The following is a 57671-nucleotide window of genomic DNA, read 5'->3' as shown; positions in this document are numbered from 1 at the left end:
CGTCGATCATCAAGGTGCTGCTCGCTCTCATCGCCATCGACGAACTTCCGTTGGACAAGGAGGTCACGGTCAGCGAGGAATCCGCCGGCCAGGAGGGTTCCGCGGTGGGGTTGGGCCCGAACGGCAAATATTCCATCGACGACCTCCTGCACGGCCTACTCATGGTCTCCGGCAATGATGCTGCGCACGCACTCGCACAGGAGCTGGGCGGCGACGAGGAGACGCTGCGCAAGGTCAATGAGAAGGCCGCCGAGCTGGGTATGAAGGACACCCGCGCAGCGAGCTATTCCGGACTCGATGGCCCCGGTATGTCCACCTCCGCGTGGGACATGGGCGTGGCGTACTCCGAGGCATACAAGAACCCGAAGTTCAGCGAGATCATCGCCACCGAGATGTACCCCTTCCCCGGTTACACCGCCGCGGACGGGGAGGAGCTGCCGGGCTTCGATGTCTACAACGACAACCAGCTCTACCTCAACGATCCCGACGGAATCGGCGGCAAGACGGGCTACACGGACGACGCGAAGCACACCTTCGTCGGCGCGCTCGACCGCGACGGCCGGCGGCTCATGGCGATCGTGCTGGACACCACCATCGACAAGGGGCGCGCGTGGGAGCAGACGCAAGATCTCATTCACGAGGCGTACAAGTTCAGCTCCGACGACGCCGTCGCATCGCTTATCGACGACACCGCCAACCCCTCCAACACCGGCACCCCCATCTCCGACGCACCCGACTCGGACGAAAAATCCTCCGAAAACGCCAAAAACGGCGACCCCGTCCCGTGGGAAGGAATCGCCGTCTTCAGTGGTGTGCTGGCCCTAGCCGGGCTAGCTACCTGGCTCAGTCTCGCGTCAGCAAAGAAACGGCGGCGACGCCGATAGCACCGATCGCAGCACCGATGCCGAGGTTGCGGCCAGTGTTGTCCTTCTCGTTGATCCCGGCGCGGATATTGATCACGGCCGGTTCCGGAATGACCGGTTCTTCCTGCGCGAGGGATTCCTTCGTGGTCGCCGTCCACGCGGAGACGTAGAGGACCACGCGCCACACCAGGTAAAGCACGACCATCAGGGAGATGATCGGGCCGAACAGCGCGCCTGCCGGGTTGTTCGTGGCAGAACCGATGATGACGGTGGAGAACTGCTTGATCAGCTCAAAGATCACTGCACCGATGAGCGCACCCTTGAAGCCGGACTTCAGCGGCACCTTGGTGCGCGGCATGAACACGACCATCCACCAGAAGACCAGGAAGTTGGCGAAGATACCTGCCACCAGGCCCGCCAGCCACACGACGAAGCGCGCACCCGGGAAATTGCCGATGCCGAAGTGCTCCATCGCCGTCGTAGTCAGACTCGACGAGCCGACAGCAGTCACGCCGAAGGCGAGAATCAGCAGCACCAGCAGGCCGATAAGCGCGACCAAGTCCGCGAGCTTCTTTGTGACGAAGTTTCCGCCGCCCTCATTGGCGTCCAGCGACCACATCGCGGAGATACCGGTGCGCAGGTGGTTCATCCACCCCAGGCCCGACCACAGCGCAGTCAACAAACCGATACCGGCGACAGCACCACGCTGATCGATCGCCGTTTTCACGATCTCGTTGACCATCTCACCGGTGTCGCCCTCCACCGAGTTAGAGATCTGCTCCTGCAGCTGATCCATCAAATCCGGGCGCGCCGCCAGGACGAAACCGATGCCTGCGAAAAGGAGCATGACCAGCGGGAAGATCGACAGCACGGAGAAGTACGTGATGCCGGCGGCGAACTGGTTGCCGCCTTCTGCTCCGAAGCGCTCGTTCATGCGCATCAGGTGTGCGACCGGTGGCGCTTTCTCCTCCACTTTCGCCATCGCCCCGCCGCCTTGCTGGGTCGGGTGGGCGCGCTCAATCCCCTGCTCATCTGTGAAGCCCTCGCGGGGCGACGTAGCTGTTGCCATGGGTAATCCAGTCCTTTCCTAAGTTTCGCTCATACATGGTAAAGCACCGGCTGGACACCTGCGCCTTAATGGCGCTTCGGGAGGTGTCGGGCCGGTGCGGGGAGGGCGGGGTTTTCACCCCGTCGTCGATAAGCGTGCTTTTAGCGACGGGGAACGAGGAAACCTGTCTTCTCGTAGACATCCGCGAGCAGCGGCTGCGCGATCTCGCGGGCACGGGCGGCACCACGGGCGAGAATGTCCTCGAGCTGGGCGCGGTCGCTCATCAGCTCGTCGTAGCGTGCGCGCAGCGGCGTGGTGAACGCCTCCAACGCTTCGGCGGTGTCACCCTTGAGCGCGCCGTAGCCCTGGCCCTCGTAGCCCGCGACGAGCGAATCGATGCTGTTGCCCGTCAACGCCGACTGAATCGCCAGCAGGTTGGACACGCCCGGCTTGCCCTCGCGGTCGAACGCGATGACGCCGTCATTGTCCGTCACCGCGGACTTGATGCGCTTCGCCGAGGTCTTCGGCTCATCCAGCAGGTTGATGATGCCCTTCGGATTCGCCCCCGACTTGCTCATCTTCGAGGTCGGCTCCTGCAGGTCGTAGATCTTCGCCGAGCCCTCCGGGATGAAGCCCTCCGGCACCACGAAGGTCTTTCCGTAACGGCCGTTGAAACGCTCCGCCAGAGTGCGGGTGAGCTCCAGGTGCTGGCGCTGATCCTCGCCCACCGGCACGAGCTGCGGCGAGTACAGCAAGATATCCGCCGCCATGAGCACCGGGTAGGTGAACAGGCCCACCGACGTACGGTCCTGGCCCTGCTTTTGCGACTTATCCTTGAACTGCGTCATGCGGCTGGCCTCGCCGAAGCCCGTCAGGCACTGCAGCACCCACGTCAGCTCCGCATGCTCCGGCACGTGCGACTGCACGAACAGCGTCGACTTATCCGGGTCGATGCCCAGCGCGATCAGCTGCGCCACGCCCTTGAGCGTGCGCTCGCGCAGCTCCTCCGGGTTCTGCTCCACCGTGATCGCGTGCAGGTCCGGAATGAAATAGAACGCCTCGTAGTCGTCCTGCAGGTCAATCCACTGCTTCAGCGCCCCCAGGTAATTGCCCAGGTGGTACGAGTCGGCGGTGGGCTGGATTCCGGAAAGAACACGCGGTTTAGACATAGTGACCAGTGTATCCCCTGGCCGTGAGCGGGCGCACACTACAACCATTTTTAGCAGCGCATAGCGTTTGACGTGCCGAGACTTATGGTTATATGGTTAACCACATGAGTGGTAAACCCATATACCAAGAGATTGCGGATGAACTCCGCGACATGATCTCCTCGGGCGCACTCGCCCCCGGAGACCGCGTCCCGTCAACAAACGAGCTCTCTACCTACCACTCCGTCAACCCGACCACCTCCGCGAAAGCTCTCACCGAGATTTTCAATGAGGGTCTAGCGGAGAAACGCCGGGGGCTCGGCATGTTCGTTCTTGATTCCGCGCGCCAACAGCTACTCGACTCCCGGCGCAACGCATTCCAAGAGCGATTTGTCCAACCTTTCGTCCACGAGGCCGACCAGCTTGGCCTTTCCACAGCGGAACTGACCGCCATGATTAAAAAGGAGCGCACCGAATGAAGCATGCACGCCTGCAGCCCCCTCCCCAGCCCGGCTTTTACGCTCTTGTCGGCCCGAACGCGGCAGGCAAAACTCACCTGCTTCGTTCATTGATGGGCCCGGGTGCCGCGTTCGCGCCGGCTGGTGCGGACGCTAAATTCGCTGGCGGTACCGTCGCCCGACAGCTACGCGCAGCCAACGCCGCAAAGCCTCTCGCCCCTATCGATCTGCCTGATGCTCGCATCAAGGACCTTTCCGTCGGCCAGCGCCGCTTGCTCACCATTAGGATCGCGCTTGCAGCACAAGAGCCACTTTTGCTTCTCGACGAACCTTTTGACGGCGTAGACACCACCACACGCAAGCAGTTGCGACAGCAACTCATTGATTACATTGCGGGGGACCCCGAGCGCACTATCATCATGACTTCGCACCGCGCCGAGGATTTCGCCGGATTAGCTACGCACGTGATCCAGGTGTTTGACTGGGAGGTCAACTCCTACGGGCTTCCGCTTGACAATGCCCGCACACACTTCCCCACCATCACCGGCCCCAGCGCCGAGATTGAAGACCTGACAACCCAGTACCCGGTTGCTGAAACGGCGACGCTTGGCCCCACTACCCGTGCCACATTCACCGAACCGGCCGCAGCGGCAACCACCCATTTGCCCGTGAGCTTCCCCACCGACACGGATCTACTCAACCTCCTGGCCACAACACCTATCCATGTCGAACCCGAAGAAACAGACCAAACACCCCAGGGAGATGTGAAGTGATGAGACCTTTCTTGAGTCCAGCCACACCAGCCAAGTACCTCACTGCGTTCTTTGTTTTATTGATCGCGATGCCGTTCGGCCGGTTCTACACGGGCGACGGTGAACTCTGGACCATCTGTGGCGGCATCGCCCTCATGGCGCTCTTCGCCCACAATGCATCCAAATGGCCGGCCCTGAACCAATTGGGAATGAGTTTTAGCCGGTGGTTCACATCCGCTTTAGCAGTCGCACTAACCGCCACAGGCATCCTCTCCGCCGCCACGTCCGCTTCATCTATTGCAAACCAGTACGCCAATCCCTACTACAAGTTCTACGATGTCTTCCTTGTTACCAACAGCCAAGCTGTGAACTGGGTTGACGATGATGTTGTGACGGCTGCCGGCCAGAACTCGTGGACAATCCTCGCTACATTTGGGGTGACGTTCATTTTCCTTTTTCTCACTACGCTCACCGGAATCGCCATCGGGGTATCAGAAGTCGCCGCTAACAGGTGGGGTCCGCTTGTAGTCGGAATCGCCATCGCTGGGTTGTTCCTTGGTTATGCATACGCAGAGACGTACTGGGATTACGCATCTACCGTAGGTACCCCCATCCCGCGATCGAGTGATGTGTGGATCGCAGTTGGCCTTGGCGCGCTTGTGGTCGCCATAACCACCGTTGTGACAATTGCCCGCACACCACGATTCGTCAAATAGCCAGCAACAAGCGACCCGAGCAGAAGGCGGTTAGCGTTCCAACATGCTCGGCAGCACCGGGGCCGCAGGAGTTGGCGGACGCAACGGCAGTAGCTACATGGGGATACCGGACGCATCACTGGAATCTACGCAGTGGGGATGCCACCTCGACCCGAGTGCCGTTGCAAATCCCACCTGAGCCCAACCCCGGTGAGCCTTCCTCCCTTGCCCACTTGTTGCTACGCTCGTAGCATGTCTGCCGCACCAGTTCCCAACTCGTCCGATCCGTCCGAATCCACTCCACACACCGCGAAGTCCGACAGCCCCAACTACCCTTCCGAGCCGCGCACAATCCCGCAGCGTGAACTGCGCAACGACAGCAGCCGTATCCTGCGCGAGGTCGAACAGGGCGCGGAATTCATCATCACGAACCGTGGGCGCCCAGTCGCTCGCCTGACCGGCTTGATCGACGCACACCATTGCCGACTTTCCTTCACTCCGCCATCGAAGCCACTCAATCTGGACGAGATTAAACGGGTACGCCTACCCGTGAGCACGCAGCAGATCCTCGACGAACTGCGTGAAGAGAGGATGTGACACGGTGAATCTTTGGTATCTCGACACGTCAGCCGCGTTCAAACTTCTCGTCGAAGAAGCAGAAACGAAAGCGCTCGATAAAGCGATACTGACGCATTCACCAGTGCTGTCTTCTTGCAGACTGCTCGAAACCGAGCTTCGTCGGACTCGAAACAAGTATCCAGAGTTGAGCTTGGGAGAACTGGAATCGTTCTTGGCCTCGATCACGATTTTCGATCTCGACCGCACCGCATACCGCTTTGCCGGCTTAATTCCCGGAAAACATCTCAGGTCGCTCGACGCTATCCACATCTCCGCCGCGATGCTGGGCGGCTGCACCACGATGGTGACCTACGACCACCGTATGGCCGAGGCCGCAGAAAACAACGGCCTCGACGTCATCTCGCCGGGGGCTGCGGCGAACCGGTAGCCCCGCCTAGCTGTACTCGACGAGCAGCGGCGAGTGGTCGGACCAGCGCTCTTCGACGGTCGCAGCTTTTTCCACCCAGGTGCGCTGGGCGCGCTCGAGCATATTCGCGGTGACGGCCTGGTAGTCGATGCGCCAGCCCGCGTTGTTGTTGAAAGCCTGACCGCGGTAGGTCCACCAGGTGTACGGGGCATCCTCTGGCTGGAGGCGGCGGGCCACATCGAACCAGCGGGGCTCGGCGCAAGCAGCGCGACGGAGATCACTGACGTACTCGACGGCGCCGAAGAAGCCGGCCTCGTCCTTGGCGCCGATGTCCTGGGCCTCATCGTCCGGGAAGCAGCCGAAGACAGAGTCCATGAACGCGCGCTCGCCGGGCAAGAAACCGGAGGACTTCTGGTTGCCCTTCCAGTTCTTCAGGTCCTCGCGGCGGTGGCAGATATTCCAGTCGCCGCCGATCACCATGTCCTTGTTTTCCTCAGCCCACTGGGTCAGCAGCGGCTCGAACTGGTCCAGGAAACGCCACTTCTCGTCCTGCTTCTCCGTGCCGGTGCTGCCGGAAGGAAGGTAGAGGGAGGAGACCACGGTGCCGTCGTCAAGCGTGCCCGCGATGAAGCGACCGGAATCCTCAAATTCGGGGATGCCGACGCGGACATCGTCAAGCGGTGTGCGCGACGCAATGCCCACGCCCGCGCGACCTTTCGCCGCGGCGGGCGCGAAATAGACGTGCCAACCCTGCTCGATCGCGGGTGCAAGTGCCTTTTCCGCCTGGTCCTGCGTCGCGCGGACCTCCTGCATGAGCACCACGTCAGCCGAAGTCTCCTCGAGCCAGGCGAGCATGCCCGGATTGTTCTCGTTGCGCACCTTCGTGGCCGCGCGGATGCCATTGACGTTGACGGATGCGATAGTGAGGCTCATGCGGGCCCACCTTACCGTGCGGTACCCGGAGCCTAGACGGCGGACCGAAAGCTATATGGGTACGCTGGTGGGCTGACACATTGAGAAATAGAACATTCTGATTATTTGAGGTGACCCATGGCCAAAATCATCTGGACCAAAACGGACGAAGCTCCGCTTCTAGCTACCTACTCCCTCAAACCGATCGTCGAAGCCTTCGCCTCCAACGCAGGCGTGGACGTAGAGACCTACGACATTTCCCTCGCGGGCCGCATCCTCGCCCAGTTCCCTGACTACCTGGGCGAAGACCAGCGCGTACCCGACTACCTGGAGAAGCTCGGCGAACTGGCAGGCACCCGCGATGCCAACATCGTGAAGCTGCCCAATATCTCCGCATCTCTGGTGCAGCTGCGCAAGGCCATCAAGGAACTGCAGGACGCCGGCTTCGACATCCCCGACTACCCGGCCAACCCCACCAGCGAGACGCAGGAAGACATCCGCGCGCGTTACGACGCTGTGAAGGGCTCCGCAGTCAACCCGGTCCTCCGCCAGGGCAACTCCGACCGCCGCGCGCCCCAGTCTGTGAAGAACTTCGCCCGCAAGCACCCGCACTCCATGGGCGCATGGTCCGCTGATTCCAAGACCAACGTGGCCACCATGTCCGAGGGGGACTTCCGCCACAACGAGAAGTCCGTCATCATCGACGCCGATGACACCCTGACTATGAAGCTCGTCGGCGACGACAAGGAGCGCGTTTTCCGCGACGATGTGAAGGTCGCCGCTGGTGACGTCGTCGACGCGACCTACATGTCCGTCAAGGCCCTCGACACCTTCCTTTTGCGCGCTGTTCAGCGCGCAAAAGACGAGAACATCCTCTTCTCCGTCCACCTCAAGGCCACCATGATGAAGGTCTCCGACCCCATCCTCTTCGGCCACGTCGTCCGCGCCTTTTTCAAGGACGTCTACGACCAGTACGGCTCTGAGCTTCTCGAAGCTGGCCTCGACGGCGAGAGCGGCCTCGGCGCCATTTACAGTGGCCTGTCCGACCTGGAAAACGGCGAGGAGATCCGCGCCGCCTTCGACAAGGCCATGGCCGACGGCCCGGCACTGGCGCAGGTGAATTCCCACAAGGGCATCACCAACCTGCACGTGCCGTCCGACGTGATCGTCGACGCCTCCATGCCGGCTATGATCCGTACCTCCGGCCACATGTGGAATGCCGATGACCAGGAACAAGACACCCTGGCCGTCATCCCCGACTCCTCCTACGCCGGTGTCTACCAGGCGGTCATCGACGACTGCCGCGCTAACGGCGCCTACGACCCGACCACCATGGGCACCTCCCCCAACGTCGGCCTCATGGCGCAGAAGGCCGAGGAGTACGGCTCCCACGACAAGACCTTCAAGATGCCTTTCGACGGCACCATGCAGGTCATCGCCGGCGACGGCACCGTGCTGATGGAGCACACCGTGGAAAAGGGCGACATCTGGCGCTCCTGCCACACCGGTGGCCCCGCCATCGAGGACTGGGTCAAACTGGCCGTCGACCGCGCCCGCAAGTCCGGCATGAAGACCATCTTCTGGCTCGACCCGCAGCGCGCCCACGACACCAATATCCAGCAGATCGCCGAGAAGCAGCTCGCCGGCCTGGACACTGACAGCCTGGACATCTCGTTCGCTTCCCCGGAGGAAGCCACCAAGATCACCGTCGACCGCATCCGCCGCGGCGAGGACACCATCTCGGTGACCGGCAACGTGCTGCGCGACTACAACACCGACCTCTTCCCCATTCTCGAGCTGGGCACCTCCGCCAAGATGCTCTCCGTCGTCCCGCTCATGGCCGGCGGCGGCCTGTTCGAGACCGGTGCCGGCGGCTCTGCACCGAAGCACGTCCAGCAGGTCGAAGCCGAAAACCACCTGCGCTGGGATTCGCTTGGCGAATACCTGGCACTCACCGAGTCCTTCCGCCACGAGCAGGACAAGAACGACAACGCCCGCGCCGGCGTTTTGGGAGATACCCTCGACCGCGCCATCGAGACCTTCCTCGACGAGGGCCGTTCCCCGTCCCGCAAGGCAGGCGAGATCGACGACCGCGGCTCCCACTACTTCATCGCCCGCTACTGGGCCGATGAGCTGGCTAAGCAGACCGACGACGCTGAGCTTGCATCCGGCTTCGAGGAGATCGCCGCTGAGCTTCGCGACAACGAGGAGACCATCCTGCAAGAGCTTCTCGACGTCCAAGGCGGCCCCGCCGACCTCGGCGGCTACTACTGGTTCGACGACGCCAAGACCACCAAGGTCATGCGCCCGTCCGAGACCTTCAACCGCATCGTCGACGCACTGGAGAGCTAGCAGCTCCCGACGCTGACGTTGGCCACCTCCCAGAACGGGAGGGCGGCCGAGTGCGTGTGGCGTCGATAAGCGGTGTTTTTCTACATTCCTATTCCTGGGTCAGCGCGTTCACCGTTAAAACCGCGACCTTGACGAAAAGTATCCAGGAATAGGTTTTTGTCGTTCAGCTGACAGCCCTTGCCTAATTGGCTGTCGATTCACCTCATCGCGACACATTCGGGTGTGATCTGAAGTACATTCGCGGGCATGAGCGCCACCGCAGAAGCAGCAGAACCCACATGGATCGACGTGACCGGCGGATACGCCCTGACCATTGATGACGGAGCAATCCGAGCCCGCAACGCCAAAGGCAAACAGCTGAAGTCCGTTCCCGCGAAGGTAAAGAAGACCGAGGAATACTTGCAGCTTGACAGCCTGCTTACGTGGCTGAAGACCCATGATGAGGAATGTGGCACCCAGGTGGAAACGTGGCTGCTGCGCTCCCTCCCCGTCCCCTCGGTAGTCCTCGCCGAAATCTGGCGAGACGAGACGTGGCAGTCCTGGCTGCGAGATCTCATCATCCAGGCCGCAGACGACGCATCTGTTGCTGGATTCCTGAGGGATGTGACGAAGTCAGACGACGGGAAGGTCGAGCTCGGCGTCGTCGACTTGGACGGCGAAACGCGCACGATCGTGGCCGAGGAGATTCTCATCCCGCACCCGGTGCTTCTGGATGACCTGGAAGACCTGCGTGAGTTCGCCGCCGACCTTGGTGTGGAACAGCGCTTCGATCAACTCCAGCGCGCAGTGTACGAGCGACCCGATCCCCTGCCGAAGGAGTCGTTAACCAGCCTGGACGAATGGGCGGGCGCCACCTTCGAGAAAGCGCGCTTCGCAGTGAACCGCGCTCAGTCCGGCGGGTTCATTGTCAAAGGTGGGTACGCTAAAGCCCGCATCTACGAAGACGGCCACCTCGTGGAAGCGAGCTACTGGATCGACTCTGATGAGCATCCCGAGTACGAGGCGCACACTGGCGCATTGTTTTGGCTGATTGACGGAAGTAGCGTCTCGGTGCGGGAAGTTGGACCTGTCGCCTACAGCGAGGGCGTCCGCATGGCCACGCACATTCACGCCGGCCGAACCGTCGAAGAGGGCGACGATGCATGACATCCGCACCCGCCTCGAACAGGGCGGTATCACGCAAGAAGCTGCAGACACCTCCTTCCCTCTCGCCGCAGCCACCTACACCCACCCCGTTCTGGCCGGTCGCCCCGTTGTCAGGCTCACTCCCGAGCCACTCGTGGAAGCAGACAAAGCCACCCTCGCGGTGACCGGACTTGCGTTACAGGAACAGACCCGCGTCGGTCACGTGCGCCGCCGCGCGGTCGGTTTTCCCGAATGGCCGATCCTCCACGACCCCGACAACGCCCAGGTCGCACTCGCCCTCGTTGCCGACTTAAAACGTCTTTCCCCCCGCGCCGCATCCAAACCGGCAGCAGCCAAGAAAGAGCTCGACGCACTCGCGGACACCCTCGATGCCAGTGCCCCTCACTTCGTGCCCACATTTTTAGAAGAAGCCGGCCGCATCTTCCTGGATACAGAAAACACTTCGTATGCATCACAGATGTTCACCAAGGCACGCGAAGTCGAGCGCCGTCACGCACTGCTAATCGACGAAGAGCGCCACCGCGAAGTCCTGCTGGAATTCGCCCATGCAGGAGCGATCTCAGCGAAAGAACTCACCGCAGAGTCGACAAGGCTAGCCGAGCGCTTGGAACCAGCAAAGGCCTACGATCGATTCCGCTCCCTGTGCTTGGAGCGTGTCCGCGGCGGACTCACTCCCTATTCCGGGATGAAAAAAGACCTAGCGAAATTGGCGAAAGCGGCGGGGCTAAAACCCGCCGACGAAGAAGCAGCAATGGCCGCAGAACTACTGCGCGCAAACTCCATCGAGCACGCGAACGGTAAGTTCTGGAAAGACTACAAAACCGCGATCCGGAAAGCAGCCAAACAGGACGAAACGCTGCAGGCCCACCTACTGGGATTGTTTCCCTGGGAACCCACCGTCGACGACTGGATCGATATTCTCCGCAGTAGCGGAGCTATCGAGCTCGCCAAGCAGGGAAAGCACCCTGATTTTGTCCGGCGCATCTTGGAATTAGCCACTCGCACCATGTGGCACACGGATAGCAAAGAGAAACTCGCCCCGCTGCTCGACGAGATTCTTCCGCACGCCGGCTGCACAGCTATCGCCGTGCCGGACGGTTGGTTGGACAACATCCCCGCAGAAGCGTGGGAGAAGTTGCTGAGCCATGACGTGGCCATCGATTTCACTAACTATGTTGTCCTGGCTTACATCGACCTCAAAACCTGGGCGGGCAACGAACATCGGGCTCCGCTACCCCACGTTGCTGCCAGCGAACAACTTCAGAAATACCTGTTCGAGGGCATCGAAAGGGCGCTTGAACATTCCGACGAGATCACCGTTATCGCGACCGACCCCCACCTCCACCCCGTGGTGGTCGAGCTGCTCACAGAACGGATCGAGTCCCTGGAGTCGACGCCGCCGACGGCGGATCGTTTGGCCGAGGTGACCGATGTCGTTCGCAACTTCGAGTTCGTCGACGACACCGAGATCCAAGGTCTCCTCGACCGCGTCCGGACATACCACGGCAACTTGGCCGAAGTATTAGCAGAGACCCTACGCCGTGGCCTGCTCGAAGAGATAGGCTGGCCAGAATTCGAAGGCGCCTACTCCGACAAACTCGAAAACGACCCTTATGGCCGGGTGACAGTGGCAGACTGCTGGCCGGGCGTGTTGGTACACAACGAATCGGAAATCGAGCTGGTCGTCGGCAACTCCCGCACCGAGATCCAGAACTGGACCGGTGAAACGATCGAGCACGTCATCGAGGCAGACGACCAAATAGCCATTGTGACGCGGGGCAGGTCCGATAGCAAGAACAAGATCAGCTGGTCTGGTTTCCGCGAGCCGATGGAAGTCGACGCGCGCTCGGTTGTGAGCCGCACTTTTTTAGACGCTTCAGTGCCTGTCCCCGGCGGACGCCTCCTCGGAGAAAAGACCGTCGTCCGTCCTGGACAGCCCACATGGGCCTACGACACCGCGCAGTTCTTCGTCGAAGGCGACCGGGTCTGGATGGTCACAAACGCTGAAGAGATCGTCGAGATCGATCCCGAGACCGGTGCACTCGGCCGGGAGTCACTGCCGGATTGGTTCGAAGAGCAATGCCGCCGCCACCCCGACCTTGTTTTCGATCCGCTCAGCTCCCAATTGCGTCCCGTCTGCGACGAGACCGCACACTCACCATTCTCCACAGCAGACGGCTACCACCGGCACGCGGTATTTCACCGCGAAGACGACCCGAATTTCGCTCTCATTGTCGATGCAGACGGCACCGAGTTCACCGTCACCGGCAAGCTCGCCCGCTCCGCCTTCGGGGTGATCCGCCTTCCCGACGGACAGCCACGCATTCTCACCTCCATGTTTTCCGACACATGGATAATCGACCCGGCAGATGGCAGGCGCACCCAGTTCTACGGTCTCGAATTCGACTCCAAAATGTGGTGGCACCACACCCGGTACCGCGACCTGGAACTGAGCGCGAGGTTGCGCAAGATCACCGCTGATGACCTAAGCGACGTCATCAAACACTTCACTGAACCGCACGTAGACGATGATATGGCCGATTCCGACGATTTCGACGTTGTAATAGCCGATACCGTCGGACAACTGCTAGACATCGACGACTACGTGGTAAGCCACGAGATCGCGCGGTATGCCATATCCCTGGCCCAGTCCTGGCCCGGGTGGGAGATCTCGAGCCCCGAAGAAGCATTGTCGACTACGCTCAGCCTGAAAGATCACGAGGACATTTTGCTGTCGACCATGCAGTACGAATGGGACGACATCGACGGCCTCCCCATCTGGCACGGCACAGCGAAGCTAGGCTTACACGACAAAGAACTACCTCAACCATCATCGCAGTGGCACAACGGTCCGAACAACTGGATCGAGCTGCTCGGATGTGCCGACGCACTCCTCGCGCTCGCTGCTATCCCGGGCCGCACAGCAGAACAAGCCCAAGCACTTAAAGAACTGTGGGTCCTGCTGCGCGACACCAACGCCCTTGAAGCCGATCACTTGATCGTCGAGGACATGTTCGTTCCCCACAATCTGCAGCCACAACAATTTCCTCAGCAGTCGCTGCTTGCTGGCCTGGAATACTACGGGAGATGTCCACTCGTGCGGGCCGACGGTGGCGGCCCCATCACTATCGGCGGCAGCCCCGTGGAGGTCTACTCTAAGCGGGAGATCGCGCCGTCGCGCACGGACCTCGAGCCTGTCTTCGACGCACTCATCGAGCGGCTCCGCGACAACGGCCCGCAACCATGGTCGCCCGAACCCGGTGAAGCATTCGCCGCCGCAAGCGGCGCACTGCTGACCGACGCGCATTTGATCATGGCCGGATTCCCGAACTTCCATAAGTGGGAGTCCAATTTCATGCCCAAAGAGCTGCGCACAGCAATGGGGCTCAAGGTTGCCGAAGCAGAAAAAGCAAAAGACCGCCTACGAGATTCGCGTGAGCATTTCTTGCGTGTGCTCGCCGCAGGCATTCCAGACGACGCTGAATCTGTCCTAGACAACGGACTAAATGCCCACGCCATGGCAGCGTACTGGTCCGAACACGGCCCCGCCACACCCCCACAATTGCCAGAGGAGCTCGCCAACCGAAAACCGCAGTACCTCGACGAAAACACCATCCTCAAGGTTCTCGCCGGCGAGCACGACACTTGGTGGTCCGAGGAAGTCGCCTCGGTGCTTTGGCTGGCCAACGAGGTCGACATGTCCGACCCGGTTCGCAGCAACTTAGCCGATGTCGCTGAGAAACTGCACGAGTCCCCCTCCGGTTTGGACAACATCTCCGTCTGCTACATCAGCATCTATCGGGACGTTTGCCGCAATCTCAACCAGCCCATCAGAGACTTCGACGACCCCAACGAACCGATCTACCAGTCGGGACGTTTCACCCGCATCGAAGAATCCTGGCCAGGCAAGACTTGGATTAGCGCCGATTTAAGCGATGTCACCGACCCGAATGATCCTGACTTACTGCAGGCCATCGATCTTGCCGTCATAAGCGAGGCATCCACAGGCTTCCTCTGGATTCTGAAACTGTTCTTGCAGGGCAGTTTGTCTGCTTACGCAAAGTGGCTACGCGAACCAGGCGAAGGCGACCCGCACGATCCGCTGGCCGTCGTGCCCGAACTCGTCGGAGAGGTGGCATCCACTTTGAAGGTCAGCGAGAATGCCGCCCGCTACTATTTGCAGCTTCTCGCCTGGCCAGATCCCACGGACGCGAATGTGCGCCGCTGGAATGAGTGGAAAAAAGCAGATATCACCAAAGCTGGCACCGAATTGGTCAATGCAGGCGCCGTCGTCGAAGCGAAGCGGTCCCGCGCCAAGCGAAAGTACTTCCTGCCAGGCGGTTGGACGGAAGGAAACCCGCCCCACCTACCGATCGAAACATGGAAAAAAGAATCCTTCGGCATGGTCAAAATGGCCGCACGCAGCAAATACGAGCCAATGGACAGCGTGATCACCGCTCCCCTACCACCGTCGGAGTGGTTCGCCACCTGCTGGGAACGCTCACGAGGAGACGACGCACCACAATTCGCCGAACTGGAAACTGACCGGAGGAATCGCCGATGACGTTAGATGACAGCATCCGCCTCGAGCAGGGCGGCATCACGCAGGAAGCTGGAGAACGCTCCTTTCCCCTCGCCGCAGCCACCTACACCCACCCAGTTCTGGCCGGCCGCCCCGTTGTCAGGCTCACTCCCGAGCCACTCGTGGAAGCAGAGAAAGCCACCCTCGAAGTGGTGGGGCTTGAGCTGGAAGAGCAGACCCATGTCGGTCATTTGCGCCGCCGCGCAGTCGGCTTCCCCGAGTGGCCGATCCTCAACGACCCCGACAACGCCCAGGTCGCACTCGACCTCGTTGCCGACTTGAAACGTCTTTCCACCCGGGCACGGTCCAAGCCGGCGGCGGTGAAGACAGAGGTCAACAAGCTCGCAGACGATCTCGACGCAGCCGCCCCGCACTTTCTGCCGACATTCCTGGAAGAAGCCGGCCGCATCTTCCTGGAAGCGGGAAGCACGTCGTACGCATCGCAGATGTTCACGAAGGCGCGCGAAGTTGAGCGTCGGCACGCATTGCTTATCGACGAAGAACGCCACCGCGACGTCATGATGGAGTTCGCCTTTGCGGGGGCGGTCTCCGCGAAGGAATTCACTGCGGAGTCCACGCACCTGGCTGAGCGGTTGGAACCTGCAGAGGCCTACGAGCGGTTCCGCGCACTCTGCCTGGAGCGCGTCCGCGGCGGGCTGACTCCCTATTCCGGGATGAAGAAAGATCTAGCGAAGCTAGCCAAAGCGGCGGGACTGAAACCCGCCGACGAGGAAGCTGCACTGGCCGCCCTTCTGCTGCGGGCGCCCTCCATCCTGCGGGCGAACCAGAAGTTCTGGAAGGATTACAAGACCGCCATCCGGAAAGCAGCCAAACAGGACAAGACGCTGCAAGCCCACTTGTTGACGATGTCGCCGTGGGAAGTCAAAGTCGACGACTGGATCGATATTCTCCGCAGTAGCGGAGCTATTGAGTTCGTCAAGCAGGGCGATCACCCTGATTTCGTCCGGCGCATCTTGGGATTAGCCACTCGCATCATGTGGGACACGGATAGCGATGAGAAACTCGCCCCGCTGCTCGACGAGATTCTTCCCCACGCCGGCTGCACAGCTATTGCCGTGCCGGACGGTTGGTTGGACAACATCCCCGCAGAAGCGTGGGAGCAGTTGCTGAGCCATGACGTGGCCATCGATTTCACTAACTATGTTGTCCTGGCCTACATCGACCTCAAAACCTGGGCGGGCAACGAGCATCGGGCTCCGCTACCCCACGTTGCTGCCAGCGAACAACTCCGGAAATACCTGTTCAAAGGCATCGAACGGGCGCTTGCACACTCCGACGAGATCGCCGTCATCGCGACCGACCCCCACCTCCACCCCGTGGTGGTCGAGCTGCTCGCTAAACGGGTCGAATACCTTGAATCGGCACCACCGACGGCAGATCGTTTGACCGAGGTGACCGACTACGTCCGCCACTTCGAATTCGTCGACGATGCCGAGATCCAAGGCCTGCTCGACCGCGTGCGGACATACCACGGTGACCTCGCCGAGGTGTTGGCGGAGACTCTGCGCCGCGGCCTGCTAGAAGAGCTGGGTTGGCCTGAGTTCGAGGTTGCTTACGGGGAAAAATACGAAAGTGACCCGAATAACTGGGTCGCAGCGAAGGACTGTTGGCCCGGAGTCGTGGTGCACAACGACAAGCAACTTGCTCTTGTCGTCGGCGAGTCCACCACCGAGATTCAGAATTGGACTGGTGAACCGATCGCGGGAGTCGCCGAAGCCGACGGCCACATCGCTATTGTGACGCGGGACCGTTCCGCGAACGGGACCAAAATCAGCTGGTCCGGTGCGCGTGAACCGTTAGATATCACGGTGTCGCATTTCTCCCACGCTGCAGGTCTCGCGGCCTCTGTCCCTGTTCCCGGTGGTCGTCTCCTCGGAGAGAATGTGGTCGTACGCCCTGACCAGCCCGTATGGAGCTTCAACACCAGGCAGATCTTCGTTGAAGATGACCGTTTCTGGGTGCTCAATGACTTAGAGAAGATCGTCGAGATTGACCCCGACACAGGCGCTCTCGGTCGCGAATCCATGCCCGACTGGTTTGATCAGCAGTGCCGCCGCCACCCCGACCTTGAGTTCAATCCTCTCACCTCCCAGTTGCGGCCCGTTTGCGAGGAGACGGAGAAGTCCCCGTTTTCCACAGCAGACGGCTACCACCGGCACGCGGTTTTCAACCGGAAGGGCGACCCGGACTTCGCCCTCATTGTCGACGCGGACGGCACCGAGTTCACAGTGACGGGCGCGCTCGCCCGCACGGTCTTCGGTGTCATCCGACTGCCGGACGGACAGCCACGCCTTCTCGCGAGATCGGCAGGGGACACATGGATTATCGACCCGGCGGATGGTATGCCCACCCGTTTCTACGGCCTCGAGTTCAACAGCGCGATGTGGTGGCACCACACTAGGCACCGTGACCTCGAGGCCAGCGCGAAGCTGCGCGAGATCACGGCCGATGACCTGCGCATGGTGCTTGAGCGCTGTTCTAATTTCGACGTCGACGATGATCTGGCCGATACCGTGGAACAACTGCTGGACATCGATGAGTACATGGTGAACCGCGCTATCGCGCAGCATGCCGCAGCCCTGGCGCAGTCGTGGCCGGAGGTTGGGATATCACCGGATGTTGCTGTGACCAGAACGCTTGCAATTCAAAAACACAATGGAATTCTCCTTTCGGCCATGGTCCACCGGTGGGACGATTTTGATGCGCTCAACGTCTGGCACGGGGCAGCACGGCTCGGCTTGACCGACAGAGAACTGCCGCCGAAGCCGGATTCCTGGTACGTCAGTGAAAACAACTGGATGGAGCTGCTCGGCTGCGCCGACTCCTTGCTCGCGCTCGCTGCAATGCCGGGCCGGACACTTGAAGAGATCCGAGCTCTCAAAGAACTGTGGGTCCTGCTGCGGGATACGAACCTGCTATCGGCTGAGCATCTGATCATCGACCAGCTGTTGGACAACGGACGCTACCGAGAAATCCACACGAAATTCCCGCCGCTGACGTTGCCCGGCGGACAGCACTACGGGAACAGGTTCATGGTCCTGCGTGCCGACGGAGGAGACCCCATCACCATCGACGGCCATGCTCTCGAGCTTGAAAACCGGCGGGAAATCACACCGTCCCGCACAGATCTCGAGCCCGTCTTCGACGCCCTCATCGAGCGTCTCCGCGACAACGGCCCGCAACCGTGGTCGCCTGAGCCCGGCGAAGCTTTCGCAGCGGCCAGCGGAGCTCCTGTTGTTGAAGCGCATCTGATCACGGCCGGATTCCCGAACTTCCACGTCTACGAGGCCAATTTCATGCCCAAGGACGTGCGCACGGCAATGGGAATCAAGGTCGCCGAGGCGAAAGAAGCGAAACGCAGGATGAGCAGATTCGACGAGTATTTCCTGCGCGTGCTCGCCGCTGGCATTCCCGAGAATGCTGAATCTGTCCTGGACAACGGTCTAGATGTTCAGGCGATGGCGGAGTACTGGTCCGAACATGGTCCGGCTGCTCCCCTGCAGCTGCCGGCAGACATCGCGGAGCGAAAGCCGGAGCGCCTCTCCACAGAAACCCTTCTCAACGTCCTCGACGGAAAACACGAGGACTACTGGGACTCGAGGGTCGAATCGGTGCTCTGGCTGGCCAACGAGCTGGACATGTCCGACCCGGTCCGCGGCAACTTAGCCGATGTCGCCGAGAAGCTGCACGAGTCCCCTGAAAAGCGGCAAGATCTTCACCTCGGCGTTCTGGGGTCGTACTGGGATACCACCCGCAGGCTCAACCTGCCCATCAGAAGATTCGACGACCCCGACGATCCGATCTACCAGTCGGGGCGCTTCACCCGCATAGAAGGATCCTGGCCCGGCGCCACCTCGATCAGCGTCGATGTGAGCGACATCACCGACGCAGATGATCCTGATCTGCAACAGGCCCTCGACATTGCCATCATAAGCGACACATCCACAGATGACCTCTGGGCGCTGAAACTGTATTTGCAGGGCAGCTTGTCTGCCTACGCCACGTGGCTGCGCGAACCAGGCGACGGCGACCCGCACGATCCGCGCGCCGCCGCGCCCGAGCTCATCGGAGAAGTGGCCTCCACGTTGAACGTCAGCGAGAATGCCGCCGTGTACTACCTGCAGCTTCTTGCCTGGCCGGACCCGACGGACGCGAATGTGCGCCGTTGGAACGGCTGGAAGAAAGCCGACATCACCAACGCCGGCACGGAATTGGTCGATGCGGGCGTCGTCGTTGAAGCCAAGCGGTCCCGCGCCAAGAGAAAATACTTCTTGCCTGGCGGTTGGACGGAAGGACAGCCTCCGCACCTGCCGATCGAAACGTGGAAGACGGAGCCATTCGGCATCGTCAAAAAGGGCGCGCGCAGCAAGGCCGAGCCGCTCCTCTGGGTGGCCGTCGCACCCCTCCCGCCGACAGAATGGTTCGCTGCCTGCTGGGAGCGCTCCCAGGGCGAGGATGCGCCGCAATTCGAAGAGTTGGAAACGAACCGTAGGAGTCGCCGATGACATTGGAGGACAGCACACGCCTCAACCTTGGGGGCATCACTGAGAACGCGACGGACAACTCGGTGCCGCTCGTGGCGGCGTCATTCACCCACGCAGCACTTTCCGGCCGCACGATCGTCCAACTCGCACCCGAGCCACTGGCAGAAGCCGAAGAACTGGCGCTCGGGGTCATCGGCCTCGAGCCGGCCGGCCGCGTGAACGTGGGCCACACGCGGCGGCGGGCAATCGGGTTCCCCGCCTGGCCGATCCTCAACGACCCCGAGAACGCGCATCACGCGCTCAACCTCGTCGCCGACTTGGAGCGCGCGGGCAAATACGCCGCCAGCAAGCCCAAGAAGTTCAAAGAGGCAGTCGACGAGTTGGCTGACAAACTCGACAACAGCGCACCGCACTTTCTCCCCACATTCTTCGAAGAGGCCGGACGCATCTTCATCGCCGCAGATAACGGCAAGCTCGCCGCGCAAATGTTCACGCAGGCGCGCGAAGCTGAACGCCGCCATTCGCTGGCTATCGACGAATCTCGCCATGCCGAAGCCGTCATGGAATTCGCTTACGCGGGAGCGCTGAGCACAAAGGAACTCGGCAACGAGGCGAAGCGGCTGGCGGAACAGCTTGAACCGGAAGAGGCGTACCGCGCATACCGCACCCTGTGCGTGGAACGAGTGCGGGGTGGGTTGAGCCCGCACGCCGGAATGAAGAAAGAGCTGGCGAAGCTGGCGAAGGCCGCTGGCTTGGACACCGCTAAGGAAGAAGTCGGGGTCGTCCGCGATCTGTTGAGCGTCCCGTCGATGCAGAAGGCCGGCGCGCATTTCTGGAAGAACTACGAGAAGGCTATCTGCCGCGTCGCCGAGGACGATTCCTCGCTCATCGACCGCTTGCTCACGCTGTTCCCGCGGAACGTGGACACCGACCCGTGGCTGCACCTGCTGGAAACCGCGGGAGCGCTCGACGCAGTGAAAGACGGCGCGCACCCGGACTTCGTGCCGCGTCTCCTCCTGTTCGAGTCCCAGTGGACAAAATGGCCGCATACGCCGTCGACCCAGTTGACACCGGTTCTCGCAGATATCCTCCCCCATGCCGGTCTCAGCACCGTCACCCTGCCTAAAGACCGGCTCCATTACCTGCCGGCGGCAGCCGTCGAGCAGGTTCTCGCGAACGGACTGACCTTCTCGTTCTCCCATACACCAGTGCAAACGGGCATCGACCTCACCAGATGGGCACGCCTTCCGGAGCGCGCACCACTGCCCCACCTCATGGCGGACGAATCGCTGCGAGGAGCTGTCGTTCTGGGGATCAAGAATGCGATGGGCCATCCCAAGGTCGTGGAGACACTCACCGCCGATCCGCACGTCAGGACGTTGGTGGTGGAGCTGCTCACGGAGATCGTCGATAAGCTTGAAGCGGGAGTGCCGACCGTCGACCATCTCACGCAGGCCACTACATTCGTCCGCGGCTTCGAACTCGTCGGCGACGAGGAGATTCAGGCGTTTCTCGACCGGGTGCGTGCGATTCACCGCGATCCGGCTGTGCCGCTGGCCGAATCCTTGCGCCGCGGCCTGCCCGATGAGCTCGGCTGGCCTGAATTGGAGCAGCTCAACTGGAAGTACGGGGAGCCAACGCAGCTCACTTTCTGGCTAGACGCCGAAGATTGTTGGCCCGGCGTCGTTGTGAGACAACATACCCGCGCTACCTACCTGCGCGGCCGCACCGCCACCGAGATTCCGAACTGGACCGGCGAGGAACTCTTCAGCGCCGTGGAAATCGACGGCCAATTCGGCCTCGCCACTTACACCAACTCGAATCCGCGACTGTGGTGGGACGATACCCCCAAGGGCATGGCCAGCGCATGGAAACAATTTTCGGACGGCGGTCTCTCCGCCTCGGTCCCTGTGCCCGGCGCGCGCATCTTCGGCGCCGACACGGTGATGCGCCCCGGCCATTCCACGTTGGCGAGTGGCAGCGAGCATTTCTTTGTCGACGGCGACCGGATATGGCTCGTCGAACGCTCCGCGCCTGACGACGTCTCTCCTGTGGTAGAAATCGATCCAGCCACCGGTGCCACTGGCCGCGAGAGCTTGCCCGACTGGTTCGCCGAGCAGTGCCGCCGCCACCCGGATTTGGTGCTCGACCCGTGGCGTTCTCAGCACCGGCCGGTGGAGGAGACGACCGAGGACTCGCACTTCTCCACTGCTGACGGGTTCCACCGTCATGCTGTGTTCACCCGTCCCGACGACTCCGACTACTGCCTGCTGGTCGATGCGGACGGAACCGAATTCACCGTCACCGGCAAGCACGCGCGCGCAGTCATCGGCGCACTTCGCCGCCCCGACGGCGAACGGTGGGTTCTCACTAATGAACGCATAGATCCTGTCGTTGTCGATCCGGACGACATGACCGCGGTGGCTGTGCGCGGCACGCACCTCCACTCGCAAATGTTGTGGCACCACTTCCGTGTGCGCGAGCCCGAGACAAGCGGGAAACTGCGTCAGATCACTGCCGATGAGGTTCGCCCGCTGGTGGAACAGGCGCGCGGGAGTGACGGTGGCGTCGATAAGCGAATGTGCGAAGTTGTCGGCGACCTGCTCGATATTGACGATCCGGTGCTGCGCTACGCGATTGCGTCCGTTGCGCATGAGGCAGCCACGACCTGGCCGCAAGAGGACGCCGGTGCACGGGCGGAGGAGCTCACCGGGGCGCCGACGTTCGCCGAGCACCATGAGGTGCTCCGGCCCCTCACGCGGTTTCCCCTCTATGAATTCGACGCGATGGACATCTGGCAAGGCGCGGCAATATTGGGAACGCACGACCGCTATGTCCCTGAGAAGGGGTACACCCACAACAGCACCAGGGGCTCAAACGACTGGATGAAGCTGCTCGGTCACGGCGATGCGCTGCTTGTTTTCGCGGCATCTCCCGGTCGTACTGCGGACGAAGTGCAGGCGTTGAAGGAGCTATGGATTGTACTGCGCGACGCCGGCGCACTCACGGCTGACAACCTGATGTTGGAGTCCTACGCCTCGGTGCCGTTTTCGCCCGGGCAGAATGTACAGCTGCCGCCACAAGCGGTACGTCTTGTGTACAGAGGTTCCAACGACATCCTGATTGTGCGGGTATCTAGCGAGGAACCGGTGACAGTGGATGGCACACCCCTAAAACTGAAAAGCCGCACTAACATCGCGCCGTCGCGCACGGACCTTGAACCGGTCTTCGACATGCTGCTCGCACGCATTGAGCAGGACGGCCCGCTGCCGTACTCAGCGTCCACGGGCGAGGCTCTCGCCGCCGCAGCTAGCACGCCGCTTGCCGACGCCCACCTGATCGCCGCCGGTTTCCCGAACCTCTATTCCTTCAACACTAATTTCGTACCGAAGGATTTGCGCGCGGCCATGGGTATGAAAGTCGGCGATCTCAAAACGGCCCGCGACCGGTTGATCTACTTCGACGACCACTTCGCGGCGATCCTGGCAGCCGGCCTGCCCGACGATGCGGAGGAGTTGCTGACCAGCGGCCCGGATACCGACGCCATGGCCCGGTACTGGTCCGAGCACGGGCCGGACTACCTGCCCGAGCTGCCGGCGCGCATCGCCGAGCGCATCCCGAAAGTGTTGAAGGAGAGCGTGCTGCAAAGCATTGTCGCCGGCCGGCATGTCGACGATGACAATGACGCTGACAATGCTGGCGGCTGGGCCCAAGAGGTCGGCGCTTTACTGTGGCTTTCCACTGAGCTGGACATGACCGATCCGCTGCGCCCTGCGCTGGCCGATCATGCCGAGCGGCTGCACAGCTCCCCACGGGGCACCGAGGCAATCAAGGTCGCTTTCACCGGTGTCGGCGAGGACGATGAGGCAGTTCGCAGCGCGATCGGTGCGCCGAAACGCGCTGAGGGCGACACGGACCGCAAAGACCTGCAGGCAGGCAGGTTCGCAGTAGAACAGCATGATGACGGAGATGTGATCTTCGTCGATCTCTCAGATGTCGATGAGCCGTGCCGCGACCTGGATCTGGCGCGCGAATGGGTAAAGGACCTCCATTTCGGCACCAGCAGGATGCGCGTTGCGGCGGTGGACCTCCGTGCACGCGGTTCCCTCACCGCCTACGCGGAATGGCTGAAGCAGCCCGGCGAGGGGGAGCCAAGCGACCCGCTCGTCTCTGTGCCAGGCCTCGTGGCGACGGCGGCAGACACATTCGGAGTCAGCGAAGACGCGGCCCGCTACTACCTGCAGCTGCTGGCCTGGCCCGACCCGACGGACAAGAATATCCGCCGCTGGAACTCCTGGAAGAAAGCCGATATCGTCCGCGCCGGTTCCGAACTCGTTGCCGCCGGTAAAGTCGTCGAAGGCAAGCGCCCCCGCTCGGGCCGCAGCTATTTCTTGCCCGGTGGATGGGTAGAAAAAGTGCACAAGTCTAACGGGCAGCTCCCGATCGAGGTGTGGAAGCTTCCCGCATTCGGCATCGAGCAGACTGGTTACAACGGCGAATTCGAGCCGCAGCTGGACATCGCTGTCGCACCCTTGCCGCCGCCGGAGTGGTTCGCCGCCTGCTGGGAACGCTCACAGGGGGATGACGCACCACAATTCGCAGAACTGGAGACCACGAGGAGGAGACGCAATCGATGACACACCAAGTCGTACTAGCAGAAGAACGCTTCGCGGACGAACTCGAGTTCCTCGAGCGCTGGGATACCGGCGCACGCCCACCGGGTTGGAAGCTGACACCGCGCGCCGTGGTCGCTTTCATTATGGGCGGCACCGATCTCAAGGCGGGACGGTCCAAGCTGACCATCGCACCGAAATACGTCGGCGATCCAGCGCTGGTGGAGCGCTGCGTGATCACGCTAGCGGGTTCTCGCGGGTTGATGCTGGTCGGCGAGCCCGGCACAGCCAAGTCGATGCTCTCCGAGCTGCTGTCGGCTGCGATCTGCGGAACCTCCGGGCTGGTGGTGCAGGGCACCGCTGGGACGACAGAAGACCAGCTGCGCTACGGCTGGAATTACGCGATGCTGCTCGGAAACGGCCCCACTCCTGAGGCGCTGGTGCCCAGCCCGGTGATGCGTGCAATGGAAAGCGGCGCGATCGCGCGCATCGAGGAGATCACCCGCTGTTTGCCCGAGGTGCAGGATTCGCTGGTTTCTCTGCTGTCGGAGCGCCGCATTGCCGTGCCCGAACTCGGCGACATGTCGGTGGCGGCCACCGAGGGCTTCGGGCTCATCGGCACGGCGAACCTGCGCGACCGCGGAGTGTCCGAAATGAGTGCGGCCCTGAAACGCCGCTTCAGCTTCGAGACGGTCCACCCCATCGCCGACGTGGATGCGGAAATCGCCCTCGTTTCCAAGCAGACCCGGCGGGCCTTGGACGCCGCTCAGATCGACGCGCCTGTCGACGAAGTCGTTGTCGAAGTCCTCGTCACCGCCTTCCGCGACCTCCGCACCGGTGTGAGCCGGGAAGGCTGGCCGGTGGAGAAACCCACGACAGTCCTCTCCACCGCCGAAGCCGTGTCCGTGAGCACGTCGATCGCCCTGGCCAGCGCCTATTTCCCTGCCCGCAGCGACGGCCTGCGTGATGTGGCTGGACACCTGCTCGGTGTCGTCCGCAAAGACGACGAAGCGGACGCGGATCGGCTGCGCGGCTACTGGGATGGAGTCGTCCAGCGCCGAGCAAAAGACGGCGCTACACCGTGGCGCACCCTGTGGGATCAGCGCGACGAGCTGGCATGATGGGGGAAAACGTTGCGGGAGCCGTCGATAAGCTAGCGCGCGATTCCATCTACTTGGTTGGCGTACGGCACCACTCGCCGTCGCTCGCGCGCGTGCTGCCGCGGCTGTTGGATGAGGCGCGCCCGGACGCGGTGGTGCTGGAATTGCCGGATCAGGCGCAGCCGTGGTGCGAGTGGATCGCCCATCCCGAGGCGACAGCGCCGCTCGCTTTCGCGGTCGCCGATGACGACGGCACGATCGGTTTCTGGCCGTTGGCCGATTTCAGCCCGGAGCTCGTCGCCCTGCGGTGGGCGCGCACGCGCGACGTCCCTGTGATCTGCGCCGATCTCTCCCCCGCCGCGCGCCCCGAATCTTCGGAGGCATCTGACGGCGAGTTCAACGTGGGCACGCTTATCGACGCCCACGTTCGCGCCGAACACCCCGACGACGCCTGGGACCGCCTCGTCGAAGTCCCCTCCGCCGGCGCATCACCCGAAGCTGTGCGCCGCAGTGCTCTGGCTTTCGGCTGGGCGTACCGGCAGGGGCGGATGGTGGATGAGCGCACGGCCGCGCGTGAGGCGTCGATGCGCGAAGGTATCCGCCGTGCCCGCGCTGAGCACGGCCCCGCGGTGACCGCGGTGACGGGCGCGTGGCACAGCCCGGCGCTGACCTCTGAGCTAATCGACGCTGAGGCGGAGTCCGACCGCGAGCTGCTTGGCTCCCTGAACTTTGACGGCGAGCCTACGGCCAGCCTCGTCCCCTACTCGCAGAAGTTGCTCGATTCCCGCTCCGGTTACCCGTCGGGCATCCGCGACCCGCGCTGGCAGCAAGCGGTGTTGACCCACGGCGACGACCCCGCCGCATTCGAGGGTGCCGTGACCTCTCTGCTCACCCAGCTCGCTGCCCATCTCCGCTCGGAGGGCCATCCGTGCGGGCCAGCTGAGATCCGTGAGGCGAACCGCATGACGCTCGACCTCGCTGCGCTGCGCGGGTTGCCGGTGCCGGGCCGCCGCGAATTCCAGGAGGCCTGCACCTCCGTCTTCGCGCAGGGCGACGTGCTCGGGCGCGGCCGCGCCGTGGCCCGCGCCGCCGAGAAAATCCTAGTGGGCAATCACAACGGCGCCCTCGCCCCAGACACACCCCAATCGGGTCTGGCTCTCGCTTTTGCTGAAGATCTCGCTGCCCTGCGCTTGCCGGGCCCTGGCGAACGGTCGCGCGAGCTGACCCTGAATCCGCTGCGCCTGAAAGACTCCTCTCCCGAAGACACATTGGACACCCGGCGCGAAATCTTCCTGCAGCGCTGCCGAGTCGCACGCATTGCCTACGGCATATCCAACGATGTCATCGGCGTCGGCGGCGCCCAAGCGGTCAGTACGAAATGGACAGTGCTTTACGACGTCTCCACCAGCGCCAGCCTCCCCCACGCCAGCCGATTCGGTGTGACCGTGGTGCAGACCGCCAAAGGCGTTCTGCGCACCCGCCGCCCCGACTCCGACTCCGATCCCGACCCCGACGTCCTGGTGACCGGCCTGACAGACGCCGCCACCGCCGGACTAGCCGACGAATTCGACTGGTGGCTTAACGCCGTGACGGCGGAGCTGCCCCCTCGCGCCGGTATCGACGCTTTGGTGGAGGCAATCGAGGTCATCGCCGCTATCGGCGAAGGCACCGTCGCAGGAATGCTACTGATTGACCGTGACGCCCAGATCGCTTCTGCCCTGGAGATTCTCGTTGATGCCGCTGTTGCTCAAGTCGACGGGCTCGCGGGCAGCGACGACCCAGCCGATGCCGCCGCGTTGGGCCGCCTCGTCGCCTTGCGACACGCAGATATCGGGCTGCGCCTAGCGCACTCGCTCACCGAATTCGTCTCCGCTGCCTCCCCGCTGATGCAGGGGGCAGCTACTGGTTTGCTGCACCGGATCGGCCACGATACAGATGGCCTGACCAGCATCGCTTCCCGCATCCGCGCTGCCTCCAGTGTGCAGGGCCGCCGCGATCTGGCCCGCTGGTTGACCGGCCTGATCACCGCCAGCCCCGAATTGCTCACTGACGAGCCCTCACTCCTCGACGATCTCCGCTCCGGTGTCGAAGACATTGACGAAGCGATGTTCGTCGCCCGCCTCCCCGCATTGCGCGGCGGCTTCGACCCGATGTCTGCCGCCGAACGCGAACGCTTACTTGAAGCTATCGGCGCCGACCGCGTCCGGCCGACCGATGTGCCTGCCGAGGAACTCGTCCGCTGGGCGACCGAAGACCGCGCAGCCTGGGAACGCCTCCAACGCCTTGGCCTCACCTCCGTCGCCGTGTCTCCCAAACAGCGCTGGTCGCTGGTGCTGGGGCGTCGCCACCACGAACTGAAGGGGACCGAGCAGCGGAGACTAGCGCGCAGCCTGGACCAGCTGTACGGCGCCGGTGACGGCGAAGGATCCTCTGTCAGCTATCTGGGCGGCCGCGGTGGATCCGAGCCTCCCTACCCCACCGCGCGCGAATGGGCCGACGACCTAGACGCCCTGTTCGGTGAAGACGTGCGGGAAGACATCGCCGCTTCAGCGATCACTGCCCGCAATCCGCTCGCCATCGACCTTCTTGATAACACTCAGCCCCGCGCATCCGTCGAGCTTCTCAACGACATCCTGTCTCTCGCCGGCGGCATGCCCGAATCGACTCTGGCGAAGCTGCGACCGATTCTGCGCCGCATGGTCGCCGAGCTATCCCAGGCGCTAGCCAACCAGCTCCGCCCCGCTCTCAACGGTTTGCAGGGGTGGCGCCCCACCACGCGCCCCTCACAGCGCTTGGATGCCGCGGCGACCATCCGCAGGAACCTACGCCACGCCGTCTCCGGCTCCGACGGCACCCCGCAGCTCGTCGTGGCCACACCGATTTTCCGCCAACCGCTGGCTCGGCGCTCAGAATGGCACATCATCGTGCTTGTCGACGTCTCCGGGTCCATGGAACCCTCCACCGTCTTCGCCGCGATGACCTCCGCCATTCTCGCCGGCGTGGACGCACTATCGGTGACGTTCCTGGCCTTTTCCACCGAGGTCGTTGACCTGACCGACCACGTCGACGACCCGCTTTCACTACTGCTGGAGATCAAGGTCGGCGGCGGCACCGACATCGGCGGCGCCCTCGCCGTGGCGGGGGAACGCGTCACGGTCCCCTCGCGCACAATGCTTGTTCTGATCAGCGACTTCGAGGACGCCTACTCCGCATCCTTCATGCTGTCCCGTATCGAGTCCTTGCACAACTCCGGCGTCCGGATGCTCGGCTGCGCCGCATTGGACGATTCCGGGGCAGCGCGCTACAACGCTAAGATCGCCGCGCACGCCGCTAGCGCAGGCATGGCTGTCTCCGCCGTCTCACCGACGGAGTTGGCACGATGGGTGGCAGAGCAGGTGCAACGATGACCCACAACGATCTTCCCGGCATGGACCCGGCCTTCGTCGCCGCCACCATCGAAGCACTCCCCGGCCGCCTGCAAAAACGCCTGGACAAAGCAGACCCTGACTCCTGGACTATCGCCGCCGACGCTGGCGCCGACACCACCACCGTGACCGTCGGCACCGCCACCGTCACGCTTGACCCTCCACAGGCTGCGGAGTGCGACTGTCTACTCAGCCCCCGCTGCCTCCACCTGGCGCAGGTGCTGGTGAGCTGCCCGTCGGCTGAGGCGCAGCCGGACTCCGCTGACGATCCCGCTGCAGACTCCACTGATTCCGCCGACTCTTCCGCCCCCGCTAACGCCCCGCTGGCCCTCACCCGCGAGCAACTGGACACCCTCGAACTCGCCGAATCCTGCCTCATCGGCTTGCTCGACCGCGGGCTCGGCGGACTCACCGCCGGTGACCGCGCGAAAGTGCTGCGCGTCGTGGCAGCAGCGCGGGTGCAGAAGCTGCCGCTGCTGGCCGCCCACTTCGCCAGACTCCACGGCTACCTCGGCACCGGACGCCTCGGGTACGGCGAAAGCCACGTCACCCAGGACGCAATTTCGACGCTGGTGGAAATCGCATTAGCGACTCACCAGCTCCGCCACGGCCACGAAACCGGAACATTGAGCATCGACGCCATCGGCACTGTGCGCCGCGCCTACGAGCCGGTTGGGAATCTTCGGCTGCGCGGGTGGGCGTCTGAGCCGCTTCTCACCGCGTCCGGCTATAGCGGGGTCATCACCTATCTGGTGGACGAACGCGACGGCCGCGTCTGGGAGCTGTCCTCCGTTCTCCCCGGCGACAGCGCGCAGATCGCTCAGTCCTACAACGGCGACACCGGACTGGGCCAGTTAGGGCTCCCACACTGCGACGTCGCTCGTACCGGCCTCCTGCTCACCAACGCCACGGCCTCCGCCGACGGCAGGCTAGGCCGCGGTAAGAAACTCCGCGTCAGCGCACGCACCCCGGACACAGATGCCGTTCCGGCGCAGGACTGGTGGTTCGGCGACGCCGTCCTGCGGGGAATCGAGGACGACGGACTCCACCCAATATTCGTGTTCGACACCGACGAGGGGCCACTGCGCTGCCAGGCCAGCCCCACCGCTGAACGCATCGGCAGCCCCGCCTTGAGGACTCTGGCCAGTGCGAACAACGTGCAGGTGCAACTTCGCCTGCGCCAGCGCCACGCCCAGGAACCGGGCAGCGCCCCATGGATCCTCATCGGTGTCGCTCACGACAAAACCTGGGTGTTCCCCGGCCTCGACCGCCCCAACAACCACTGGCTCGGCGTCCCCAAGGACGCGGAACTGGTAGCTGTCCCCTTCTCACAAATCGAACCGGAAACGGTACTGCAACGGTGGCGAGATGCCGTGGCACGTCAGGGCCGACGCGCGGTGACCGGTACGAACCGCGAACGGGTCATGGCCGATGCCGCGTGGCTGCGCTCTCACGCCAGCGGCCACCGAGCCGACCTCCTCGAGAAGCTTGCCGACGCCGCCGCCACCGGCTCCCACGATTTCGATGGCCGCTTCCGCCCCGACCCCCGCGACATCCCCCGCCGCTGGGCCGCCGTCGCCGCGGTGTGCTGACCTCTGAGCTGCGAACTCCAGCCGAACTCCAGATGTTAACCCCCAAATCCTAGATGTTAACCCTAAAACTTAGTTTCCCCTGGTCGCCGAAAATCAGCCGACAATGCCCACCTGGGGTAACTAAGTTTTGGGGTTAACATCTGGCAGGGGCTAACAACTGGGGCTAACAACTAGAGTTCACATCTGCGACGCCCACACCCACCGCCACCGCCTACTGCACCAACCGTTCACCAATGAGCCCGCTGGCCGCCAGTGCCTGGCGAACCTCGGCGAGGAACCGGCCGGGGTACTTGCGCACAAACCAGGGCGCATAGCGGAGAAACACGTAGCCACGGTTTCCGATGGATTTTTGCCGGTTGAATTCGTCTTGGCGGACTTTCTCGGCATCGGGCCCGGAGTATTTCTGTCCTCCGTCGATTTCGATCACAAGCCAGCTGTCGATGAGTAGGTCAACGTAGTCTCCACCGATTTTGTACTGGGCTTGGACAGGCCCAATACCGGCTTCGATGATCAGCCCCCGAGCGAGTGATTCGTAGGGCGAATCAGAGTCCGGGATGGCATGTTCAAGGCACCGGCGGGCAGTCCTAATCCCCTTGGCGCGCCCCATTCGCTGGATTCCGCGCAGGATCTCGGAGCGTTCGATTCCGCGGCGTAGCAGGTAGTCGGCGGCGATGAGGCCTTCGAGGAAGCCGTGGTGGCGGGCGATGTCAATGAAGGTGCGCACGGGACTGGTGACTGGATGTCCCTCGTACATCACCACGTCACTCGGCTGGATATGTGAATGCCGAAATTCGTAGTTTCCGGAGGCCATCCGGCTGCGTGATACGCCGCGGGACGGAAGACTCACCTCGACTTTCTCCTCGGTGCTGGCTATGACCCATCTTCCGAGTTTCCGTGCGGCGGACCGCCCCGTGAGAATGGCGGTGGTGCTCACCATGGCGGCGGCTTCGACGCGCAGCCACTGCTGTTCGTGATATTCGAGTTCCTCCCACAGTTCACGCGGGTAGTGGATGAGCGCCGCGAGCTCCTCAACGTCGCCCTGAAAATCTTCATCGGCCACACGCCTATCGACGATCCCCGCCCGCAACTCCCCCTTCCTCATTTCCCATCTCTTCAGTTCTTCCTGGTTTTCTCTATCTCTCCCCATACCCACTTAGACTCCACCGCCCCCAAACCGGTTCCGCCGCCGATTTAGATTCACGGAGCCCGCCCAGTCCGCACCAGCAAATAGACAGCTTGGTCCACTTTTTGCTAGAGCCACAGACCACCGGCACCGAAAAGTGCTTGCGGGCACCCAGACCCCCTCCTAACTTGGTGCCATGACAAACGAGCAGAAGACCCGATACGACAACAGTGCAGCAAACGACTGGTCCTTCGACACCCGCGCGATCCACGCGGGCCAGAGCGTCGACAACGGTGCCGGCGCCAGAAACCAGCCGATCTACATGACCACGTCGTATGTGTTCGACGACACCCAGCACGCGCAGGACCGCTTCGCACTCGCGGATCCGGGCCCGATTTACACGCGCATTACCAACCCGACGCAGGAGGCGCTGGAGAATCGGCTGGCGTCGCTCGAGGGAGGTGTTGCAGCGGTGGCGTTCGCATCCGGCATGGCGGCGGAGACTGCGGCGATCACGAACCTGGCGAGTGCGGGCGACCACATCGTCACCTCGCCGCGCCTCTACGGCGGCACGGAGACGCTCTTCGAGGTGACGCTTCCCCGCCTGGGCATCGAGGTCAGCTTCGTCGACAACCCGGACGACCCGGCTAGCTGGCAGGCGGCGGTGAAGCCGAACACGAAGGCGTTTTACGCCGAGACCTTCGGCAACCCGATCGCGGATGTGCTGGACATCCCGGCAGTGGCAGAGGTCGCACATGCCAACCAGGTCCCGCTGATCGTGGACAACACCATGGCCACCGCGGCGATCGTCCGGCCGCTTGAGCTGGGCGCGGACATCGTCGTCGTGTCCACCACGAAGTTCTACACCGGCAACGGCGCAGCACTCGGCGGCGCGCTTATCGACGGCGGCTCCTTCGACTGGACCGTCACCCGCGACGGTGAACCGGTATTCCCCTATTTCGTCAACCCTGACCCCGCCTACCACGGTCTCGTCTACGCGGACTTGGGTGCGCCAGCATTCGCGGTGAAGGCACGCGCGGGTATCTTGCGTGACACAGGCGCGGCCATCTCGCCGTTCAATGCCTGGGTGGCGCTGCAGGGGATGGATACGCTGGGCCTGCGCGTCGATAAGCATAATGCGAATGCCCTGAAGGTCGCGGAATACCTGGCGGGCAAGGACGAGGTCGCGCACGTGAATTTCGCGGGCCTGCCGGATTCGCCGCACTACGCGACGAAGGAGAAGCTCGGCCTGAAGTACACCGGCTCCGTGCTGTCCTTCGATCTGGCGGGCGACGCGAACGACAAGGCCCAGGCGTGGAAATTCATCGACGCGCTGAAGCTGCACTCCAACCTGGCCAATATCGGCGATGTCCGCTCGCTCGTCGTCCACCCGGCGACCACGACGCACTCGCAGTCCAACGAAGCCGGCCTTAAGCGCGCGGGCATCACGCAGGCGACGATCCGCCTGTCCGTCGGCATCGAAGACATCGACGACATCTTGGCTGACCTCGACCGCGGCTTCGAGGCCATCGCATGATAGACCTCCCGCCCGAAGGCGAGCTCGCCACGCAACAGATCGGCGACGTTTGCACAGAAGCCGGCGCCACGATCCGCGACGTGCACATCGCTTATCGACGTTGGGGCGCCTTCACCGGCAACCCCCACGGCCGCAATAACCTCATCCTGGTCGAGCACGCCCTGACCGGCGATTCGAACGCCGCCGGGTGGTGGGAGGATCTCATCGGCCCCGGAGCGCCGCTGGACACCGACCGTTTCTGTGTCATGTGCACGAATGTTCTCGGCGGCTGCGCCGGCTCGACCGGCCCGTCGAGTGAGCATCCCGACGGTGGGGCGTGGGGGTCGCGCTTCCCTGCCATCTCCATCCGCGACCAAGTGCGCGCTGAGGCGCAGTTCCTGGAGAGTCTCGGGATCAACAGTATGCACGCCATCGTCGGCGGCTCCATGGGTGGGGCACGCGCGTTGGAGTGGACGCTCATGTACCCGGACTGGCCGAATTATTCCTGCGTGATCGCCATGTCCGCGCGGGCGTCGGCGTGGCAGATCGGCATCCAGACAGCGCAGATCACCTCCATCGTGCGTGACCCGGACTGGCAGGGCGGGGACTACCACGGCACCGGCCGTTCCCCCGACGCAGGCCTTGCCGCCGCCCGCCGGATCGCCCACCTGACCTACCGCGGCGAACTGGAAATCGACGAACGCTTCGGCACCATGGCCCAGCCCGGCGAAAACCCGCTCGGCGCCTACCGCGACGAAAACCAGCGCTTCGCCGTGCAGAGCTACCTCGATCACCAGGGCAAACAACTGGTCGAGCGTTTCGACGCCGGCTCGTACGTCGCCATCACCGAATCCCTCTCCCGCCACGACATCGGCCGCGGACGCGGCGGACTCAACCGCGCGCTGGCGCAGATCAGCGTTCCCACCATGGTCGTCGGTGTGGACACCGACATCCTCTACCCGTTCCACCAGCAGGAGCACCTGTCCCGCAATATCGGGAACCTGCTGGCCATGAACAAGATCGTCTCCCCCGTCGGCCACGACGCCTTCTTAGTGGAGACCCGCCAGATGGGCCACATCCTGCGCAACTTCATCACGCTGGCCGACCAGACCCCGTCCGCGACGGACCTGGCCAAGCAGCGCGGCAACTACGAGATTTAGCCCACGAGCAGCGCGTATGTGCAGATCTAGGTGTTCGGCTCCGTCCTGTAGTCGCCGTGCAGCGGGTACTTGAACCACATTGAATTAGGGTGCTGCAATCGCACATGCATCATGTCGCGGTGGTCCAGAGTGTCTTCATCGAGAATCTCCTGCCACTTCGCGCGGCCGAGAAGGAACTGGTCCACGTGGTCGCGCCAACTTTCCGAAAATTCCCTGGTGAGAGCAAGCGCGGTTGAGGAAATATTCAAGTACTGGTCCAGGTCGATCATCCCCAGCATGTAGCCCATTCGGGCAACGCGGGCAGCGCGTCCGATTTCCCAGCCGGCAAGGGTGCTCGGAAGCTTCTGCGGGATCAGTTTCTCGCTGTGTTCTTGGGTGTACAGATCCAGCCAGTTTCCGAGGTCCTCTCGAACGACTTCTTCTGGAATCTCAGTTTGCTGGAAGTCAGCCACCGCCATTTCTATGATTTGCGAGGCCGCATCGTCGCGCTCCTTCACAGGTCGACCTGCAAGCTGCTGTATGTAGGGGCGCATCGCGACGTATTCATGGTCTACCGGGTTGGACAACAGAATGGACACCGTTTCCAACAGCTCATCGCTGGACGTGATGCCCCACTGCTGTTCCAACATCGTGGAGATCATCGCGAACATCTCTTGGTCCTCCGGCGTGCTCTGTGCTGCCACGACTTTTGGAGGCGCGTCCGCCGCTGTCGGTTCACTTTCACCGAACGGCATCATGAGCGAAATACCGAGGCCTACCTCGACAGGGAGTGAGCCCGTTTCAACATGGCTGAAGTCCCCTTTAGAAGGATCGACCGACCACTCCATGAACTCCTCGTAGCTGTTAGTCAGCCCCAGGATTACAGAGGCACGAAGAGAATACTTGCCCTTTTTCTTATTCTTTTCCTTCTTGCGTCCAAACACGACTCGAGGTTAACGCAATAAATGTGGCTCCACACACAGTTAGGCGCACAGTTCGAGAGCGTCACTGATAGTGACTCTTCCGCCATCAAACGAAGCGATGAGCGCTTTGCCCATGCCGACCCAGCCGATGAAGGGATCGCTGGACAGCACGACGCGTTGGTGGACATGGCCGAGCAACCATGCGTCATAACTGCACGCAGTGAGTTCATCCACCGTGCACGGCATGCAGGCGTGATTCGAGTACTCACCGGTGACGGAGCTGTGCAACAGACCGAGATTCGGCGCGCCCTCAACGGGAGCCGGGAAATCTGGGACGACGGTGCGCGGGTCGCGGTCAATCTCGACTGCTGCTGTGTGCAGAGCCCACTGCCCGACCCGGATTGTCTGGGGCTCGATCCCCGCAACGATCACACCTTCAGGGATCACACCCGTCAGGTCGTGGTGCACATCGTGGTTTCCGGCGATGAACACGACCGACTCGAAGAGCTCGAGGCCCCGCTCGAAGAACTGCGTGACCTCGGTGTAGGTGTGGTCGGTGAACCGCTTCCGGTCGATGACATCACCAAGCATCACCAGGTGGCGCGCGCCCGATTCGGCGCCACGGTCGAGAGCACTTAACGCCCACGCAATGCCGGGGCCGGTCTTCTTGTCGTCTTTCTGCTTACGCCCGAGGTGGATATCAGCGAGGACAAGAATCGGTTCCATGACTGCCAGAATATCCCCGATCGGGCGTGCCGACTACCGCGCCTGGTGGCTCGCGCGCGCCTGCCACCAACGGATGAGAACGAGCACAGCAGTCGACGTTCCCACACCGATCAGCGTCATCGCCATCGCCTCCGCGCGGTGGCCCTGCTCGAACTGATTCATGATCCAGGGAGCGAGCAAGTTGATGCGTGTCGGACGGATCAGCGACGACATGACCAGTTCGCGAATGCCCACGAAGAATGCGAGCAACCAGCCGGCGAAGATGCCGGGGGCGAGCATCGGAATCGTGATGCGCGTGAATGTCTGCCAGGACGTCGCACCGGAGACTGCGGACGCCTCCGCAAGCGTCGGCGACATCGCCGCGGCGGAGGTCTTGATATTCTGCACGGCCATTGGCACGAAGAGCACCGTGAACGCCATCACCAGGATGATCTGGGTGCCGTACGGCGAGATCGGCAACCACGGCGCGTTCCACAGCAAGATGAAGCCAATCGCTAGGACGATGCCCGGGACGGTGTCCGGAGCGACAGCGAGGAAATCGCTCACCCGGGCGGGCAAACGGCGGCTGCGCATGGTGAAGATCGTCACGGCCAAGGCGAGCAGGACCGCAGTTGTCGCACCGATCGCGCCGAGCACGATCGAACGAGTCAGCGCCTCCTGGCCCGAGGGCATCTGCAAGACGATCTTGAAATAGTCGAAAGTGAGGTTATTCGGTGTCGGCGGCTTCGACCGAAGAATCGTCATCGACGCCAGAATGATCGAAATGTACGGGATGAACACGCTCAGCGTGAACACGATCAAGGTGTAAATCCACGCGAAGAACATGCCGATCTTCGACGGACGCAGCTGCACCGGCCGGGACACACGGCCGCCCGCCGCCAGGTCCGCGCGCACCGCCCACTGCTGGATCGCCCACGCCAGGACACCCAATGTGAAAAGCACGCTTGACGACGCCGCCGCTTTCGAGAAATTCAACGGATCGATCGTCACATCCTGGTAGATGGACGAGACCAGCACCGGGTAGCCGATCGCATTGCCCAAAGTGACAGGCGTGCCGAACTCGCCGGCAGCCTTGATGAAGACAATGAGTGCACCGAGCGAATACGGCCCGAGCACGATCGGTGCCACCACTCGGCTGAACTGCTGCCAGCGGCTCGCGCCGGCGACCTGCGCCATCTCCAACTGGGAGGCCGGGATGGACGCGAAAGCATTGCGGAGAATCAGGTACAGGAACGGGAAGAGCTCCGCCGCCATGATGAAGCCCATGCCCCAGACGGAGTTGATGGCGGACCGGGCCGCGTCGCCAGGCGTGGAGCCGAGCAGCATATCGGCGACGCCGCGCAAGCGGGTGAAATCCATCCACGCCATCGCAGCCGCAAACGGCGGAGTCATGAACGGCACCATTACCAGCACTTCCACCCACCCGGCGCGGCGCATCGGCGTCCACGCACGGAAGAAGGCCAGCGGTGCCGCGAAGAGGGTGGCAAAGAAGACAACGAGGATCGAGAGCCACACCGTGTTCCCGATGATCCGGATCATCTCCGGACGGAACAGGGTATGCAGCGCAGACTCCTCACCGCGGTAGCCAGTCACCGCGGTCACCAAAACGGAGATCAGCGGCGCCGCCACCAGAACCAGCAGGATCAGCAGCACCGGATACACTCCGGCGTTAGCTCTCATCCTCGTCTTCATTTCTCCGGTACTGCTCCCCTACGTCGTGCTACTTGGTGTGTTTAGAGGTAACGCTCAGCGAACTTCTCGCGGAGGCCCTTCGATTCCTTGGAGATCGCACCCCAGTCATCGGAGATCTGCTTGATGTCCTCGAGCTTCGGGCCGTTCTTCGGATCGACATTCTTGTTCGCCGGGATCATGTTCTTGGAAGCGGAGATCTGCTGAGCTTCCTCAGAGAACATGAAGTCGACGAAGGCCTTTGCCGCATCCATGTTGTCGGCGGTCTTCATGATCATGACCGGACGCGGGGTGACCGTGGTGCCAGAAGACGGGATGACGACCTCGAGCGGTTCACCCTTGCCCTTAGCCGAGTATGCGGAGTAGTCGACACCGCCAAGGACGATGCCCTTGGAACCGGAGGTGACCTGGTCGAGTGCCGGGCCGTTAGCGCCCTGGACGATCATGCCGTTGTCGAAGAGCTTGTCGAAGAACTCCCAAGTCTTGTCCTCGCCCCACTCGGTGACCATGGCGGTGACCAAGTCAGCGGCGGTACCGGACTCGCGCGGATCAGGCATGATCACCTGGTCCTTGTACTTCTCGTCGGCAAGATCCTCCCAGTCCTTCGGGATATCGGAGACGACATCGGTGTTGGCCACGAGTGCCAGCGCGGAACCGTCGCGGCCGTGGAAGGAGTCGTCCTCAGCATTCCACTTCTCGTTGGCGTTCTCGATATTCTCCGGCTTGTACGACTCGAGGGAGCCGGCTTCTGCCTGCTTGTTGGCGGCGCTCCAGGAAGCGAGGTAGACGACATCGGCCTGCGGGTTGCCCTCTTCAGCCTTGATCTTCGCGGTGACCTCACCGGTGGTGCCGGCAAAGACGTTGACGGTCACGCCGGTGCGGTCCTGGAATTCCTTGACCAGGGCATCGGTCAGACCCTGCGGGTTCGCGGAGTAGTAATCGAGGGAGCCGGACAGGCCTTCCGGAGCCTTCCATTGATCCGCGGTGACGGTGTCATTGTTATCGGCAGACGGCTCGGCGGTGTCAGTGGATTCAACAGAGCCGCAGGCGACGAGGCCGAAAGCGGCGGTCATGCCGACGAGAGCGGCAGCAAGCTTCTTCATGGGGATGAAACTCCTTGTTCAGGAAACGGGAAAAGATTAGGAATGTGAGGTGACCGTCAGCAAAACGCTGTCGCCGCGGCCGAGGCGGTGCCGCGAGTAGGCCAGCCATGGATCTGGTGCGCCAGGCACCACACAGCGGACCTCGTAGCGTCCACCGGTGTATTGGCTCTCCACCACCTCGCCGATGATGGAGTTCGCCGGGACAGAATCCGGTCGCTTTCCATCCAGCGGGGTGACCTCCAGGTCTTCCGGACGGTTCGCCGGAAGAGACTCGTGAGTATTGGTCACACCCACGAACCCGGCGACGAAGTCGTCCGCCGGGTGGTCGTACAGTTCAACCGGGTCGGCGAACTGGCAGACATTGCCAGCGTTCATCACCGCGACCCGATCCGACATAGCCAGCGCCTCAGACTGGTCGTGGGTCACGTAGATCACCGTCAGGTTCAACTCATAGGCCAAACGCGTCAGCTCCGAGCGGATCTGGGTGCGCAGAGCCGCGTCCAGCGCCGACAGAGGCTCGTCCATGAGCAGCAACTCCGGGTCGGACACCAGGGCGCGCGCAATAGCCACACGCTGCTGCTGACCGCCGGACAGCTCATTCGGGCGCTGCTCAGCCTTCGCGCCGATGCCGACCATGTCCATGGCCCGTGCGACACGTTCTTCGCGTTCCGCCTTGGACACCTTCTGGTTGCCGGTGGTCAGCGGGAATTCCACATTTTTCGCCACCGTCATGTGAGGCCACAACGCGAGATCCTGGAACACCATCGACAAATTGCGCTTGTTCACTGGGACGTTCGTGTTCGGCCCGAAGACTTCGCGGCCAGCAAATTCGATCACACCGGCATCCGGGGTTTCGAGCCCTGCAATGCAGCGCAGCATCGTCGACTTACCGCAACCCGAGGGCCCGAGAATCGAAACGAATTCGCCCTTCTCGATGTCGAGCGACGTCTCGTGCAAACCTGTGCCGTCCGGGAATTCGCGCCGGACCTCACGCAGAGAAACCTGGGGGACACTCATTACTGCCACCCTCCAGCAAGAACGACCTGCGCCTTGACCTGGTGGTCAGAAGCTAAAGAACGCGAAAAATGGGCCCGATTGAAGTTTTGCACCGCGCTGAGCGTAGGGGCGGCTCTTTACATTTCTGGGAAATTAACGTGAATTCCATCTGAATTTCGTGGGGGCGCAAGAAACTCTCATTAGACTCAATCCCCCCTTCTAAGACGCATCTCGGAAGCGATCTAACTCCCCAGCGCATCCACCGACACGGCGAGCCACACAAGGGCGGCACCAGCGGCACCAGTAAAAATCGCGTCGAAGCGGCGGGAGCGCACCGCCAGCAGGCCCATGACCTGCGAGTCGCAGGTGAGACGGCAGACGGTGAGCCACAGCATCGCGGCGCCGAGTGTGAAAGTGGCGCGGCGCCAGTGCTCCGTCACGGCGAACAGGGTGGCGATCAGAAAACCGACGACGAACAGCCCCACGAGCACTTGCTGGACGCGCACCGGCAACGTGGACGGTGCGTTGCCGATGTCGTGCGGGTTGTCCAAGCTCGGCGGCACCGGGCCGTTCACCGCGGTCGAGCCTGACGAGGCGCGCGAATTTGCCGGCTGCGGATCAACTGCCGGAAACTCAGCGCGCTTCAGCGGGTCACCGTTACTCGGCTGCTGCAAGCCGCTCGGCCCTTTCGACGATATTGCGCACCAGGAAGGTTCGGGTCATGGGGCCGACACCGCCCGGGTTCGGGGAGACCCAGCCGGCCTTCTCCCAGACGTCGGGGTGGACGTCGCCGGTGGTCTTGCCGTCGACACGCGAAACGCCGACGTCGAGCACAGCAGCGCCTTCCTTGATCATGTCGGCGGTGATCATGTGGGGCTTGCCGGCAGCGGCGATGATGACGTCGGCGCGGCGGGTCTCAGCGGCCAAATCCTTCGTGCCGGTGTGGCACAGCACCGCGGTGGAGTTGATGTCGCGCTTGGTCAGCATGAGGCCGATCGGGCGGCCGACGGTCACGCCGCGGCCGATGACGCACACGATCGCACCGTTGAGATCCACGCCGAAGCGCTCGAGCAGGGCAAGCGAACCATTCGGGGTGCATGGCAGCGGCGCGGGCTCGTTGAGCACGAGACGGCCGAGGTTGACCGGGTGGAGGCCGTCGGCATCCTTGTCCGGGTCGATGAGGCCCAGCACGCGGTTCTCATCCAGGTGCTTCGGCAGGGGCAGCTGCACGATGTAGCCGGTGACGGCGTCGTCGTTATTCAGCTCCTCGATCACCGCATCGAGCTCTTCTTGCGTCGTGTCTTCCGGCAGCTCCTTCATGATCGACGCGATGCCCAGCTGCTCGCAGTCCTTGTGCTTCATGCGCACGTAGTTCTGGCTGGCTGGGTCCTCGCCGACGAGCACCGTGGCCAAGCCCGGCGTGATGCCTTTTTCCTTGAGGGCCTCGACCCGCTTGGCCAGGTCCGCGAAAATCTCCTCGCGGTAGAGTTTTCCGTCCAATTTGATCGCAGTCACGCGCACCATCTTAGACTTGGGCGCGTGCTCCACGTGATCTTCGACAATCCCGTCATTCCGCCGAATACCGGCAACGCGATCCGCATGTGCGCGGGCACCGGCGCCACGCTGCACCTCGTGCGCCCCTTGGGCTTTTCGCTCGACGACAAGCACCTGCGCCGCTCCGGGCTCGACTACCACGACCTCGCGCACGTCGAGGTCCACGACGACATCGACGCATGCTTTTCGCTTATCGACGGCCCCATCTACTCCTTCACCACCTCCGCCACCCGTCACTACACGGATGTGGACTACCAGCCCGGCACCGCCCTGTTGTTCGGGACCGAGCCGACTGGTCTGCCCCGCGAGCACTCCCACCACAAGCGCGTGACCGACCAGCTGCGCATTCCGATGCTTCCCGGTCGACGGTCGATGAACCTGTCCAATTCCGCCGCTGTGGCCACCTACGAGGCTTGGCGGCAGCTCGGGTTCCCCGGCGGAGTGTGACTGCTGAACGGCTCGGCTTTCCTAGTTATCGCCGAGCGGCGGGAGCTCACGGGAGCTAGCGCGCACTTTTCGCGGGCACTCCTGAGAAAATCAACACCCAGGATATGCGACTTCGCGCATAGATGCAGGTAGAACGTATTTGACGGAATTTTCCGCGAACCTCGGATGTCGATTTTTTCAGGCATCGAAGTTTGAGCCAGTGGAAAATTGGTTTTCTTGCTCCGCGAAAGCCGGGAGCTCGCGGGCGCTTAGTTCCGCGACCACCGCCCACGCATCTGCCGTGTCCAAGTCGCGCGCAGTCATTTTCACCGGTCCGGGCACGAGGTCGAAGCGGACGTGAGCCAGATTCATCATGCTTTGCACCGGCCCCTGCCGGTAGGTGATCTCCTGGATGTGGGAAACGTCGATGAATTCGAACTGGCGACTGAGCAGACCGTGACTGGTGGTGGCCCACACGCTCGCATCCGGGGCGGGGCGGAGGGAGAGGGCTTGGCGGGAGGCGTCGATAGGCGATGGCACGCGTGCGCGCTTCGGTGAGCGGATATCCCACGTAGGCGCGGTGACGTGCTCGGGAGTAAGAGGGCTGAGTGCGGTGATGAGGCCCACCGCCTGCTCACGCGAGCCGATCGGCAGCAGGCGCGACGTGCCCGATTTCTTGTTCGTCTCGCTGCCGTACCCGGCGATATTCACCGACACAGCCCACCACCCGAACGGCCGCCACAACATCGGCTGGTACAACCTGACCGCGTGGATCCGGTCGAGCGGCACCGCCTGCCTGCGCCGGTTGGCCAGCCCGTACGACAGATTCAGCACTCCCTGGTCCAACGTCGCCGTGTAGCGCCAGGACTGGTCGATCTGGTTCCAGATCTGCGGGATGAAGCCGACCAGGACCGGGAAGACCACCGCGAAGGTGACCTCGGTGAGCACCGGCAGCAACGACATGACCACGGTGAACACTGTGGATAGTCGCAGCGCCGCACCGGCGAGCGAGCGGGCGACCGGAATCGGCGGAATGAGCGCGGGCGCGGCAAGCGTGGTGGGACCGGTCTCGCTGGTAGCACCGTCGGGCTCGGCCGCAGCTTTTTCTGCCTCGGCCGGCGTCATCTCCGCGTCCGGACCTTCAGCGGCGATGCGGTGGAGGAGCTCGCGGCGTAAAGTATCAGCCTCGGACCTGGACACGTAGCCGATCTCGATGGCGGAATCGGATCCGCCGGCTGCTTCGACCCGCACGGCGGCGAGTCCGAACAGGCGGGGCGCGAACGGCTCGATGACGTCGACGGCTTGAATCCGGTTGTAGCGGGTGGCACGGACTTTGGTGCTGATCAGCCCGCTGCGCATCTCCACCTCGTCCTCGCCGAGACGGAAACCGATACGCGACCACCACAGTTGGGACAGCGCAAGCACTCCCACCAGCACCGCCACGATCACACCCGCGATTCGCGCGATCTCTGCCGTTGACCACGATTCCGCTGTCCCGCGCTCAATACCTTCGAGGACAGTGGTGGTGAAGTTGAACACCAGCAGTGTGGCGAGTGCAGCGGCGACCGCCCAGACGCGGAGGAAGGGGGTGAGGCGGTGGACGCGTCGATAAGCGAATGCGTTGGGGGACGTCACAGGCCGCTCATCCGCTCGCGCGCGTTGACGGCGAGGCGCTCGCGCAATGCGTCGGCCTCTGCCGCTTCGAGGCCGGGGATTTTCGCGTCGGTCGAGGCCGACGCGGTGTGGAGCGTGACGCCTTTGAGGCCGAGCGGGCGCGTGAATGGCCCGGTGGTGACGTCCACGAATTGGATGCGGCCGTACGGCACGACCGTGAATGTCTGGAACATCTTGCCCTTGGAAATCAGCAGCTCATTGTCCGTTTCGAGCCAACCGAGATTGCGCACGCGCAGCGGAATCATGATCGCCTGGAACACGAACCACACGCCCGTGACCGCCGCGCCGGTCCACCACCAGCCGCCGAGCGCGAATTGCGCCGCGAGGAAGCCACCCGCGATGACGAGCGCCCACATGATCTGGGCGATGTAGCGCGCCGCGATGAGCTTCCGGGAGACCGGGTTCATCGCGGAGGCGGAGGTGGGCAGAGCGGGCGCAGGGGCGTCGTCAAGCGCGTGCTTGGCGCGCGTGCGCGGCTCGGACGGTTGCTCCATGGGCGCTACCCTACCGCGCGGTGACCTCGCCGAATTTACGGGCGACCGGCGCGAGCACCGCCGGCTTCGTTGCCACCCACGCACCCGTAATGACCGCGAGCGAGACCGCGAAAATGATGAAGCCGAGCCAATTATTGGCATACACATCGGGGTTCACGTCCCCGCGCGCGGCATACATGTTGTTCAGGTTTCGCAACACACCCGTGGCCAGCACCAACACCACGTGAATGACGACGAACAGCAGGAAGTAGATCATCACCGGGAAGTGGATCTTGCGCGCCACAGCCGCCGGGAAGATCTTATTCGCCGTCTTCCATTCGTTCTTCCACCAGTAACTCATGCGCACACCCGACGCGATCGCCAGCGGCGCCGCGATGAACACCGTGACGAAGTACGCCAGCTGCTGCAACGCGTTGTAATTCACCCACGCGTTCTCCGTCGGCCAATCCAGACTCAGGTACTGCAGACCCGCCGACAACGCATTCGGGAACACCTCCCAGCTCGTCGGCACCACGCGCATCCACTGGCCTGTCGCCGCGAGAAGCACCACGAAGATCACACCGTTGACAATCCACAGCACATCCAGCATCAAGTGGATCCACAACGTCAGGCTGATCTTCTTCCCGCCGCGCTTCGGCCGCCAGTACGCGTCCGGTTTACGCTGCGTGCGCACCTGCCAACCCGTCTTCACGATCAACGCCATAAAGAACATATTGAAAAAGTGCGACCAGCCGACCCACGCCGGCAGCCCCACCGGCGCGTTCTCCGGCAGCGTGTTCTCACCCGGGAAGCGCGCCACGAAGTCCTGCCCCGCACCGCTGGCCAGAAACGCCCTCGACGCCACAACGGCCAGCGCCAACAGCGCCACCGCGCCCAGCACGCCGAACACAGCTAATCGACGCCAACCTGTCGGCTTCGCACCCGTCGTCTTCACATTGGTCGGCTTGGGTCCAGTCGGGTTTTTTGGTGCCGCGGGCTGCGCGGTGGCTGCGGGCTGCGCGGTGGCTGCGGGCTTGCTCGCGTCTGGCTTGCTCACAGCCGCCGGTGTCGCGGTGGATGCGGGTTTCGCGCTTCCCGGTGCGGCCGGTGCGGCGGGCGATTTAGGAGCGGAAGCCCCAGGTGCAGCCGGTGCTGCGGGCGGTTTAGGAGCGGCCCCGCCAGGAGCTGCCGGTACGGCGGGAACAGCGGGAGGTTTCGGCACCGAGTTTTCTGGTGCAGCCGGGGCCTTCTCGGGCGCATCCGCGGTGGGAGCGGCCGGTGGCTTCGGTGCTGCAGGCGGCTTCGGCGCGGCTGGGTCCTCCGGGGGTTTAGGAGCAGCCGGTGGTGCAGGGACCGCGGGTGCGTTCGGGGCAGAAGAATCCGGCGCCTGAGGCGCGGCGGGTGGCTTGGGAGCGGCCGGAACGTCGTGGGGCGATGCTGCCTTCGGAATATTGTTGCTAGTCATCGCTGCTTAGATTATCCAAGCCGGTCAGTTGGGTGGAATCGAACCTAGTGCGGTGAGGGGTGCGGTACTATATTCGGTACCACTCAGACATGGGGTCAAGTATCGAAGAGATCTTGAGAATTCACATGAACGCTGACAAATACACCTATCAGGTTGGCTGGCCCCAGGAGGACGAGCAGTTCGTTGCAACGGTCCGGGAGTTCCCGTCGCTGTCCTGGCTGGACGATTCCCGAGGGGCCGCCGAAAAAGGCATCCTTTCCCTCGTCGAGGAGGTTTTGGCGGACCTTTTAGAAAGCGGCGATCCAGTCCCACAACCGCTTGGGATGCGTGAGTTCTCCGGGCGATTCAATGTCCGCATTTCACCGTCGCTCCACCGGAAGCTCGTTGACGAAGCTGAAAATGAGGGGATCTCGCTCAATGCCCTCGTGACCCAAAAGCTGGCCTCTGCCTGAGGCTGAGAAAAACATCTGGAACGCACCAACGGGTGAATCTGTTTACATCGGCGACCCCTGCACGAAATCACGAAAATGGCCTGAGCTGGACTTATATACGTCGGCGCATGTCGCGAATGTAAACAGATTCACCGGTTGGTCCGGACCAACGGTTCAAAATCACTCATCGGGCCGGAGCAGTGGCAAAGATTCACCGCTTGGTGCAGACTATCGGCGCGAACCTACCGGAAATCGCGGGACCCGCGGCTGAGCCACTCCCCCATCTCCAACGGCTCGAGCTTGTCGGCGAGCACGCTGACGGCGCCGGACGCGTTCTCGACGATGCCGCGGACGATGAGGGCTTTGGCGGTACGGGCAAGGATCTTCTGCCGGTTCCACAGGCCTTTGGGGATGATGATGTTGGTCAGGCCGGTCTCGTCTTCCATGCCGAGGAAGGTCACACCACCAGCGGTGCGCGGGGCTTGGCGGTGAGTGACCACGCCGGCGACGCGGATACGGGTGCCGTCGGGAATGCGTTTCAGGTCTGCGGCGGTTAGAACGTTGCATCTGGTCAAAGCATCACGCAGCATGTCCATCGGCATGAGGCCGGGGGTGATGCCGGTGGCGGCGATGTCGGCGGCCATGAGTTCGAAGGAGTTCATGCCGGGGAGGGCGGGGGCGTCGATAGCTGAGAGGCCGGGCAGCATGCCGTCGCGTTCGGTCGCGGCGACGCCGGCTTGCCAGAGGGCCTGGCGGCGGTCGACACCAAAGCAATCCAGCGCCCCCGCACGAGCCAGCGCTTCGACGTGCTCGACAGACAGATCCGCGCGGCGGGACAGGTCCGGGATACCGGTGAAAGCGCTGGAAGCCTGGGCAGTCTCAATCCGTTCAGCGGCTTTCGCACCTAGTCCCTTGATCAGGTTCAACCCGACGCGGATGGTGCCGGAATCGACGCAGCGGGCCTCAACGCCAGAAGCATTCACGTTGACGGGCAGGACGGTGATGCCATGGCGGCGGGCATCCTGAATCAGGGACTGCGGGGAGTAAAAGCCCATCGGCTGGGCGCGCAGGAGTCCGACGCAGAACTCGGCCGGGTAATAGCGCTTGAACCAGGCGGAGAAATACACCAGGGATGCAAACGATTGGGAGTGAGATTCGGGGAAGCCGTAGGCGGCGAACGCGACGATCTTCTGCCACAGGCGGTCGGCCGTAGCGTCATCGATCCGGTTCGTGGACCAGCACCCGTCAAAGAACCGTTCACGAAGAGCGGCCATCTTCGCAGGCGAGCGCTTGGAGCCCATGGCGCGGCGTAAGGAATCAGCCTCAGCGCCGGTGAAGCCGGCGGCGTCGACGGCGATCTGCATGAGCTGCTCCTGGAACAAAGGAATGCCGAGAGTTTTGCCGAGGGATCGCTCGAGGACGGGGTGCTCGTAGTCGACAGGCTCGAGGCCGTCGCGTCGGCGCAGGTAGGGATGGACGGACCCACCCTGGATCGGGCCGGGCCTGATCAGTGCGACTTCCACGACCAGGTCGAAGAACCGCCGCGGCTTGAGACGCGGCAAGGTATTCAGCTGCGCGCGGGACTCGACCTGGAACACGCCGACGGCATCAGCGCGGCAGAGCATGTCGTACACACTCGGATCGGCAAGGTCGAGTTCCCACAGATGGACCTCACGGCCGGTGGTCTCACGCACGAGGTCGATCATGTGGTGCAGCGCTTCGAGCATGCCTAAGCCGAGCAGGTCGAATTTGACCAGGCCAGCGGCAGCGCAGTCGTCTTTGTCCCACTGCACGACGGACCGGCCCTCCATGCGGGCCCATTCCACCGGCACGACATCGGCGATGGGCCGGTCGCAGATCACCATGCCGCCGGAGTGGATTCCCAGGTGGCGGGGTTGTCCTTTCAGTTGCGCGGCCAAGGACTCGACGCGCTCAGGAGGCGAGGCAATGCCTTTGGACCACGCATCGGCAGCGCCCGCCGGGTAGCCGAGCGCGCGGGCGGCGTCACGCACCGCGCCTTTCGTGCGGTAGGTGATCACGTTGGCCACCTGCGCGGCATTCTCGCGGCCGTAGGTCGCGTAGGTGTACTGGATGACTTCTTCGCGACGGCCGGATTCAATATCAATGTCGATATCGGGCGGCCCGTCGCGGTCCGGCGACAGGAAGCGCTCGAAGAGGAGGCCAGCGGAAATCGGGTCGACATTCGTGATGCCCAGCGCGAAGCACACCGCGGAGTTCGCAGCTGATCCGCGACCTTGGCACAAGATATTGGACTCGCGGCAAAACGAGACGAGGTCATCGACGATCAGGAAATAGCCGGGAAAACCGAGTTGCTCGATGACGCGGAGTTCGTGTTCGATCTGGGCGCGGGCGCGTTCGCGCACGTCGTCAGGGCGCGCGGCGTACCGTTCGCGGCCGCGCTTATCCACCAGGTGCCGCAGCCAGCTCATCTCGTCGTGGCCGTCGGGAGTGGGAAAACGCGGCAACTGCGGCACGACGAGGTCGAGAGTGAACGCGCACTGTTCGGCGAGCTCAACGGTGAATGCGAGGGCGTCGGCGCAGTCGGGGGCCATCGCCAGGAGTTGCTCGCCGGACCGCAGCCAGTTCGCGCCCATCGGGTGCACGTCGCGGTAGGAAGAAGCAATCGCTTGACGACGCCCCAATGCCCTCTTCGCCCCCGCCAATCTCGTCCGCTCCCTAGTCGCCGCACCTGGAGCAGCAGTGATAATGGCGGGGATCTCGGGATGAGCACGCAGTGCGGTGTGGCGGTCAGCGTCTTCCGGAAGCATGGAGATCTCGAATTCCCTGACCGCTCGGTCTATTCCAAAGCATTCGATCAGATCATCGATACGGTCAGCCCAGCGCCACCCAGCCAGGGCAATGCAGGTGCCATCCAATTCAGCAGCGATATCGTGCAAGGGCGGGTAGTACAGCACCCCCTTCTCCCCTCCTGCCATGTGCGCGCGGGCCATCAGACGGGACAGGCGGCGGTACCCCTCGGGGCCGCGGGCGATGAGGGGTAAAGGCGGGGCGCCGATAAGCGAAAGCTCCGCGCCGAAAACCGTAGGGATATCAGCTTCCGCCGCTGCTTCGGCGAATTTGACTGCGCCGTAGAAACCATCCCTGTCCAGCACACCGAGTGCGGAAAGACCGAGCTCACGGGCGCGGGCGACCAACTCTTCAGGTTCGCTCGCCCCGCCGGTATCCGACAGAAAGCTGTACGTGGACACGGCATGAAGTTCGGCGAACGGCACGGTCGGCTGGCCGCGCGGGATGCGCTCGCGGGCTGGTTCGCGGGTGTGGTCGACGGGCACGGGTGTAGGCCCGGGCCGGCCGGAGAGCACGCGCTCCAGCCGCGACCAGGATAGGCCTTCACCACCACGAAAATCCACGCCATCAGGATAGCGCTGATCGAAACTGTGTTCCAATCTAAGATTACTTGGTGTGAACCCAAACTAGACTAAGCGGTACACACGGTGTTACATTCTTCTCACATTCTTTTTACGACGATCAAGAAAGCAGGAAGCGACATGCGCCTGAACCGTGTAATCGCAACCGCAGCAGCCTCCATCCTGGCAGCTACCGGCCTAGTTGCATGCTCCTCTGATTCCGCAGAGGGCGGGGACGACCAGGTCATCCGCATCGGCACCACCGACTCCGACCAGAAGGCTTGGTCTGTGTTCATGGACAAGGCGAAGGAAGAGGGCATCGAACTCGAGCTCGTCCCCTTCACCGAGTACACCCCGGTGAACCCGGCGCTGGCGGAGAACCAGATCGACATCTCCAAGTTCCAGCACATCCTGTACCTGTCGCAGTACAACGCCACCTCCGGCAACGACCTGAAGATCGTCGGCTCCGCCGAGATCAACACTCTCGGCCTGTTCTGGAAGGACCACGACTCGCTCGACGGCATTGAGGGCCAGGAAATCGCCATCCCGAACGACCCGTCGAACCAGGGCCGCGCCATCAACGTTCTCGTCCAGGCTGGCCTGCTCAAGGTCAAGGAGGGTGCCGACAAGCTGAACCCGACCCCGGCCGACATCGACAAGGACGGCTCCAAGGTCGAGGTCACCCCGGTCGACGCATCCCAGACCCCGACGGCCTACAACCAGGGCGACCCGGCGATCATCAACAACAACTGGCTCTCCCGCGCCGGCATCGACGCGTCCACCGCTGTCGCTTCCGACGACCCGAATTCCGAGCTTGCTGAGCCGTACATCAATGTCTTCGCGGTCCGCGCCGAGGACATCGACAACCCGACCTACGAGAAGCTCGTCGAGATCTGGCAGACCCCTGAGGTCACCGATGCCCTCAACGAGGATTCCAACGGCACCGCCGTCCAGGTCCAGAAATCCAAGGAGGACCTGAACAAGATCCTCGACCGCCTCGTGGAGGAAGCGAAGTAATGGCCGAAACAGTCGGCACCAGGATCGAATTCCGGGACGTGAACAAAGTGTTCCGCCCCCGGAGGAAGGGCCCCAGCGTCCACGCGCTGGACAACGTCAATCTCACCGTCGAACCGGGCGAGATCTTGGGCGTGATCGGGTACTCGGGTGCCGGCAAGTCCACGCTCGTGCGCATGATCAACGGGCTGGACACCCCCACCTCGGGACAGGTCTTGCTGGACGGCACCAATATCGTCGGTATGCCAGCTAAGCAGCTGCGCGAGGTACGCCGAAATATCGGCATGATCTTCCAGCAGTTCAACCTGTTCTCGTCGTTGAACGCAGCGGGCAATATTGAATACCCGCTGAAGATGACGAACATGAGCGCCGCTGACCGCAAGGCCCGGGTCGCGGAATTGCTTGACTTCGTCGGCCTTAGCGAGCGCGGGAAGAACTACCCGGAGCAGCTCTCCGGCGGCCAGAAGCAGCGCGTCGGCATTGCCCGCGCGCTCGCCACGAGCCCCTCGCTTTTGCTTGCCGACGAAGCCACCTCCGCCCTCGACCCCGAGACCACCCAGGAAGTCCTGGCTCTGCTCAAGGAAGTCAACGAGCGCACCGGCATCACCATCGTGGTGATCACCCACGAGATGGATGTCATCCGCGCCATCGCCGACAAGGTGGCTGTGATGGAGGACGGCAAGATCGTCGAGCACGGCTCGGTGTACGAGGTCTTCTCCAACCCGCAGACCCAGGTGGCGCACCGCTTTGTGTCCACCAGCCTGCGAAATACCCCGTCGGCCGCTGAAGAACACGAGCTCATGGGCAAGGAAGGCCGCCTGTTCACGGTCGACCTGACCGCCGATTCCGGTTTCTTCTCCGCAGCCGCGAAGCTGCAGGAGCGCGGAGTGAGCCTTGATGTGGTCCACGGTTCCGTGACCACGCTGCAGGACCACTCCTTCGGCAAGATGACCGTCCGCCTGACCGGCGACCGCGAGGCCATCGAGGAGTTCTACTCCACCCTGAGCCAGACCACCACGATCAACGAGATCACAGCTGGCACCACTACAGGACCTACGACAGGATCCACCGCCGTGACGACTGGGGAGGCTCACTAATGACTGCCACGAACGAACTGATTCTCGCCGCCGGCGAGGTCGATTGGGACCGCCTCGGCCCCACCTATCTCAACGCCATCAGCGACACCCTGTTCATGGTGATCATCACCATGATCGTGAGTGGCTTCTTCGGCCTGATCATCGGCCTGTTCCTGTACACCACCCGACAGGGCGGAGTACTACAGAACAAGGTCGTCTACTGGGTGCTGAACATCCTGGTGAACTTCTTCAGGCCGATCCCGTTCATCATCATGATCGCCATGCTCTACGCCGTCACCTTGGCGGTGGTGGACACCACGATCGGCCGCGAGGCCGCCACCTTCGTGATGTGCGTGACCGCCACCTTCACCGTGGCCCGCATCGTGGAGCAGAACCTGGTGGCCATCGACCCAGGCGTGATCGAGGCGGCCCGCGCAATGGGCGCCGGCCCGTGGCGCATCATCCGCACCGTGATCATCCCGGAGGCGCTCGGCCCGCTGATCCTGGGCTTCACCTTCATTTTCATCGCCGTGATCGACATGTCCGCCATGGCGGGCTACATCGGCGGCGGCGGTCTCGGTGACTTCGCGATCGTCTACGGTTACCGCGCCTACCAGCCGCAGGTCACCTGGGTGGCTGTGATCACCATCGTGGTCATCGTTCAGCTAGCGCAGCTTCTGGGCAACTACCTGTCACGCAAGGTCATGCGCCGCTGACAGAGCTGACAGCCCAGTACGAACCGGTCTTCGGTTCATCGCCGCAGGAGGACACCACTCCTGCGGCTTCTTCTTTGCGCAGGGAGACGGTGAAGGTGCAGGCGGAGGAGGCGTCGATAAGCGAAATGGACGCTGTATTGTCGCCGACCTCCGAGTGATCGACCGACAGCTGGCCGTAGGCGACCTCAGCCCCTTCGCGTTGGAGGTGTGCGGCGACGGCGATTTCCGCGGCCTGCTCGGGCGGGGTGAGGGTCCCGCGGCCGCGGTTACCGGGCACGAAATATTGCGCGCGCATCGCCGCGGCGAGCATCGCCTCCGTCGCCTCGAGGTTCATGCGGCCGAAGCTGTAGCCCCACGGCATGAGCAGCAGCGCAGGCGCGAAACGGTGCCCCTTCACGTGGGAGGTCTCCCACACGACATCGCCCGTTTTCTTGAACGGGTAGCGGCGCTCGAGCTCGCTGACCAGCGGACGGCCTTTCACGGCGCAGCAGCGGTCGCGCTTCGCGTGCGTGCACACGAGCAGCAGCGGCGCGATGCGCGTCTGCCCGCCGTTTTTACCCGGACCCGAAAGATCGAGGTCCAGGATCGCCTCCGGGCCGCCGATGTGCAGGACTTCCGTGACCCCGATATCGGAGAACACGATGTAGAGATGATGGTCGTCGATCGCGCGCCCCTCGCGCGTGGGATGGCGGATGAGCTGCAACGACGCGCCCGCTTCCTTCATCTTTGCCTTGAGCCTTGCGGTCAACTCCGCGCCGAAGGTGTCGCCGTCCAAAATGTCGTGGCTCCACGGGCCCGGATACTCGAAGAGCACGTACACGCCCGCTTGTTTCGCAGTGCCGGGCAGGGGCTCAACTTCCACATCAGAGCACAATGTTCGGCGGTCGACAGACATGCTTCTAAGGGTAGCCTATCTTTCAAAACAGCCTCAAAGTAGCTTATCGACGCTCCCTGCTCCTCCCCACAACGAATCGGTCACTATTGCGTCTCAATTCCCCGTCGAACATGAATAAATTTCGCGTTTAGGTCAGTGCTCGATACCCTGTTCCCGTGTTCAATTTCAATGCCTCCCCGAGTCGCCGGAATCCCGGCGCCCCGGGCTTCGCGCGCGCAGGCGCGGCCGTGACCGCCGCAGCGCTCGCTTTGGCGACCCTTTCCGGGTGCGGGGCATCATCTCAAACCGGCGGAAGCGCCCCCGGTGCCGAGACAGCCGACACCGCCGGCATCCTTCCCGACAATGAAGGGGAACCGCAGGCAGGCAAAACCCTCAACGAAGCCGGCACCGTGAATAAACGCGAGGAACGTCGCGGCGAACGCCCTCGCGGCGATCAGAACTCCGACGCGCTGGTCGCGACCAAGGACGGCCACCTGGCGGAGGCGAATTCCGCGCCGAAAACCACCCGCCCCAGCGCACCGAGCCGACTCGCCGTGACCGGCATGGAAGTCAGTCGCCAGGACAAATACGACCGCGTCATCATCAACCTCGACGGCGACGGCGAACCCGGCTGGTTCGTGGACTATGTCTCCTCCCCCGTCCAACAGACCGTAGGTGCCCCACTCCAGGTGGAAGGCCGCGCATTCCTCAACGTCAACATCGACGGCACCGTCTACCCGCAGGACATCGGCCGTGGCGATGTCGAGGCCAACCACGCCGACGGTGCCGGCTCCGTCGTCGAGGTCCTCAACGCAGGCACCTCTGCTGGCCGCAGCCAGATCGTCATTGGCCTGAAGAAGGCCACGCCGTATTCCGTGCAGACGCTCTACAACCCCACCCGCCTCGTCATCGACATCGCGCGGGATTGACCGGGGCGGGCATAACGCCAGCGCAGCGCCCGTGACCCCTTAGCTGTACATCGCTTCCACCCTCCAGTTCTGCTTCGACCACAGCAGCAACCACGCCAACGGCGCGCCACCGTCTTCTCGCTCGCCGACGACCTGCAGCCGCGCGACCTTCTGCGGGTGCTCACCCCACCAGCCTTCGTCCACCGGCCACGGCCCTGCCCACCCCGTGATCAGGTAGTGGCTGCCGCCCCAGCTCAACGCGTACGGCGTCGTGCTGAGCAACGCTTCGGCCGTGACGCCGACAGGACGCGCGGAATCATCGATCATGGTGATCTTCGCCGCCGGGTGATCCACACCGCCACCAATTCGCGCTGGCAGCGGTGGCGGGATAGCTCCCGGCCACGATGCCTCCGCCGGATCTTGACCATCCGCCGTCTCCGGGTCGCGCTCCCCGAACGGGACCAACGCGATGCGCTCCGCCACACCGCGCCCGCCGACGAACCGGGGTTGAAGCACCGCATCAATCCCCAGTGCCGACTGCACCCGTTCCGCCACGCGGCGCGCCTCACCAGCACCAGAGCCACCCGCGCCCCTGCCCCAGAGCTGGCCTGCTGAATCAGGCTGGGCGAGCTCCAGCGGTTCCAGGACAAGCGCAGTGATCGTGCCCGCTCCCCCGCTGGTCAACCACCCGTCCAACTGCCAGCGCACGCGGTCGGCGGTGCCCTCCTCCGTAAGCGCCTCACGAGTACGCCAGATGCGCTCGACCACAGTGCCGTCGGCCAGCTCTGCTTTGACCTTCAAGCGCAGACAGTTCTGCCCCGCTTCCGCCAAGCGTTCGTGCAGGCTCGCCGCCAGCGCGCGGGCAGCGAAAGCCGCTGCGTCCACCCGGTCAATCGGATCCTCCGGCGTGATGGCCACGCTCAGGTCCGCTACCGGGAGTTCCGGCGCGACCCGCCGATCCGGCGCAGCACGGGCAATACGGTGGCAGGCCATGCCCGCGCGGCCGAAGCGGGTGGACACCGCCGTCGAAGGCAACTGGGCGAGCTCCCCCAACGTGGTCACACCCAGCTGCCCCAGCGCCTTGACCGTCTCCACATCCGCACCCAGGCTGGTCTCTGCCACCAGAACTTTCAAAGGTTGCCGGGCCAGGAATTCACCCGACCCACCCGGTGGCACTACCGCGAACGATCGTGCGGCCACAACTGCCGTGGCAATCTCATCGGCCACTCCGACAAAAGCGTCGATGCCGCGGCGCGCAGCTGCGTCAAGCAGCATCTCCACCGCCTTTTCCTCGCTACCGTGGAATGCGCCCGCAGCCGCGATATCGACCACTACGAGACCTGGGCGCAGCACCTCCACCGAAGCTGCGACATCATCAAAGCCTGCAGCCAACGCGGTGAACATGCGCCCATCGCGGTCCGGGTTGTCATCGATGACCGTCAGCTCCGGGCACACCGACTGCGCGTGACGCACCTTCATTCCGCGGCGCACACCCAGCGCACGAGCGCGGTGAGAGACCACCTTGATGCGGTACTGCGCACCAATGGCCAGCGGTTCTTCCAGCTCATCATCCGCCTCCAGCCGCGCGGCCTGCACCGGCCAATCCGGGAACCACACCGCCGCGACGCGCACTTACCGCACCACCTTCAGCACGGGGTGGCCGGCTGTCTCGGCTGCTGCCTCAGCGACTGTTTCCGCAGCCGCTTGACCCACGGTGACAGTGGCCGAGGCCGGATGGACGCTCTTCGACTGCGCGCGCACCCGGATATCCACGCCAGTGATCCGGCCAGTGCCGCGCCCGATACCGCGGAAAGACTGAATATCCCCCGCGATAGTCAGTGCCGGCGACGGAACAGTCGCACCGACCATCATCAGCGCGGCACGGCCCTTACGAAGTTTGCCCAGTAGCGGGCGACACCGCACCGGCGACAAGGCGAGCTGAACCGGCGAACGGTACACGACTAGATCCAGCCCCTCCGTGAGCACTGCCGTGATCCCCAGCGGGTCCGCGCCCGGATCCGGGACCGCGATGATTCTGTCCAGGTGCTTCCTGCCGATCCCGGCATACGACAGCTCCGGCCACCCCACCACACCAGCGTGGCCGCCCGCCTCGACCACATTCAGCAGCATTTCAGCGACCAGCGCCGGGGTATCGCTCATATGTGTGACTGCGTGGCGCGGTAAACCCCCATCAGGAAGGACGAAGCGGAATTGTTCGCCGAGCGTCAGCACATCCTCTCCGGCCACGACCCCTTCCCCAAAGCCGGCTAAGGTGCCGCCGCCAGGAACATCCCCACCGATCTGCGCCATCTTGGAGCGGAGCTCAGCGATCTGTTCGGCGCGCGCAAGACCAGCGGGGGCCGCCGACACCGGCACCTCACCCGCTTCCTGGGCCACCTTACGAACACTTGTTCCACTCACGGACGTTGATTATGCTCCCCGAGTGAACCAAGGTCAATTGAATCTTTCGAACACATTTTCTACCAGCAGCGGTGTGGTAGCGTCCACCCCTATGTACGCCCACGATGTCCGCAGCCGCATCACTCCAATTCCCACACCAGCGCTCGTGCGGACGGCAGGTACCGCAGGTGTCGCCGGGTCGATCGCCGTCATGGTCTCGCAGCTAGCCATTGGTCCGAAAGTCCTGATCGCCATCGGATGCGCAGTACTTGCCGCGGCGGTCACTCTTTTCCACCCCTACCGGGCGGAGATGCGGGCTTTCGCGGCGAGGAAAAAGGTGAGCACGGTGCCGTCGATAAGCATGCTCGTGCCCTTGATGCTCTGGTGGCTCGCGCTGATGCTGGCCCCGCTCGCACAGTGGCCCGCATGGGGCGTCGCGCTCACATTCCTGCTCGTCGCGGGCGCGACATGGGTGCTCTACCCGCACGTCGACGGCTCGCGACGCCTCGCCTACGCGGACTGAGCGCGACCAACAACCAGGCCCGCATTACAAAACGGTCAACGGTGCCAGCGAAGTGACCCAGGAAACTGCATACTTGGATATATGACCAACTCCACAAGCAGTCCTCAGAACATGTGGGAAACTCGACCTCCGCGCATCCCCAAAGAAAACGGCGGCAAGGCCATGCTTGCAGGCGTCTGCGAAGGAATCGGCGCGCGTTACCAAATCGATCCCACGATCGTCCGCATCGCATTCGCCGTGCTGGCAGTACTCAGCGGCGGCGGTGGCATCCTCCTCTACATCCTGTGCTGGCTGACCATGCCGCGCATCAACACCGCTTCCTCCCCCTTGAGCGCAGTCCTCGGCGACAAGAACAACCTGACCGAAACAGAGAAGAAGGAGCAGAGCACCGGCTGGATCCTGCTCATCGCACTCCTCATCTTCCTCATGTCCGCCTTCCCCTCCATCATCATGGGCTTCCGGTACGGCTTCATCGTCCTCCCGCTCGTCGGCCCCCTTCTCGGACTCGTTGCGTGGTGGCTCCTCCACAACCGCACCCCCGTACCGCCCCAGGGACTCGGCATCCCACCGACCACCCCAGGACCACAGCAGCCCCAGCCCTCCGCCGGCAACCCCCAGCCCCAGCCACCGGCAGGTGGCGGCCACGCGCAGGCTCAGGCTCAGCCGCAGCCCGAGGTGCAGCAGCAGGCTCAGCAACCGCAGGCTCAGCCACAGCCAGAGACGCAGCAGCAACCGCAGACCAATGACGGCCAGCCGGGCGGCAACGCCAACCCGTACTCTCCGCAGAACAACCCGTATGCCTAAAACCTGGGTTTCCAGGCTCCGGCGCTTTAGTAGCGCCAGGGGCAAGACGGGCACCAGCACAGAATGCACACCTAACGCATGAGCACCGCAGGCACTTCTCTAAAGGACATGTGGGATACACGCCCACCTCGCATTCCCGGTCGCGATGAAGACGGCCAACTCGCTGGTGTCTGCCAAGGCATCGCAGTGCGTTACCAGGTGAATGCGTCATTTATCAGAATCGCATTCCTCGTCCTGTTCTTCATCGGTTGCATCGGCCTCTTGCTGTACGCCCTGTGCGTCCTGCTCATGCCCAAAAAAGGTAGGCACTCCGCCCCCATCGATGTAATCGTCAAACCTAAACACCCTCTGACTCCGGAAGACGAGCAGGATCGCATCTTAGGGTGGGCGATGATCCTCCTTCTGGCCTGCTTCTCTTCGAGCACCATTTTCAAGTTCGGTGAAGCCTACGGGTTGACAGTCCCCCTGGCCGCACTGATCTTCTACCTCGGCTGGAAGCGCTTGCACGAGCGTTATCCCGAACCGCCACCGGGGCTACTCGTGCCCCCGCCTC

Annotated in this window: 43 protein-coding genes (2 of these 43 running past the window's edge); 25 read left to right on the top strand and 18 right to left on the bottom strand. The window is 63.1% G+C overall.

From position 1 onward, the window contains the following. Nucleotides 1-884 carry the 3' portion of a serine hydrolase gene (locus ACUY2Y_RS03700; protein WP_448324858.1) on the top strand. The gene continues 481 nt to the left of window position 1, outside the view, so the window shows 884 of its 1365 coding nt (coding positions 482-1365); the start codon falls outside the window, past its left edge; it ends in the stop codon at nucleotides 882-884. On the opposite strand, the gene ACUY2Y_RS03695 is transcribed toward ACUY2Y_RS03700, so the two are convergent. Next, nucleotides 844-1932, bottom strand: a complete 1089-nt coding sequence (locus tag ACUY2Y_RS03695; protein WP_448324857.1) for a YhjD/YihY/BrkB family envelope integrity protein — start codon at nucleotides 1930-1932, stop codon at nucleotides 844-846. The two genes, ACUY2Y_RS03700 and ACUY2Y_RS03695, sit on opposite strands and share 41 nt — an antisense overlap. 140 nt (nucleotides 1933-2072) lie before the next feature. Beyond that, nucleotides 2073-3080 carry a tryptophan--tRNA ligase gene (trpS, locus tag ACUY2Y_RS03690; RefSeq protein WP_448324856.1) on the bottom strand — a complete coding sequence of 336 codons (1008 nt, stop codon included), beginning with the start codon at nucleotides 3078-3080 and terminating at the stop codon, nucleotides 2073-2075. A gap of 104 nt (nucleotides 3081-3184) precedes the next feature. Here trpS and ACUY2Y_RS03685 point away from each other — a divergent pair, with 104 nt between their 5' ends. The 5 genes from ACUY2Y_RS03685 (at nucleotide 3185) to ACUY2Y_RS03665 (ending at nucleotide 5970) form a co-directional block, all read left to right on the top strand. Continuing rightward, entirely contained in the window at nucleotides 3185-3538 is a 354-nt protein-coding gene (locus ACUY2Y_RS03685; protein WP_448324855.1) for a GntR family transcriptional regulator, read from the top strand. Further along, nucleotides 3535-4290 (top strand): ATP-binding cassette domain-containing protein, encoded by a 756-nt coding sequence (locus ACUY2Y_RS03680; protein ID WP_448324854.1) that lies wholly within the window; start codon nucleotides 3535-3537, stop codon nucleotides 4288-4290. Before ACUY2Y_RS03685 ends, ACUY2Y_RS03680 begins: the two co-directional genes overlap by 4 nt. Beyond that, nucleotides 4290-4985: a hypothetical protein gene (locus tag ACUY2Y_RS03675; RefSeq protein WP_448324853.1), complete on the top strand. Its 696-nt coding sequence runs from the start codon at nucleotides 4290-4292 to the stop codon at nucleotides 4983-4985. The genes ACUY2Y_RS03680 and ACUY2Y_RS03675 overlap by 1 nt, the downstream gene beginning before the upstream one ends. Before the next feature lie 231 nt (nucleotides 4986-5216). Continuing rightward, nucleotides 5217-5561 (top strand): type II toxin-antitoxin system Phd/YefM family antitoxin, encoded by a 345-nt coding sequence (locus ACUY2Y_RS03670; protein WP_448324852.1) that lies wholly within the window; start codon nucleotides 5217-5219, stop codon nucleotides 5559-5561. Nucleotides 5562-5565: 4 nt separating this feature from the next. Next, the gene (locus tag ACUY2Y_RS03665; protein WP_448324851.1) at nucleotides 5566-5970 is read left to right on the top strand and encodes a type II toxin-antitoxin system VapC family toxin; all 405 of its coding nucleotides are present in this window, start codon (nucleotides 5566-5568) and stop codon (nucleotides 5968-5970) included. Between the two features lie 6 nt (nucleotides 5971-5976). On the opposite strand, the gene ACUY2Y_RS03660 is transcribed toward ACUY2Y_RS03665, so the two are convergent. Beyond that, nucleotides 5977-6882 carry an exodeoxyribonuclease III gene (locus ACUY2Y_RS03660; RefSeq protein ID WP_448324850.1) on the bottom strand — a complete coding sequence of 302 codons (906 nt, stop codon included), beginning with the start codon at nucleotides 6880-6882 and terminating at the stop codon, nucleotides 5977-5979. A 117-nt stretch (nucleotides 6883-6999) separates the two neighbouring features. Here ACUY2Y_RS03660 and ACUY2Y_RS03655 point away from each other — a divergent pair, with 117 nt between their 5' ends. From ACUY2Y_RS03655 to ACUY2Y_RS03620, 8 genes are all read left to right on the top strand, one after another. Then, nucleotides 7000-9213, top strand: coding sequence for an NADP-dependent isocitrate dehydrogenase (locus ACUY2Y_RS03655; RefSeq protein ID WP_448324849.1), 2214 nt, complete (start codon nucleotides 7000-7002; stop codon nucleotides 9211-9213). A 246-nt stretch (nucleotides 9214-9459) separates the two neighbouring features. Next, a complete protein-coding gene (locus ACUY2Y_RS03650) occupies nucleotides 9460-10359 on the top strand; it encodes a DUF4132 domain-containing protein (protein WP_448324848.1) in 900 nt (299 codons plus the stop codon). Beyond that, nucleotides 10352-14923 (top strand): hypothetical protein, encoded by a 4572-nt coding sequence (locus ACUY2Y_RS03645; protein WP_448324847.1) that lies wholly within the window; start codon nucleotides 10352-10354, stop codon nucleotides 14921-14923. Before ACUY2Y_RS03650 ends, ACUY2Y_RS03645 begins: the two co-directional genes overlap by 8 nt. Then, entirely contained in the window at nucleotides 14920-19467 is a 4548-nt protein-coding gene (locus tag ACUY2Y_RS03640; RefSeq protein WP_448324846.1) for a hypothetical protein, read from the top strand. Before ACUY2Y_RS03645 ends, ACUY2Y_RS03640 begins: the two co-directional genes overlap by 4 nt. Continuing rightward, nucleotides 19464-24083 (top strand): hypothetical protein, encoded by a 4620-nt coding sequence (locus tag ACUY2Y_RS03635; RefSeq protein WP_448324845.1) that lies wholly within the window; start codon nucleotides 19464-19466, stop codon nucleotides 24081-24083. Before ACUY2Y_RS03640 ends, ACUY2Y_RS03635 begins: the two co-directional genes overlap by 4 nt. Beyond that, nucleotides 24080-25180 (top strand): ATP-binding protein, encoded by a 1101-nt coding sequence (locus ACUY2Y_RS03630; protein ID WP_448324844.1) that lies wholly within the window; start codon nucleotides 24080-24082, stop codon nucleotides 25178-25180. The genes ACUY2Y_RS03635 and ACUY2Y_RS03630 overlap by 4 nt, the downstream gene beginning before the upstream one ends. After that, complete coding sequence (locus tag ACUY2Y_RS03625) at nucleotides 25177-28566, top strand: DUF5682 family protein (protein ID WP_448324843.1); 3390 nt, start codon at nucleotides 25177-25179, stop codon at nucleotides 28564-28566. Before ACUY2Y_RS03630 ends, ACUY2Y_RS03625 begins: the two co-directional genes overlap by 4 nt. After that, entirely contained in the window at nucleotides 28563-30176 is a 1614-nt protein-coding gene (locus ACUY2Y_RS03620; RefSeq protein WP_448324842.1) for a hypothetical protein, read from the top strand. The genes ACUY2Y_RS03625 and ACUY2Y_RS03620 overlap by 4 nt, the downstream gene beginning before the upstream one ends. 211 nt (nucleotides 30177-30387) lie before the next feature. Here the strand turns inward: ACUY2Y_RS03620 and ACUY2Y_RS03615 are convergent, their stop codons facing one another. Then, nucleotides 30388-31323, bottom strand: coding sequence for a hypothetical protein (locus ACUY2Y_RS03615; RefSeq protein ID WP_448324841.1), 936 nt, complete (start codon nucleotides 31321-31323; stop codon nucleotides 30388-30390). Nucleotides 31324-31495: 172 nt separating this feature from the next. On the opposite strand from ACUY2Y_RS03615, the gene ACUY2Y_RS03610 reads away from it, so the two are divergent. Both ACUY2Y_RS03610 and metX read left to right on the top strand, forming a co-directional pair. Next, nucleotides 31496-32836, top strand: coding sequence for an O-acetylhomoserine/O-acetylserine sulfhydrylase (locus ACUY2Y_RS03610; protein WP_448324840.1), 1341 nt, complete (start codon nucleotides 31496-31498; stop codon nucleotides 32834-32836). Then, nucleotides 32833-33975 carry a homoserine O-acetyltransferase MetX gene (gene metX / locus ACUY2Y_RS03605; RefSeq protein ID WP_448324839.1) on the top strand — a complete coding sequence of 381 codons (1143 nt, stop codon included), beginning with the start codon at nucleotides 32833-32835 and terminating at the stop codon, nucleotides 33973-33975. Before ACUY2Y_RS03610 ends, metX begins: the two co-directional genes overlap by 4 nt. Before the next feature lie 26 nt (nucleotides 33976-34001). Here the strand turns inward: metX and ACUY2Y_RS03600 are convergent, their stop codons facing one another. The 7 genes from ACUY2Y_RS03600 to ACUY2Y_RS03570 all read right to left on the bottom strand — a co-directional run bounded on the left by ACUY2Y_RS03600 (nucleotide 34002) and on the right by ACUY2Y_RS03570 (nucleotide 40906). Beyond that, on the bottom strand, nucleotides 34002-34898 hold the full coding sequence (locus ACUY2Y_RS03600) for a DUF1266 domain-containing protein (RefSeq protein ID WP_448324838.1): 897 nt from the start codon (nucleotides 34896-34898) through the stop codon (nucleotides 34002-34004). Nucleotides 34899-34937: 39 nt separating this feature from the next. Beyond that, nucleotides 34938-35603, bottom strand: a complete 666-nt coding sequence (locus ACUY2Y_RS03595; RefSeq protein WP_448324837.1) for a metallophosphoesterase family protein — start codon at nucleotides 35601-35603, stop codon at nucleotides 34938-34940. 33 nt (nucleotides 35604-35636) lie between these two features. Further along, on the bottom strand, nucleotides 35637-37283 hold the full coding sequence (locus ACUY2Y_RS03590; RefSeq protein ID WP_448324836.1) for an ABC transporter permease: 1647 nt from the start codon (nucleotides 37281-37283) through the stop codon (nucleotides 35637-35639). A gap of 53 nt (nucleotides 37284-37336) precedes the next feature. Then, nucleotides 37337-38395 carry an ABC transporter substrate-binding protein gene (locus ACUY2Y_RS03585; RefSeq protein ID WP_448324835.1) on the bottom strand — a complete coding sequence of 353 codons (1059 nt, stop codon included), beginning with the start codon at nucleotides 38393-38395 and terminating at the stop codon, nucleotides 37337-37339. A gap of 36 nt (nucleotides 38396-38431) precedes the next feature. Next, nucleotides 38432-39412: an ABC transporter ATP-binding protein gene (locus tag ACUY2Y_RS03580; protein WP_448324834.1), complete on the bottom strand. Its 981-nt coding sequence runs from the start codon at nucleotides 39410-39412 to the stop codon at nucleotides 38432-38434. Nucleotides 39413-39633: 221 nt separating this feature from the next. Next, a complete protein-coding gene (locus ACUY2Y_RS03575) occupies nucleotides 39634-39966 on the bottom strand; it encodes a DUF3017 domain-containing protein (protein WP_448324868.1) in 333 nt (110 codons plus the stop codon). 82 nt (nucleotides 39967-40048) lie between these two features. Next, nucleotides 40049-40906 (bottom strand): bifunctional methylenetetrahydrofolate dehydrogenase/methenyltetrahydrofolate cyclohydrolase, encoded by an 858-nt coding sequence (locus ACUY2Y_RS03570; protein WP_448324833.1) that lies wholly within the window; start codon nucleotides 40904-40906, stop codon nucleotides 40049-40051. Between the two features lie 84 nt (nucleotides 40907-40990). On the opposite strand from ACUY2Y_RS03570, the gene ACUY2Y_RS03565 reads away from it, so the two are divergent. After that, nucleotides 40991-41392, top strand: coding sequence for a tRNA (cytidine(34)-2'-O)-methyltransferase (locus ACUY2Y_RS03565; protein ID WP_448324867.1), 402 nt, complete (start codon nucleotides 40991-40993; stop codon nucleotides 41390-41392). 177 nt (nucleotides 41393-41569) lie between these two features. Here the strand turns inward: ACUY2Y_RS03565 and ACUY2Y_RS03560 are convergent, their stop codons facing one another. From ACUY2Y_RS03560 to ACUY2Y_RS03550, 3 genes are all read right to left on the bottom strand, one after another. Then, nucleotides 41570-43006 carry a PH domain-containing protein gene (locus ACUY2Y_RS03560; protein WP_448324832.1) on the bottom strand — a complete coding sequence of 479 codons (1437 nt, stop codon included), beginning with the start codon at nucleotides 43004-43006 and terminating at the stop codon, nucleotides 41570-41572. Next, on the bottom strand, nucleotides 43003-43452 hold the full coding sequence (locus ACUY2Y_RS03555; RefSeq protein ID WP_448324866.1) for a PH domain-containing protein: 450 nt from the start codon (nucleotides 43450-43452) through the stop codon (nucleotides 43003-43005). Before ACUY2Y_RS03555 ends, ACUY2Y_RS03560 begins: the two co-directional genes overlap by 4 nt. Before the next feature lie 97 nt (nucleotides 43453-43549). Then, nucleotides 43550-44983, bottom strand: a complete 1434-nt coding sequence (locus ACUY2Y_RS03550) for a cytochrome b/b6 domain-containing protein (protein ID WP_448324831.1) — start codon at nucleotides 44981-44983, stop codon at nucleotides 43550-43552. Between the two features lie 125 nt (nucleotides 44984-45108). Between ACUY2Y_RS03550 and ACUY2Y_RS03545 the strand changes: the two genes are divergently transcribed. Next, the gene (locus ACUY2Y_RS03545; RefSeq protein ID WP_448324830.1) at nucleotides 45109-45435 is read left to right on the top strand and encodes a type II toxin-antitoxin system HicB family antitoxin; all 327 of its coding nucleotides are present in this window, start codon (nucleotides 45109-45111) and stop codon (nucleotides 45433-45435) included. Nucleotides 45436-45656: 221 nt separating this feature from the next. Here the strand turns inward: ACUY2Y_RS03545 and ACUY2Y_RS03540 are convergent, their stop codons facing one another. Next, nucleotides 45657-48806: an error-prone DNA polymerase gene (locus ACUY2Y_RS03540; protein ID WP_448324829.1), complete on the bottom strand. Its 3150-nt coding sequence runs from the start codon at nucleotides 48804-48806 to the stop codon at nucleotides 45657-45659. 138 nt (nucleotides 48807-48944) lie between these two features. Here ACUY2Y_RS03540 and ACUY2Y_RS03535 point away from each other — a divergent pair, with 138 nt between their 5' ends. The 3 genes from ACUY2Y_RS03535 to ACUY2Y_RS03525 are packed head-to-tail and all read left to right on the top strand — an operon-like array spanning nucleotide 48945 to nucleotide 51609. Then, nucleotides 48945-49820: a MetQ/NlpA family ABC transporter substrate-binding protein gene (locus ACUY2Y_RS03535; protein ID WP_448324828.1), complete on the top strand. Its 876-nt coding sequence runs from the start codon at nucleotides 48945-48947 to the stop codon at nucleotides 49818-49820. After that, nucleotides 49820-50914: a methionine ABC transporter ATP-binding protein gene (locus ACUY2Y_RS03530; protein WP_448324827.1), complete on the top strand. Its 1095-nt coding sequence runs from the start codon at nucleotides 49820-49822 to the stop codon at nucleotides 50912-50914. Before ACUY2Y_RS03535 ends, ACUY2Y_RS03530 begins: the two co-directional genes overlap by 1 nt. Next, nucleotides 50914-51609 (top strand): methionine ABC transporter permease, encoded by a 696-nt coding sequence (locus ACUY2Y_RS03525; RefSeq protein WP_448324826.1) that lies wholly within the window; start codon nucleotides 50914-50916, stop codon nucleotides 51607-51609. The genes ACUY2Y_RS03530 and ACUY2Y_RS03525 overlap by 1 nt, the downstream gene beginning before the upstream one ends. Here ACUY2Y_RS03525 and ACUY2Y_RS03520 read toward each other — a convergent pair. Further along, nucleotides 51596-52504: a sucrase ferredoxin gene (locus ACUY2Y_RS03520; protein ID WP_448324825.1), complete on the bottom strand. Its 909-nt coding sequence runs from the start codon at nucleotides 52502-52504 to the stop codon at nucleotides 51596-51598. The genes ACUY2Y_RS03525 and ACUY2Y_RS03520 overlap by 14 nt on opposite strands. Nucleotides 52505-52659: 155 nt before the next feature. On the opposite strand from ACUY2Y_RS03520, the gene ACUY2Y_RS03515 reads away from it, so the two are divergent. Then, a complete protein-coding gene (locus ACUY2Y_RS03515; RefSeq protein WP_448324824.1) occupies nucleotides 52660-53412 on the top strand; it encodes an AMIN-like domain-containing (lipo)protein in 753 nt (250 codons plus the stop codon). Nucleotides 53413-53451: 39 nt separating this feature from the next. Here the strand turns inward: ACUY2Y_RS03515 and ACUY2Y_RS03510 are convergent, their stop codons facing one another. Together ACUY2Y_RS03510 and ACUY2Y_RS03505 are read right to left on the bottom strand one after the other, a co-directional pair. Next, nucleotides 53452-55023: a Y-family DNA polymerase gene (locus ACUY2Y_RS03510; protein WP_448324823.1), complete on the bottom strand. Its 1572-nt coding sequence runs from the start codon at nucleotides 55021-55023 to the stop codon at nucleotides 53452-53454. Then, on the bottom strand, nucleotides 55024-55812 hold the full coding sequence (locus ACUY2Y_RS03505) for a hypothetical protein (protein WP_448324822.1): 789 nt from the start codon (nucleotides 55810-55812) through the stop codon (nucleotides 55024-55026). A 91-nt stretch (nucleotides 55813-55903) separates the two neighbouring features. Between ACUY2Y_RS03505 and ACUY2Y_RS03500 the strand changes: the two genes are divergently transcribed. The 3 genes from ACUY2Y_RS03500 to ACUY2Y_RS03490 form a co-directional block, all read left to right on the top strand. Beyond that, the gene (locus ACUY2Y_RS03500; protein ID WP_448324821.1) at nucleotides 55904-56314 is read left to right on the top strand and encodes a hypothetical protein; all 411 of its coding nucleotides are present in this window, start codon (nucleotides 55904-55906) and stop codon (nucleotides 56312-56314) included. An 81-nt stretch (nucleotides 56315-56395) separates the two neighbouring features. Next, nucleotides 56396-57118, top strand: coding sequence for a PspC domain-containing protein (locus tag ACUY2Y_RS03495; RefSeq protein WP_448324820.1), 723 nt, complete (start codon nucleotides 56396-56398; stop codon nucleotides 57116-57118). A 78-nt stretch (nucleotides 57119-57196) separates the two neighbouring features. Further along, nucleotides 57197-57671, top strand: partial view of a PspC domain-containing protein gene (locus ACUY2Y_RS03490; protein ID WP_448324819.1) — the beginning only. 704 nt of this gene lie beyond the right edge of the window; 475 of the gene's 1179 nt are visible here — the first part of the coding sequence; the start codon lies at nucleotides 57197-57199; its stop codon lies beyond the right edge, outside the window.

The organism is Corynebacterium sp. 20-84, from assembly GCF_053479455.1.
Note: the sequence above shows the minus strand (reverse complement) of the source record. Positions and strands in the feature narration are given on the sequence as shown.

Bases quoted from the DNA above. Each gene is read 5' to 3' on its own strand.
- ACUY2Y_RS03695 (WP_448324857.1), bottom strand. From the start codon at position 1,932: ATGGCAACAGCTACGTCGCCCCGCGAGGGCTTCACAGATGAGCAGGGG.
- trpS (WP_448324856.1), bottom strand. From the start codon at position 3,080: ATGTCTAAACCGCGTGTTCTTTCCGGAATCCAGCCCACCGCCGACTCG.
- ACUY2Y_RS03685 (WP_448324855.1), top strand. From the start codon at position 3,185: ATGAGTGGTAAACCCATATACCAAGAGATTGCGGATGAACTCCGCGAC.
- ACUY2Y_RS03680 (WP_448324854.1), top strand. From the start codon at position 3,535: ATGAAGCATGCACGCCTGCAGCCCCCTCCCCAGCCCGGCTTTTACGCT.
- ACUY2Y_RS03675 (WP_448324853.1), top strand. From the start codon at position 4,290: ATGAGACCTTTCTTGAGTCCAGCCACACCAGCCAAGTACCTCACTGCG.
- ACUY2Y_RS03670 (WP_448324852.1), top strand. From the start codon at position 5,217: ATGTCTGCCGCACCAGTTCCCAACTCGTCCGATCCGTCCGAATCCACT.
- ACUY2Y_RS03660 (WP_448324850.1), bottom strand. From the start codon at position 6,882: ATGAGCCTCACTATCGCATCCGTCAACGTCAATGGCATCCGCGCGGCC.
- ACUY2Y_RS03655 (WP_448324849.1), top strand. From the start codon at position 7,000: ATGGCCAAAATCATCTGGACCAAAACGGACGAAGCTCCGCTTCTAGCT.
- ACUY2Y_RS03650 (WP_448324848.1), top strand. From the start codon at position 9,460: ATGAGCGCCACCGCAGAAGCAGCAGAACCCACATGGATCGACGTGACC.
- ACUY2Y_RS03645 (WP_448324847.1), top strand. From the start codon at position 10,352: ATGCATGACATCCGCACCCGCCTCGAACAGGGCGGTATCACGCAAGAA.
- ACUY2Y_RS03640 (WP_448324846.1), top strand. From the start codon at position 14,920: ATGACGTTAGATGACAGCATCCGCCTCGAGCAGGGCGGCATCACGCAG.
- ACUY2Y_RS03635 (WP_448324845.1), top strand. From the start codon at position 19,464: ATGACATTGGAGGACAGCACACGCCTCAACCTTGGGGGCATCACTGAG.
- ACUY2Y_RS03630 (WP_448324844.1), top strand. From the start codon at position 24,080: ATGACACACCAAGTCGTACTAGCAGAAGAACGCTTCGCGGACGAACTC.
- ACUY2Y_RS03625 (WP_448324843.1), top strand. From the start codon at position 25,177: ATGATGGGGGAAAACGTTGCGGGAGCCGTCGATAAGCTAGCGCGCGAT.
- ACUY2Y_RS03620 (WP_448324842.1), top strand. From the start codon at position 28,563: ATGACCCACAACGATCTTCCCGGCATGGACCCGGCCTTCGTCGCCGCC.
- ACUY2Y_RS03615 (WP_448324841.1), bottom strand. From the start codon at position 31,323: ATGGGGAGAGATAGAGAAAACCAGGAAGAACTGAAGAGATGGGAAATG.
- ACUY2Y_RS03610 (WP_448324840.1), top strand. From the start codon at position 31,496: ATGACAAACGAGCAGAAGACCCGATACGACAACAGTGCAGCAAACGAC.
- metX (WP_448324839.1), top strand. From the start codon at position 32,833: ATGATAGACCTCCCGCCCGAAGGCGAGCTCGCCACGCAACAGATCGGC.
- ACUY2Y_RS03595 (WP_448324837.1), bottom strand. From the start codon at position 35,603: ATGGAACCGATTCTTGTCCTCGCTGATATCCACCTCGGGCGTAAGCAG.
- ACUY2Y_RS03590 (WP_448324836.1), bottom strand. From the start codon at position 37,283: ATGAGAGCTAACGCCGGAGTGTATCCGGTGCTGCTGATCCTGCTGGTT.
- ACUY2Y_RS03585 (WP_448324835.1), bottom strand. From the start codon at position 38,395: ATGAAGAAGCTTGCTGCCGCTCTCGTCGGCATGACCGCCGCTTTCGGC.
- ACUY2Y_RS03580 (WP_448324834.1), bottom strand. From the start codon at position 39,412: ATGAGTGTCCCCCAGGTTTCTCTGCGTGAGGTCCGGCGCGAATTCCCG.
- ACUY2Y_RS03565 (WP_448324867.1), top strand. From the start codon at position 40,991: ATGTGCGCGGGCACCGGCGCCACGCTGCACCTCGTGCGCCCCTTGGGC.
- ACUY2Y_RS03555 (WP_448324866.1), bottom strand. From the start codon at position 43,452: ATGAACCCGGTCTCCCGGAAGCTCATCGCGGCGCGCTACATCGCCCAG.
- ACUY2Y_RS03550 (WP_448324831.1), bottom strand. From the start codon at position 44,983: ATGACTAGCAACAATATTCCGAAGGCAGCATCGCCCCACGACGTTCCG.
- ACUY2Y_RS03545 (WP_448324830.1), top strand. From the start codon at position 45,109: ATGAACGCTGACAAATACACCTATCAGGTTGGCTGGCCCCAGGAGGAC.
- ACUY2Y_RS03535 (WP_448324828.1), top strand. From the start codon at position 48,945: ATGCGCCTGAACCGTGTAATCGCAACCGCAGCAGCCTCCATCCTGGCA.
- ACUY2Y_RS03530 (WP_448324827.1), top strand. From the start codon at position 49,820: ATGGCCGAAACAGTCGGCACCAGGATCGAATTCCGGGACGTGAACAAA.
- ACUY2Y_RS03525 (WP_448324826.1), top strand. From the start codon at position 50,914: ATGACTGCCACGAACGAACTGATTCTCGCCGCCGGCGAGGTCGATTGG.
- ACUY2Y_RS03520 (WP_448324825.1), bottom strand. From the start codon at position 52,504: ATGTCTGTCGACCGCCGAACATTGTGCTCTGATGTGGAAGTTGAGCCC.
- ACUY2Y_RS03500 (WP_448324821.1), top strand. From the start codon at position 55,904: ATGTACGCCCACGATGTCCGCAGCCGCATCACTCCAATTCCCACACCA.
- ACUY2Y_RS03495 (WP_448324820.1), top strand. From the start codon at position 56,396: ATGACCAACTCCACAAGCAGTCCTCAGAACATGTGGGAAACTCGACCT.